The following is a 53,916-nucleotide window of genomic DNA, read 5'->3' on the forward strand; positions in this document are numbered from 1 at the left end:
GCCCACCGTGTGGTATCCAATGCCGCCCACACGGGCTTCGCGCGCGTTGCGCGCGAAGGCCTGGCAGGCCGAGTAGTCGGTCGGGTCCGTCCACTGCGCGGCGTCCTCAACGAATGGCGGCGCATCGAGTGCGATGCCCTGCGTACTCACGCCGACCTTGAACAGCGTCTGCGCGCGCGCATCGATGCGCGGCAGGTCGGGGCTGTCCATCAGGAAGCGCCAGCGCCAGTAACCGAGCTCCGCGCAGGCGGTGCGAACCTCGTCGGCGCCATAGAACACTCCGGCATCCTGTGCCGCGCGAAAGCGGGAGGCGCGGCGCGCGTCGGCGGAACCGGTGGGGTAGCGGAACGGCGTGAACATCAGATAGTGGAGCGCCTGCGCGTCGTGAGGCACGTGGGGCTTGCCCGCTTCCAGCACGCGTTCCAGCACGGCCTGCTCCTCGAGGCTATCGACGAGGGGCATCGTCGACACCACGTGCTGGGCTTCCACGGCCCGCCACAGCAGGAGCGCGCAGGGCTCGCGCTCAGATGCGACCGCGGGTGGCGTCCAGGTAGTGAACGACACGTACGAGACCTTCCGTGGTGCGGATGAGTTCGAGCGGCTTGCCGCCCAGCGCGAGATTGTCGTGGGTCAGCCAGAGCCGGGCCTGTTCGTCATGGCCGAGTATGGCGTCGAGCGAGCGGAACAGGCGCACGAACAGCACGCCGAATTCCCATTCCTTGCGGTGCGCGTCGAGGATATAGCCTCCCGAGGCCATCCGCGACACCGAGGCCGTGCTGATGCCCAGCACGCTGGCGATCACGGCCTGGCTGATGCCGAGAAAGGCGGCGGCGCGCATGACCGCCTTGGTCAACGTCGTGCCCGGGTCGGGGCCGCCGGCCGGGTTTGTCTCCGGAATCTGATTGGGCTGCATCGGGGCTCCTGACCTCCGCTCCTGACCGCTGTTCCTGGGATTACCTGTTTCTTGAGAAACATTATAGGCGGGCAGTTTCAGAAGGGAAGTCGACGCAGCGTGGGCATTCTCAGTAGGTTTCCAGATGGAGCCGTCCCTCGGCCCGCAGCGTGGTCTCGATGGCCGCCCAGTCCAGTCCGTGCGCGGCGCAGACGTCCGCGAACGCGGCCAGCACGCCGTCTTCCATGCCCTTGAGGCCGCAGATATAGACGTAGCCGTGCGGGTCGCCGAGGTGCGCGGCCACGCGCGCGGCCGCCTGGCGGATGGCGTCCTGCACATAGCGGCGCGGCACGGCGGGGTCGCGCGAGAACGCGAAGTGGATGTCGAGGAAGTCCTTCGGCAGCTTCAGCAGCGGGCCGAAGTAGGGCAGTTCCGCCTGGTTGCGCGCGCCGAAGAACAGCAGGCGGCGGCCGTCGAACCGGTCGCGCTGGCGGCGCATGCGCTCGGTCATCGCGCGCATGGGCGCGGAGCCGGTGCCCGTGCAGATCATCATCACGCTGGCCTCGCGATGGTTCGGCATCAGGAACGTGCTGCCGAACGGGCCCACTACCTGCACGGTGTCGCCCTTGGCGAGATCGCACAGGAAGTTCGAGGCCACGCCGCGCACGGGGCGGCCGTCGTGATCGCGATCGACGCGCTTGATGGTCAGCGCGAGGTTGTTGTAGCCGGGGCGCTCGCCGTCGCGCGGGCTCGCCACCGAGTACATGCGAACGTAGTGCGGCTTGCCCGCGGCATCGGTGCCGGGCGGGACGATGCCGATCGCCTGGCCTTCGAGCACCGGAAAGAACTGGTTGCCGAAGTCGAGCACCAGATGGTGGATGTCGCTCGACGCGCCGGCGTCGGTGAGACGGTAGTTGCCCGCGACGGTCGCCGTGACCGGCGCGCGGACGCCGTGCAGGTTCACGTGCGGCTGCGCGGCCGACCATGGCGCGCGGGGCGAGGTGTGGCGGCTGGTTTCGACGGCCTGCACGGGCGTGCCGGCGTCCGGGGCGCCGGTCGCGGCCCCGGCAGCCGCTTCCATGGGCACCTCGCCGGGCAGTTCGTCCCATTCGAGCTGGGCATCGATCGGATACGCCTGCCCGCGCGGCACCGTACGCCAGTTGTCGATGGCGCCCGTGGGGCACGGCGACAGGCATGCGCCGCAGCCGTTGCAGACGTCGGCCCTGACCACATAGTTGCGCGCATCGTGCGTGATGGCGCCGATCGGGCACGTGTCCTCGCACGTGTTGCAGCGAATGCAGATCTCGGGATCGATCAGATGCTGCCGGATGATGTCGGACGCGCCCATGTCGGTGTCCCTAGTTGAAGCGGACATAGGCGAAGTCCATCGGTTGCCGGTTGATGCCGACGGCCGGTGGCGCGATCCAGCCGGCATAGCGGCCGGGTTCGGTCACACGTCCCATCAGCGATGCGACGAATGCGCGGTCCTCGTCCGTCGCGAGCCATTCGTGCTGGCGCGCCGCCCATTCGGCCTCGCCGACGATCGCGCCTTCGGGCGAGACGCGAACGTTCGACAGTGTGCCGATGCGCCGGTTGAATGCCTTGTGCGGCACGGTCAGGCGGAACGGAATGCCGGCCTTCTCGATGACCTTGTTCCAGCGCGCCACGCCGCCCATCGAGTCGCGGATATAGTCGTCGCGCAGCACCTCGTTGAGCGCGTTGAGCATCGGCACCTCGCGCTCGGTCAGACGGCCGTCCTGGACATCGAGGATGCGATAGACGTCCTGCTTGAGCACGTGATCGTCGTCGCGCTTGCCTTCCTCGAAACGGCCCTTGAGGCCCGCGCTGTAGAACGTGGCGGCGTTCGACGACTGGTCCGCGCCGAACAGGTCGATCGTCACGCTGTAGTGGAAGTTCAGGTAGCGCTGGATGGTCTGCAGGTCGATGACGCCGGCCGCGCGCACGTCGGCCGGGTCGTGGATATCGCGCTCGCGCATGACCTCGCACGTGCGCTGGATCGCGCGCGATACGCCGGACTCGCCCACGAACATATGATGCGCCTCCTCGGTGAGCATGAAGCGCGTGGTACGCGCGAGCGGATCGAAGCCCGATTCCGCCAGCGCGCACAACTGGAACTTGCCGTCGCGATCGGTAAAGTACGTGAACATGAAGAACGCGAGCCAGTCGGGCGTGCGTTCGTTGAACGCGCCGAGAATGCGCGGATTGTCTTCGTCGCCCGAGCGGCGCCCGAGCAGTGCCTCGGCTTCCTCGCGGCCGTCGCGCCCGAAATAGCGATGCAGCAGATACACCATCGCCCACAGATGGCGGCCTTCCTCGACGTTCACCTGGAACAGGTTGCGCAGGTCGTAGAGCGACGGCGCGGTAAGGCCGAGGTGGCGCTGCTGTTCGACCGACGCGGGTTCGGTATCGCCCTGCGTGACGATGATGCGGCGCAGGTTGGCGCGATGCTCGCCCGGTACCTCCTGCCACGCGGCCTCGCCCTTGTGCTCGCCAAAATGAATGCGGCGCTCGGGATCGCCCGGCGGCACGAAGATCCCCCAGCGGTAGTCGGGCATCCTGACGTAGTCGAAGTGCGCCCAGCCGGAGGGATCGACGGAGGTCGCCGTGCGCAGGTAGACGTCGTGCGTGTGCGAGCCTTCGGGACCCATGTCGCGCCACCAGTCCAGGAAGGCCGGCTGCCAGTGTTCGAGCGCGCGTTGCAGCGCGCGGTCGTCGGACAGGTGGACGTTGTTCGGAATCTTCTGGCTGTAGTCGATGCTCACGTGCGGTCTCCCGTTATACCCGGTCCCGGTCGAAGCGGGCCTTGTTGCCGGTGCCGAACACCTTGAGCGCACCGTACTCGCCGACCGCGTTGGGCCGGTTGAAGATCCAGTTCTGCCATGCGGAGAGGCGGCCGAAGATGCGCGTCTCCATCGTCTCGCGCGGGCCAAAGCGCAGGTTGGCCTCGAGGCCCGTCAGCGCATCGGGCGAGAGGCTTGCGCGCTCTTCCAGCGCGAGGCGGATCTCGTCGTCCCAGTCGATATCGTCGGGCGCCATCGTGACGAGCCCGAGCGCTTCGGCCTCGCGCGCATCGATCGGCGTGCCGATACGCGCGCGGGCGGCATCGATCGGGTCCGCCTCGCCGTAGAAGCGGGCCACGAGGCGCGGCAGGCCGTTCGGCATCGGGTAGCGCCCGAAGTTGGCGGCATGCAGCGACAGCCGCGGGGCGGGGCGTCCGATCGCATCGGCATCGGTGGGGGCCGCATCGGTGGCGTCGAGCATGTAGCTGCGGTCGGCCGCCAGCGCGAGCTCGAGCAACGTGCCCGCGAAGCAGGAGCCGGGTTCGATCAGCGCGATCAGGCTGCGCGAAGACACATCGAGGCGCGCGAGCGTCCGGCGCAGCATGCCGACGGTCTCGCGTACGAACCAGTGGCCGGCGTGCGCGTCGAGCGTGGCATCGGCGGCAAGCACATGCGCGGCATCGCCTTCGGTACGCAGGACCCAGATGCCGATATCGAGATGATTCGTGCGGAGCATCAGGATGGCATCGTCGAGCTCGCGCGCCATCTTCAGCGGCCACCACCGCGCGCCGGCCGCGACGATGCCGTCGAGATCGGCCGGCGGGGCGGCGTCGGGTGCGCGGACGGTCAGCGTGGCGCGGCGGGCGCCACGGTCGAGCGTGACCGATACCGTCTCGTAGTCATAGCCATCGGCGCGGATCGTGCGCGAGAGCGGGACGAGCGCGATACCCGTAGCAATCCCGTCCGGGCGGTCGCTCTGCATGGCGAGCGCATGCGCGCGCGCCTGAACGTGTTCGGCGAAGCGCGCGGGTTTGACCACTGCATCCACGAGCTTCCAGTCGCACGCGCGCTGGCCCCGCACGCCTTCCGTCGTCAGGCAGAAGATGTCGGCATGATCGCGCCGCACATGGCGCTTGTCGGTCATGCGCGTCAGGCCACCCGTGCCGGGCAGCACGCCGAGCAGCGGCACCTCGGGCAGGCTGACGGCCGACGAGCGGTCATCGACGAGCACGATCTCGTCGCAGGCCAGTGCGAGTTCATAGCCGCCGCCGGCCGTGGTGCCGCTGCACGCGGCAATGAACTTGAGCCCCGAATGCCGGCTGCTGTCCTCGATGCCGTTGCGCGTCTCGTTCGTGAACTTGCAGAAGTTGACCTTCCACGCGTGGCTCGACTTGCCGAGCATGAAGATGTTCGCGCCGGAGCAGAACACGCGGTCGCGCGCGCTGGCGATGATCACGCTGCGGATCTCGGGATGCTCGAAGCGAATGCGTTGCAGTGCGTCGTGCAGTTCGATATCGACCCCGAGGTCGTAGGAGTTCAGCTTGAGCGCGTAGCCGGGGCGCAGGCCGCCGTTCTCGTCCACGTCCATGGTCAGCGTGGCGACCGGGCCGTCGAACGCTAGCCGCCAGTGGCGGTAGTGGTCCGGGTGGCGGTCGAACAGGACGAGGTCATCCCCCGACGACGCCTGGAGAAGGGGGACCGGGGGGACCGGGGGGACCAGTGGGACAAGGGGGGCGAGGGCCGGCATGGACATGGGGCGCGTCTCCTTCGTGCACTATAGTGCTTCGCATATTGCGATGAAATATAGTGCATGGATTCAGGCGACGCAAGCCCGGAACTGACCGCGGAACAACAGGGGTCAGAGCGGTTCCCGCAGCCGCTCGCGCAGCGCGCGCAACGACGTGCCGGCGTCCTGCCCGCTGGTGTCGATCGCCAGATCCGCGCGCGCATAAAGCGGCGAGCGTGCCTGGAGAATGCGCCGCAGGTCGGTCATGGCTTCGCGGTTGCCTTCCATGGGCCGCATGTCGCCCTGCGCCACCACGCGCGCCATATGTTCCTCGGGCGAGGTGCGGACCCAGACCGTGAAGCAGTGCGAGAGCAGCAGATTGAAGGTGGCGGGCTCCGAGACGAGGCTGCCCGGCGTGGCGAGCACCATGGTCTCGTGCTCGCGTAGCACGCGCTCGAGCGCGCGCATCTCGTAGCGCCGGTAGGCCGCCTGGCCATACAGCGAATGAATCTCGGAGAGGCTTGCGCCCGCTTCGCGCTCGATCGCCGTATTGAGTTCGACGAACGGCATGTTCTCGGCGCTTGCCAGCGCGCGGCCCAGCGTCGATTTGCCCGCGCCGCGCAGGCCGATCAGCGCAATCCGGCGATGGCGCGCGGCTGGCGACGCCGTGGGGGAGAGCGCCTGGCGCGCGGCCTCGCGGACGCGTGCGAGATCGTGGGCGGGCAGTTGGGCAAGCCATTGCACGAGCTGGGAAAACTCGGTCGCGCGTTGATTCGGAGGTGGGGCGGGTTGTCCCGATTGCGGCATCTGTGCCGGTTGTGGCGCGACCGACGAGGGTGCCGAGCCGTCGGCACCTGGCCCGCCGGTTGGCATATCGGCGCGCAGGTCCACCTCGGCCAGCACCACGGGCAGCGGCACGTCCAGCGCGCGCGCGACCTCGCGCAGCAGCAGCACGGAGGCGTTGCCGGTACCGGTCTCGAGATTGGCGAGGTAGCGTTCGGAAACATCGGCGCCGCGTGCGAGGTCCTTGCGCGACATGCCGCGCGCCGCGCGCAGCGATCGGATACGTTCGCCGAGTTGCGTCAGATAGGGGTCGCGCGGCGCAGGCGTGGCGTCAGGCGTAGCAGGGGTGTCGGCTGCGGCTGCTGGTGCTGCAGCAGGGCGGCCGGGACGGTCATCGGGATTCGACTGAGGATCGCGGCGCATGCGTGAGGGTGTGTGTCGATGGTGTGTCGGTCACATCTGGCCGCATTATAAGGCTCGGCCATCAGGGTCGTGGGTAGACATTTGGTGGGGTAGGAGACTGCCATATAGTGCATACCCTTCCTTGCATAATACTCGGTGTGAAATAAAATGCATCGACGTCGGCGGCCATGGCTGTCGGGACAAGAAGACAACAGGAGTGGAGACATGACGCCCCCAGTCGTTTCCGAACCGCTCGTTGCATTGCCGCCGCGCTACAACGCCGCCCACGATCTGCTGTCCCGCAACCTTGCCGCGGGCCGGGGCGGCAAGATCGCCTACCTGGACGACCAGGGGGCCGTCACGTTCGGGGAACTCGACGCGCGCTGCCGCGCCTTCGCGGCGGCGCTGCGCCGCGCGGGCTACCGGCGCGAGGAGCGCGTGCTGCTGTGCGTGCTCGATACGATCGATTTCCCCACGGTCTTTCTCGGTTGCCTGCTGGCCGGCGTGGTACCCGTCGCGGTCAATACCCTGCTGACCGCCGACGACTACGTCTATATGCTCGAGCACAGCGGCGCGCGCGCGGTCGTGGTGTCGGGCTGCCTGTTGCCGTGCATGCGCGCGGCATTCGGCAAGCTTGGGCAGGCGGTGCCGCCGGACCTCATCGTCGCGAACCCCGACGACGCCGGGCATGCGCCGCAGACGGTCGGCGCGATGATCGCGGCGCAGCGGGGCGATGTGGATCCCATCGTGGCGCCGACGGCGCCCGGCGATATGGCGTTCTGGCTCTACTCGTCCGGTTCCACGGGCCGTCCCAAGGGCACGGTCCATAGCCACGGCAATCTGTTCCATACGGCCGACCTCTACGCGCGGCAGGTGCTCGGCCTGCGCGAGGACGACGTCGTCTTCTCGGCCGCCAAGCTGTTCTTTGCGTACGGGCTCGGCAATGCACTGACGTTCCCGTTGTCGGTGGGCGCCACCACGGTGCTGATGGCCGAACGGCCCACGCCGCAGGCCGTGTTCCGCCGCCTGACGACCCATCGGCCCACCGTGTTCTGCGGCGTGCCCACGCTGTTCGCGGGCATGCTCGCGGCCGCCGACCTGCCTGAGCGTGCCGACGTGGCGATGCGCGTGTGCACGTCGGCGGGCGAGGCGCTGCCGCGCGATATCGGCGACCGGTTCCTTGCGCACTTCGGCTGCGATATCCTCGACGGCATCGGCTCCACGGAGATGCTCCATATTTTCCTGTCCAACCGGCCCGGCGACGTGCGCTACGGCACCACGGGCAAGCCGGTACCCGGCTACGAACTCAAGCTGCTCGACGAGCAGGGCGCGCCGTGCGCGGCGGGCGAGATCGGCGATCTCTATATCAAGGGGCCATCGGCCGCGCTGATGTACTGGTGCCATAACGATAGCGACCGCGAGCGCAACCGCGAGGTGTTCGTCGGCGCATGGACGCGCAGCGGCGACAAGTATGTGCGCGACGAGGACGGTTATTTCACTTATGCGGGGCGCAGCGACGATATGCTCAAGGTCGGCGGTATCTATGTGTCGCCATTCGAGGTGGAGGCCGCGCTCGCGCAGCATCCGTCGGTGCTCGAGGCGGCCGTGATCGGCGTGACGGACGCCGACCAGCTGGTCAAGCCGAAGGCGTTCGTGGTGCTGCGGCCCGGCGTGGCGTGGCATGACGGCATGGCGGCCGAATTGCAGGCTTTCGTGAAGTCGCGGCTGGCGCCCTACAAGTATCCGCGCCAGATCGAATGTGTGGACGAACTGCCGAAAACGGCCACGGGAAAGATCCAGCGGTTCCGCCTGCGCCAGCGCGAGGCCGCGCGCGTTGCCCGATGACGGCGGCTGTCCGGATTCCGTTCGACGATCGGCAGATCGATATCGAGGTCGCATGGCTGCGCGCGGACCGCACGGACCGTCCGCTCGTGGTTTTTCTGCACGAGGGGCTCGGATCGATCAGCATGTGGCGCGACTATCCGCGCCAGCTGTGCGAGGCGGGCGACCTGCGCGGCCTCGTGCTGTCGCGCTACGGTTATGGCCGGTCCACGCCGCGGCCGCATGACGAGAAATGGGGCGTGGATTTCATGCACCGGCAGGCGCGCGAGGCATTGCCCGCCCTGTTCGAGGCGCTGGAGATCGGCCCCGGCCGCCGCCATGGCGCGCCCTGGCTGTTCGGGCACAGCGACGGCGGTTCCATCGCGCTGATCCATGCCGCCAGTTTCCCCGACGCGGTGGCCGGCCTGATCGTGCTCGCGCCGCATATCCTGGTCGAGGACTGCTCGGTGCGGAACATCGCGGCCACGCGCGACGCGTATCTGCACACCGACCTGCGCGAGCGGCTGGCGCGCCATCATGCCGATGTCGATTCGGCGTTCTGGGGCTGGAACGATATCTGGCTCGATCCCGCGTTCCGGCAATGGGACCTGCACCCGCTGCTGCCGGCCATCGCCTGCCCGGTGCTGGCGGTGCAGGGCGAGGACGACGCGTACGGCACGATGGCCCAGATCGAGGGTATCCATCGATATGCCCAGCGCGCATCGCTGCTTAAACTCGCGCGCTGTGGACATTCGCCCCACCGCGACCAGCCGGAGCCGTTGACCGAGGCGGCGGTCGCCTTCATCACGACGCACAGCTGATTCCCGGCCCGAGACCCAGAGCAAGACCAGACCGACAGGAGGAAACCGATGCATCGTCGCTCGCTGCCATTCCCGGCGCTCGCCCTTGCGGCCGCGCTGGCGTGGGCCCCCGTGGCCAGCCACGCGCAGGCGCCGGCCGGCAAGGTCAAGGTCGGCTTCATGCTGCCTTATACGGGGACCTACGCGGCGCTCGGCACGGCCATCGAGAACGGTTTCCGCCTGTATGTGCAGGAGCAGGGCGGCAGGCTGGGGGGACGGGAGGTCGAATACTTCAAGGTGGACGACGAATCGGATCCGGCCAAGGCGCCCGAAAACGCGTCCAAGCTGGTCAAGCGCGACCAGGTCGATGTGGTGGTGGGCACGGTCCACTCGGGCGTGCAGATGGGCATCGTCAAGGTGGCCAGGGAAAACAACACGCTGCTGATCATCCCCAACGCGGGTGTCGATGAAGCGACGGGCCCGCTCTGCGCTCCCAATATCTTCCGCTCGTCGTTCTCCAACTGGCAGCCCGGCTATGCGATGGGACAGGTGGTGGCCTCGCGCGGGCTCAAGCGCGTGGTCACGCTCACGTGGAAGTACGCAGCCGGCGAACAATCGGTCAAGGGATTCAAGGAAGCCTTCGAGGCCAAGGGGGGCAAGGTCGTCAAGGAACTGAGCCTGCCATTCCCGAACGTCGAGTTCCAGGCGCAGATTACCGAGATCGCCTCGCTCAAGCCCGATGCCGTGTTCGTGTTCTTCGCCGGTGGCGGCGCGGTGAAGTTCGTGAAGGACTGGGCCGCGGCCGGCCTCAAGGACAAGATTCCGCTGTTCGCGTCGGGCTTCCTGACCGACGGCACGCTGGAGGCGCAGGGCGCCGCCGCGCAGGGGCTGGAGACCACGCTGCATTATGGCGATGGCCTGGCCAACGCGCGCGACAAGGCGTTCCGGCTCGAGTATGCCAAGGCGTACAAGCTGCAGCCGGACGTGTATGCGGTGCAGGGCTACGATGCCGCGCAGCTGCTCGCGGCCGGCGCCGGCGCGGTCAAGGGCGACATGACGCGCAAGGCGGAGGTCTACAAGGCGATGGAGGCCGCGCGCGTGGACAGCCCGCGCGGTGCATTCACGCTGTCGAAGGCGCACAATCCGGTGCAGGACTTCTATCTGCGCAAGGTCGACGGGCGCGAGAACAAGGTCAGCGGCGTGGCGGTGCGCGCGCTCGCGGATCCCGCGCGCGGCTGCCGGCTGTAATCGATGGAAGCTGGCGGTATGGATGTCGTTTCGTTTCTGATTCAGTGCCTGAACAGCGTGCAATACGGCCTGCTGCTGTTTCTCGTGGCGAGCGGGCTGACGCTGATCTTCGGGATCATGGGCGTGATCAACCTCGCCCATGGCAGCTTCTACATGCTCGGCGCCTATCTCGCGTTCACGCTCGCCAGCCTCACCGGCAGCCTGTTCGTGGCGCTGCCGCTCGGCATCGTGCTCGCGATCGTGTTCGGCTATCTGCTCGAGTGGCTGTTTTTCAGCTACCTGTACCAGCGCGACCATCTGCAGCAGGTGCTGATGACGTACGGGCTGATTCTCGTGTTCGAGGAACTGCGGAGCATGCTCGTCGGCGACGACGTGCATGGCGTGCCCGTGCCCGCGCTGCTCGACGGCGCGCTGCCGATCGGCAACGACATGACCTATCCGGTCTACCGGCTGTTTATCTCGGCGGTCTGCCTGCTGGTCGCGGGCGGCATGTACTACGTGCTCCGGCACACGCGGCTCGGCATGACGATTCGCGCGGGCGCGGCCAACCGCGAGATGGTGCAGTCGCTCGGCATCAACGTCACGCTGCTGTACCGGCTCGTGTTCGCGCTCGGCGTGGCGCTGGCCGTGCTCGCGGGCATGATCGCGGCGCCGGTGTCCTCCGTATATCCGGGCATGGGCGGGCAGGTGCTGATCGTCTGCTTCGTGGTGGTCGTTATCGGCGGCATCGGCTCGGTCAAGGGCGCGCTGGTCGCGTCGCTGCTGCTCGGCTTCGTCGATACGTTCGGCAAGGTGTTCTGGCAGGACGCGGCGGGCGTGCTGATCTACCTGCTGATGGCCGTGATCCTGCTGTGGAAGCCGCAGGGCCTGTTTCGCGCGGGGTGACGGCCATGTCCATCCCGACCTCCCCGCATTCGCATCGCCGCGCATGGCTACACGCGCTGGGGTGGCTCGTCGCCTTCGCGCTGCTCGGCGCCGCGCCGTTCGTGCTGACCGCGGACAGTCACCGCTTCTATATCGAGCTGCTCAGCAAGGTGATGATCATGGCGATCTTCGCGCTCTCGCTGCAGCTCCTCATCGGCTATACGGGACTCGTGAGCCTGGGCCACGCGGCGTATTTCGCGGTGGCGGCCTATGCGACGGCCATGCTGTCGCCGCAGGGCGAGGCGGGCAACGGGTGGGTGCTGCTGCTCGGCGCGCTCGGGGCCTCGGCCACGCTTGCGATCGCCGTGGGCGCGCTGGTGCTGCGCACGCGCGGCGTGTACTTCATCATGGTGACGCTGGCCTTCGCGCAGATGGTGTACTTCGTGTTCCACGACACGAAGATCGCGGGCGGCAGCGATGGGACCTATATCTATTTCCGTCCCGAGTTCGGGCTGCTCAGCGAGCGGCCGATATCGATCAACGATCCCGCGGTGTTCTACTGGTTCGTGCTCGCCGCGCTGGCTGTCACGGTGGCATTGCTGTCGATGCTGCTGCGTTCGCGCTTCGGCCATGCACTGGTCGGCATCCGGCATAACGAGCAGCGGATGCGGGCGGCGGGCTATGCGACCTATCGCTACCAGCTTGGCGCGTTCGTGGCGGGCGGGATGTTCGCGGGGCTGGCCGGATTTCTCTATGCGATCCAGTTCGGCTTCGTGAATCCGGAGATCGCGTCGTGGCATCAGTCGGGCAACGCGATGCTGATGGTGATTCTGGGCGGCGTCGGCAGCCTTGCCGGCGCGGTGCTCGGGGCGTTCTCGTTCGTGCTGCTGGCCGAGTGGTTCGGCACGCTGACCAGGCATTGGCAGTTGCTGATGGGCGGCTTCATCATCGTCGCGGTGGCGCTGCTGCCGCGCGGGCTCGCGAGCGTGCCGGCGGTACTGCGGCAGCGGGGACCGCGGCGTGCGGCCGCGCAGCCGAACGAGCACGGCAACAAGCAGGAACGGGAGGCCACATGATGGACCCGCTGGTGGCGCCCATCCTGCAGGCCGAGCGGCTCACGCGCCGGTTCGGCGGCCTGCTGGCCGTCAACGAGGTGGACCTCAGCGTGGGCCTGCACGAGATCCATGCGGTCATCGGCACCAACGGCGCCGGCAAATCGACGCTCATCAACATGTTGTCGGGCGAGCTGCCCGCATCGTCGGGGCGGCTGTATCTGCAGGGCGAGGACGTGACGGGCTGGGATCAGCCGCGACTCGCGCGCAGCGGCATAGGCCGCAGCTACCAGCGCAACAATATCTTCCTGCCGCTGACGGTGCGCGAGAACTGCCGGCTGGCCGCGCAATCGCGCGCGCAACGGGCGTGGCGTCTGTGGGAGCCCGCGAACGCTTGCCGAACGAGCCGCGCGCTGGCCGACGAGGCGCTCGAGCGCGCGGGCCTCGCCGTCCATGCGGACCGCATCGCCAGCGAGCTCGCGCACGGGCAGAAGCGCCAGCTCGAGGTGGCCATGTGCCTGGCGACGCAGCCCGTGGCGCTGCTGCTGGACGAGCCGCTCGCGGGCATGGGCGCCGAGGAGTCGTCGCGCATGCTCGAACTGTTGCGCGGGCTGCGCGACGGGCATGCGATCGTGCTCGTGGAGCACGATATGGAGGCCGTGTTCGCGGTGGCCGACCGCATCACAGTCATGGTCAACGGCGCGGTGATCGCCTCGGGGGAGCCGGCCGATATCCGCGCGAATCGCGAGGTTCAGCTCGCGTATCTCGGGGAGATGGACGGGATGGGGGATTCGGGCGAGATGGACGACGCGCCGGCCCGCGAGGACGCGGCATGACGACGGACACGAGCCTGCGCGCCACGCCGCCATCGGAGGCAACATCCGACGGAACCCCGGCGGACATCATCGCCGCCACGGGCATCCACGCCTGGTACGGGTCCAGCCACGTGCTGCGCGGCATCGACTTTCGCGTCCGCGCGGGCGAGACCGTCGGGCTGCTGGGCAGAAACGGCATGGGCAAGAGCACCCTGCTGCGGACGCTGCTCGGCCACGTGCGCCAGCGCGAGGGCACGATCCGTGTGGCCGGGCGCGACCTGTCGCGCGGCCAGCCGCACGAGGTGGCCCGGCTCGGTATCGCCTACGTGCCCGAGGGCCGTGGGATCTTTCCGAACCTGAGCGTGCGCGAGAACCTGATCATGGCCGCGCGCGCGGGCACGGGCGGCCGCCGCGACTGGGACGAGGCGCGCGTGCTCGACCTGTTTCCGCGCCTGGCCGAGCGGCTGTCCCACGGCGGCCAGCAACTGTCGGGCGGCGAGCAGCAGATGCTGTCGATCGGCCGCGCGCTCATGACCAATCCCGATTGCCTCGTGCTCGACGAAGCGACCGAAGGCCTCGCCCCGAAAATCGTGTGCGAGATCTGGCGCGTGATCGCCACCGTGCGCGCGTCCGGCATCGCGGCCGTGGTCGTGGACCGCAACTATCGCGCGGTGCTCGACCATGCCGACCGCGTGGTCGTGCTCGAGAAAGGGCAGGTCGTGGCGGCCGGCGCCTCGGCCGACCTCGTTGCGAGCCCCGCCGTACTCGATCGGTTGCTCGGCGTCTGACCCCGCATGGCCGATATTCGCACCAACGTAACCGTACCGTCACAATGCGAGAGATGGGCCCTGGCTGTCGTGCTGGCACAACGCCACCAACGGGATGCGAAGTCACTGGCGCTATCGGTGGCGCCGCCCACCTTCGGGCTTGACCTCCCATGCGCGGACCACCATGCTTGATGCGTCGACCGCGCCACTCCCTTGCCCGACGTCGTGCCGACAGTGGTCGTAACGGTGCACTTCCTCTAGAATGGCGCGCAATTGTGCAATGCAATAGACATCCACATCAAAGAAGGCGATAAGCCCGACGGACCGGAGCCGTTTGCGTGAGAGAGAACCCGCACATGCGCCGCCGAGACCTCAGGTCCCGGCGATGGCGGGCAGGAGGCGCTGACCGGTCCATCACACCCTGACCATGACCACCCAATCCGCAACCAGTCATTACTTCGTCGAAAGTCCGAGCACCCGCACGCTCGTCCTCGGTGCCATCGGCGTGGTGTTCGGTGACATCGGCACCAGCCCGCTGTACGCCCTCAAGGAGTGCTTCAGCCAGGAACACGGCATTCCCTTCAGCCCCGACGCCGTGCTCGGCGTGATCTCGATGCTGTTCTGGGCCATGATCATCGTGGTCTCGCTCAAGTACGTCGTATTCGTGATGCGGGCCGACAACAACGGCGAGGGCGGCGTGCTCGCGCTCATGGCCCTCGTGCTGCGGACCGCCGCGCCACGCTCGCGCAAGGCGCGCCTGCTGATGATGCTGGCCATCTTCGGGGCGTGCATGTTCTACGGGGATGCGGTCATCACACCGGCCATCTCGGTGCTGTCGGCGGTGGAGGGCCTCGAGGTCGCCGCGCCGCAGCTGTCGCACTTCGTGATACCCATCACGCTGATCATCCTCATCGCGCTGTTCCTGATCCAGCGGCACGGCACCGCCGCCGTCGGCAAGCTGTTCGGCCCGATCATGATCGTGTGGTTCGTCACGCTGGGCCTGCTCGGCATCTACAACGTGATGCAGTCGCCCGAGATCTTCAAGGCGATCAATCCCTGGTACGGCGTGAACTTCCTGCTCGAGCACTCGCTGCAGGCGTTTATCGTGCTCGGCGCGGTGTTCCTCGTGCTGACGGGCGCGGAAGCGCTGTACATCGACATGGGCCACTTCGGCGCGCAGCCCATCCGCATCGGCTGGTTCATCCTCGTGATGCCGTCGCTGATGCTCAACTATTTCGGGCAGGGCGCCATGCTGCTGCTGCATCCGGAAGCGGCGAGCAACCCGTTCTACCTGATGGTGCCGGGCCCGCTGCTGCTGCCGATGGTGCTGCTGGCCACCTGCGCGACGGTCATTGCCTCGCAGGCCGTGATCTCCGGCGCATTCTCGCTGACGAGCCAGGCGATCCAGCTCGGCTTCGTGCCGCGCATGCGCATCCGCTACACCTCGGCCGCGGAAATGGGCCAGATCTACCTGCCGGTGATCAACTGGATCCTGCTGGTGCTCGTGGTGGCGGTGGTCATCTCGTTCAAGAAGTCGGAAAACCTCGCCGCCGCGTACGGCATCGCCGTGACCACGACGATGCTGATCACGACGTTCCTCGCGGGCTTCGTGATGCGCAGCGTGTGGAAGTGGAATCCGATATTCGTCACGCTGCTGAGCGCGGGCTTCCTGCTCGTCGATCTCACGTTCTTCTCCGCCAACCTGCTCAAGGTGGCGGAAGGCGGCTGGTTCCCGCTGCTGATGGGCAGTGCCGCGTTCTTCCTGCTCATGACCTGGCATAGCGGCCGCAAGCTGCTGCGCGCGCGCAGCCTCGAGGACGGCATTCCGCTCGAGCCGTTTATCGCGGGCCTGCTGGCGCATCCGCCGCATCGCGTGGAGGGCACCGCGGTGTTCCTGACCGGCAATACGGAGTCGGTGCCGGTATCGCTGCTGCACAACCTCAAGCACAACCGCGTACTGCACGAACGCGTGGTGTTCCTGAGCTTCGTCACGCGGGATATCCCGTTCGTGGACGACGATCACCGGCTGACGTGCAAGGACCTCGGGGGTGGGGTGTTCATCCTGAAGTCCGAGTACGGCTTCAAGGAAACGCCGGACGTGCAGCGCGTGCTCGACCTTGCGCAGCGCAAGCTGAACATGGAGTTCGAGCTGATGGAGACGTCGTTCTTCATCGCGCGCGAATCGGTCATTCCGTCGAAGCTGCCCGGCATGTCGATGTGGCGCGAAAGCTTGTTCGCGTGGATGCATCAGAACGGCGCGAAGCCGTCCGATTTCTTCTCGATTCCCGCGAACCGTGTGGTGGAACTGGGGACGAAGGTAGAGATCTGAGGGGACTCGCCCCTCGCCCGCGGGAGAGGGGCCAGCCGGATTACCGCTTCAGCTTGGCGAACGCCGCCGCCATCGCGCCAGCCGGTTCCGGCTCGCGGCGCGCACCGCCACCGAAATTCCTGCCGCCGCCACTGCGCTGACCGCCCCGGTCACCGCGATCGCCACGATCGCCGCCCCCGGTGCGCGGTGCCGCCTGCCCCGGCTCGTCGTCGAGCCGCATGGTCAGACCGATCCGGTTCCGCTTGACGTCCACTTCCATCACCTTGACCTTGACGATCTGACCGGCCTTGACCACCTCGTGCGCGTCCTTGACGAACTTCGTCGACAGCGCCGAGATATGGACCAGTCCGTCCTGGTGCACTCCGATATCGACGAACGCGCCGAACGCGGCCACGTTCGTGACCACGCCTTCGAGCACCATGCCCGGCTGCAGGTCCTTGACATCCTCGACACCGTCCTGGAACGTCGCGGTCTTGAACTCGGGGCGCGGGTCGCGGCCCGGCTTTTCGAGTTCGCCGATGATGTCGCGCACGGTCGGCAGGCCGAACGTCTCGTCGGTGAACTGCTGCGCGGACAGGCCGCGCAGTGCCTCGCGGTTGCCCATCACGTCGGACAGGCCCTTCTTGATGTGTTCCAGAATCCGTTGCACCACCGGATAGGCTTCCGGGTGCACCGACGAACGGTCCAGCGGATTGTCGCCCGTGTTCACGCGCAGGAAGCCCGCCGCCTGCTCGAACGTCTTGTCGCCGAGGCGCGGCACCTTCTTGAGCGCCTCGCGGTTGGAGAACGCGCCATTGGCATCGCGGAACTCGACGATATTGCGCGCGAGCACGGTGTTCAGGCCCGACACGCGCGCGAGCAGCGGTGCGGAAGCGGTGTTCACATCCACGCCCACTGCGTTCACGCAATCCTCGACCACCGCATCGAGCGCGCGCGCGAGTTCGCGCTGGTTCACGTCGTGCTGGTACTGGCCCACGCCGATGGACTTCGGATCGATCTTCACGAGCTCGGCCAGCGGATCCTGCAGGCGGCGCGCGATCGACACGGCGCCGCGCAGCGACACGTCGAGGTCCGGGAATTCCTTCGCCGCGAGCTCGGACGCCGAGTACACGGAAGCGCCGGCCTCGCTCACCACGATCTTGGTCAGCTTGAGGTCGGGCATATTGCGCATGAGGTCCTGCACGAGCTTGTCGGTCTCGCGGCTGGCCGTGCCGTTGCCGATGGACACCAGCGCCACGCCATGCTGCTTGGCCATGCGCGCGAGCGTGGCCAGCGAGCCGTTCCAGTCGCGGCGCGGCTCGTGCGGGTAGATCGTCGCGGTTTCCAGCAGCTTGCCCGTGGCATCGACCACGGCGATCTTGCAGCCCGTGCGGATGCCCGGGTCCACGCCCATCACGGCCTTGGGGCCCGCGGGCGCGGCCAGCAGCAGTTCATGCAGGTTGCGGCCGAACACCTTGATGGCCTCGCCCTCGGCGGTTTCGCGCAGTTGCGTCAGCAGTTCGGTCTCGAGGTGCGGCTGCACCTTGACGCGCCAGCACCAGCGGCACACGTCGCCGAGCCACTTGTCGGCCGGGCGGTTCAGGTTCTGGATGCCGACGTGGCGCGCGATCATGCCTTCGCACGGGTGCGGCACCATCGCGTCCTGTTCCTCGCCCAGGCCCAGCTTGACCATCAGCACGCCCGCGTTGCGGCCACGGAACAGCGCCAGCGCGCGGTGCGAGGGCACCGTGCGGATGGTTTCGCTGTACTGGTAGTAGTCGCGGAATTTTTCTTCTTCGGCGGTTTCCTTGCCTTCCATCACGGAAGAGGTCACCACGCCGTTGTTCCACAGATGCTCGCGCAGCTTGCCGAGTAGTTCCGCGGTCTCGCCGAACTGTTCCGACAGGATGTCGCGCGCGCCGTCCAGCGCGGCCTTGACGTCGGGCACGCCGCCATCGGCGGTCGGATTCCCGTTGACGAACTTCGCGGCCTCCGCCTGCGGATCGAGCGTCGGATCGGCCAGCAGCGCCTGCGCCAGCGGCTCCAGGCCGCATTCGCGGGCGATCTGCGCGCGCGTGCGGCGTTTCGGCTTGTAGGGCAGGTACAGATCCTCGAGCGTCTGCTTGGTGTCGGCGGCCTCGATGGCGGCGCGCAGCTCGTCGGTCAGCTTGCCCTGTTCCTCGATGGAGGCCAGGATCGTCGCGCGGCGGTCTTCCATGTCGCGCAGATACAGCAGGCGCTCTTCGAGGTTACGCAGCTGCGTGTCGTCCAGATTGCCGGTGACTTCCTTTCGGTAGCGCGCGATAAAGGGCACGGTCGCGCCCTCGTCCAGCAGGTCCACGGCCGCAGCCACCTGGCGGGGCTGCACGGACAGTTCGGTCGCAATCAGCGAAACAATCTTTTGCGTGACGGAAGCAGGCAGGTTGGACATCGGGAAAACAGTCAGTCGAAAGCGGGGCATTTTGCCACAAGCGCGGCGACGTTCCAGTGACGTAAGGCGTGCTTTTGCATCGTTGTTCGTGGCGAGGTGGCGAAGCGGGGGCGGATGCTAGAATCGCGACCATGATCGTGACCACCCGAATGGCTGCCGTTGCCGGCCGTATGCTCCCCATGCTCCGACCCTTGCTGGCGTCAGGCCTGCTGCTTGCAGCGGCGTTGGCGCCGCTGTCCGCCGCGCGCGCGCAGGCGTCGGTGCCGCAGGCGGCCGATGCCGCCACGAAGCGGGACTTCGAGGGCGAGCGCAAGGCCATCGGCGATGCGCGCGCATGGACCAACTACCGGTTCGCATTGGCCGAGCGCGAGTGTTACAACAAGTTTCTGGTCAACAGCTGCATCGAAAAGGCATCGGACGTCCAGCGCGCCGAACTGCACGTGCTGCGCAAGCGCGAACTCGAGGTGGGCGACGCGGAGCGCGCATACCGGGCCGCCACGCGCGATCGCGATCAGGCGATCCGCCGGGCCGAGTTCGAAGCCGGCCAGCCGGGCCGCGCGGCCAACGAGGCAGCGAGCCGCGCCGCCTTCGACCGCAAGCAGGAAGAGCAGCAGCTGCGCGATGCGCAGCGCGGGGCCGATGCGCCGGCGCGCGCGGCCAACGCCCAGGCGTTCCAGCAGAAGCAGGCCGATTTCGACGCACGCGTGAAAGAGGCCCAGCAGAAGGGCGCCGAGCAGGCACGCCAGCGGCAGGAGAGCGTCAAGGCGTTCGAAGACAAGCAGCGGCAGGCCGCCGACCGGCAGAAGGACCTCGACGAGCGCCGCGAGCGCGCGAAGCAGAAGCAGAACAACGGGGGCAGCACGCCGAGCCCGTTTGGCTTCTAACGGGGAACGGAGGCGCGCCGGCGGTAACGCCGGACGATAGGTATATGGACGACAACCTCAATACGGTCGCGCGGCAGATCATCGAACTCCAGATCGAGCATCGTGACCTCGATTTCCTGATCGACCGTCTGTCCGCCGATGCGCAGCACGACGAACTGCAGTTGCGCCGCCTCAAGAAACGGCGCCTGAAGCTCAAGGACGCGATCACGCTGCTGCAACTCCAGCTCGAACCCGATGTGCCGGCATGACCGGCACGGCCACCCAGATATCGATACCGATCCCATCCCCATCCCGATAGTGTCAGATCTTTCCGCCACGCCGCCCGAAGAGGGCGGCGACCCGACCGTCGGCGTCGACGCCGTCGATGTTGCCCCTGATCTTGCCTCCGAGCTGCGCGCGGCCTCCGTGGCCCAGCTGGCCACGCAGGCCGAGCAACTGGGCAAGATCTTCGCGGACACGGGCACGCTCGCGAGCGCGATTCCCGGTTACCGTCCGCGCGCCTCGCAAAAGCAGATGGCCGAAGCCGTCGCGGGCGCGATCTCGCAGCACGACACCGTGATCGTCGAGGCGGGCACGGGGACCGGCAAGACCTTTGCCTACCTCGTTCCCGCGATGCTGTGGGGCGGCAAGGTGATTCTGTCCACCGGGACGAAGAACCTGCAGGACCAGCTGTTCCTGCGCGACATTCCCACGGTGCGGCACGCGCTGAACGTGCCGATTTCGGTGTCGCTGCTCAAGGGGCGCGCGAACTACGTCTGCCACTACCACCTCGAACGCGCGCAGGCCAATGGCCGGCTCGCATCGAAGCAGGATGCCGCATGGCTGCGCGATATCGCGAAGTTCGCCAAGACGACCGCGTCGGGCGACAAGGCCGAACTGGCCGCGGTGCCCGAGAACGCCCCGGTCTGGCAGCTTGTCACGTCCACGCGCGACAACTGCCTCGGCAGCGAATGCCCGAACTACAAGGAATGCTTCGTCATGCGCGCGCGCAAGGAGGCGCAGCAGGCGGACGTGGTGGTCGTGAACCATCACCTGTTCTTCGCGGATGTGGTGCTACGCGATACGGGCATGGCCGAGCTGCTGCCGGCCGCCAATACCGTGATCTTCGACGAGGCGCATCAGCTGCCCGAGACCGCGACGCTGTTCTTCGGCGATACGCTCTCCACGAGCCAGCTGCTCGAGATCGCGCGCGATACCGTGGCGGAAGGCCTGTCGCACGCGCGTGACGCGGTGGACTGGGTTGGCCTTGGCGCGCCGCTGGAGCGCGCCACGCGCGATCTGCGGCTCGTCTTCGGTCGCGACAACATGCGGCTGGCCGTCGGGCAGATCGAATCCGATCCGCGCATGCGCGAGCCGTTCTTCGAGACGCTCGATGCCGTGGAAACGGCGCTCGACGATTTTGTGGAGGCGCTGGCAAGCCAGGCCGAGCGCGCGGAATCGCTCGAGCAATGCCATCGCCGCGCGGTGGAACTGTCGCAACGGCTGACGGCGTGGCGCCGCGATGCGGTCTCCGCGCCGGCCCCGCAAACCGCGACGGCGGAGGGGGCCGAGGCTGCCGAGGACGGCGCTGGCGAGCGCACCCCGTCCGCCACCCCGCCCGCCGCCACGGACCCGCCCAAGGCACTGGGTCCGGAAACCGTCCGCTGGGTCGAAGTCTTCTCCCAATCGGTCCAGCTCCACCGCACGCCGCTCTCGATCGCCCCGATCTTCACGCGGCAGCGCGAAGGGCAGCCGCGCGCGTGGGTGTTCACGTCCGCCACGCTGTCCGTCAAGGGCAATTTCGCGCATTACGCCGCCCAGCTCGGGCTCGACAAGGACCGTTCCCTGACGTTGCCGAGCCCGTTCGACTACGCGTCGCAGGGCCTGCTCTACGTGCCGCGCGACATGCCCCAGCCGCAGGCGCCGAATTTTACGGAAGCCGTGGTGGAACGCGCGCTGCCGCTGATCGAGGCCGCGGGCGGCCGGACCTTCCTGCTCTGCACCACGCTGCGCGCGGTGCAGAAGGCGTCCGATATGCTGTACGACGCCTTCGCGGAACGGGGGCTCGAGTTGCCGCTGCTCGTGCAGGGCCAGGCCAGCCGCACCGAACTGCTCGATCGCTTCCGCGAACTCGGCAACGCGGTGCTGGTCGGCAGCCAGAGCTTCTGGGAGGGCGTCGATGTCCGGGGCGAGGCGCTGTCGCTGGTCATCATCGACAAGCTGCCGTTCGCGCCGCCCGACGATCCCGTGCTGGCCGCGCGCATGGAGGTGCTGCAGAAGAAGGGGCTGAGCCCGTTCGCCGTGCACCAGCTGCCGCATGCGGTCATCACGCTCAAGCAGGGCGCGGGCCGGCTGATCCGCTCGGAGTCCGATCGCGGCGTGCTGGCCATCTGCGATATGCGGCTCGTGGAGAAGCCCTATGGGCGCCAGATCTGGCAGAGCCTGCCGCCGTTCACGCGTACGCGGGAGGAGGCGACAGTGATCAAGTTTCTGGAAGACCTGCGGGCGCCGGATAAGGAAACCACCTAAGGGAAACGACAAAAAAAGCCTCGCGCGAGCGAGGCTTTTTTGTTGGCGGGGCGTTACGCCATCAGGCGGTCAGAACACTTCCCACCACGACTTGTCCTTGCGGCGCTCACCGTACTTGATGAAGTCGCTGTTCGGATAGTTGTGCTCCATCACGCGTGCCGTGTCGTCGCGCAGATCCTTCATGCCGAGCGAGTCGTACGAGCGGATCATGATGTACAGCGCTTCCTCGTTGGCCGGCGCGCCATCGTATTCCTTGAGCGACTGCTGCGCGCGGTTCACCGCGGCCAGGTACGCGCCGCGACGGTAGTAGTAGCGCGCCGCGTGCACCTCGTGCTGTGCCAGGGCGTTGACGATGTACTGCATGCGCTGGCGCGCATCCTCGGTGTACTTGCTGTCCGGGAAGCGCGTGACGAGCGTGTTGAACGCATCGAACGCGGCCTTGGCCGCCTTCGGATCGCGTTCGCTGAGATCCTGGCCCGAGAACCGGCCCAGCCAGCCGAGGTTGTCGTTGAAGTTGATCAGCCCCTTGAGGTAGTAGGCGTAATCGATGTTCGGATGGCTCGGATGCAGCTGGATGAAGCGGTCGATCGCGGCGAGCGCGGCGGCGGTTTCGCCATCACGGTAGTTCGCATACGCGGTGTCGATCTGCGCCTGCTGCGCATATCGGCCGAACGGATAGCGTCCTTCGAGCTTTTCGTACAGCTTGACGGCCCGCGGATAATCGCCACCATCGAGCGCATCCTTGGCTTCCGAATATAATTTGTTGGCCGACCAGCCGGCCGTTTCGTCAGGCTGGTCCCCAAGCAGGCCGCACGCGGACAGCAGCACGCAGCCGCCTGCGAGCAACATGGCTCCAACTCTGGCGCGCCAATGGGCGCGCTTAGTGCTCTTAGTGCTCTGCAATTCTGTGCTCTGCAAGTGCATGGGCAACCTATCCCGGATGAAAAATAGCGCCAAGCATTATAGCCCAACCCCCCAGCCCAAAAACGGCATTGCAGGGGTACCCCGTGAACGCGAACGCCTCGCACCCACGGATTTGACCGATCCGGAGCTCGACGACATCGAGGATTTCGCGGGCGAGGAGGCGGAAGGAAGCGCCTCCGGCGCCATGCCGGCGCAGGCCGATATGGCCCCGCTGACACTCGAGGTCGATAGCGCCGCACATGGCGAGCGGCTCGACAAATTGCTCGCGCGCCACTTCAAGGAGTTCTCGCGCAGCCGCATCCAGCAATGGATCGAGGATGGCGCCGTGCGCGTGGACGGCGAGCCGAGCCGCGCGAAGGCCGCCGTGCAGATGGGCCAGCGCATCGATATCCAGCCGCAGGCGTCTCCGGAGACGAACGCCTTTACGGCGGAGGACGTGCCGCTGGACGTCGTGTACGAGGATGCGACGCTGCTGGTCATCGACAAGCCGGCCGGGCTCGTCGTGCATCCGGCCGCGGGCAACTGGAGCGGCACGGCCCTCAACGGCCTGCTGTACCGCTACCCGGGCGCCGCGACGCTGCCGCGCGCGGGCATCGTGCACCGGCTCGACAAGGAGACCTCGGGCCTGATGGTCGTGGCACGCACGCTCACGGCGCAGACGGACCTCGTGCGCCAGCTGCAGGCGCGCACGGTCAAGCGTACGTATATCGCGCTGGTGTGGGGGCAGACGCCCGACGCGGGCACGATCGACGCGCCGATCGGCCGCGATCCGCGCGAGCGCACGCGCATGGCCATCGTCCATACGAACAGCGGCAAGCCGTCGCGCACGCATTTCCGCACGCTTGGCACGGTGCCGCTCGGCCGGTCGAAGGTGTCGTACGTCGAATGCCAGCTGGAGACGGGGCGCACGCACCAGATTCGCGTGCACTTCGAGTCGATCGGCCATCCGCTGCTCGGCGATCCCGTGTACCACAAGGCCACGCAGCGCGGACAGCGGCCGGCCATCCGCGTGCCGCTGCCGGTGCCGTTCACGCGGCAGGCGCTGCATGCGTACAAGCTGGGGCTCGTGCATCCGGTCACGGGCCGCAAGATCTCGTGGGAGGCGCCGCCGCCCGAGGATCTGCAGGCGCTGATCGACGCGCTCGACTTCGAGGGGCACGAGGCGGACGACGACGATGATTTCGAGTGGGATGCGTCGCAGTACGATGCCAACGGGCTGTATATCGGCGCGGGCGATGACGACGAGGACGAGGATGAGGACGACGAGGATGGCGAGGACGGCGGGAACGGTAATGGCCGCCGCTGACACCGTCGCTCACACCGTCGCCGACGCGGACTGGATCGTCCCCGGCTGGCCCGCGCCCGCACGCGTCCGCGCGCTCTCGACCACGCGCGCGGGCGGCGTCAGCGCGGCGCCGTACGGGCTGGCGGACGGCGGCACGGGCGGGCTCAATCTCGGCACGCACGTCGGCGACACACCCGCCGCCGTGTCCACGAACCGCGCCCGCCTTGCCGCGCACCTGCCCGCGATGCCGCAATGGCTCGAGCAGGTGCACGGCTGCGCGGTGGCCACGGCAGACGATATGGCGGCCGGCGTGGCCAGCGCGCGCGATGCGGGGCCAGCGGTGCCGCGCGCCGACGCCAGCGTGTCCGCCACCGCAGGCCATGTCTGCGCGATCATGACCGCCGACTGCCTGCCGGTGCTGCTATGCGACCGCGCGGGTACCGTCGTGGGCGCCGCGCATGCGGGATGGCGCGGCCTCTGCGCGGGCGTGATCGAGGCCACCGTCGCGCGCATGGCGGCGCGCGCGGCCGGCACGCCGCAGTGGCTGGCATGGCTCGGCCCCGCCATCGGCCCCTCGGCCTTCGAGGTCGGCGCGGAGGTCCGCGAGGCGTTTCTCGCCGCCGCCAAAGCCGGCGAGCACGACACGGTCGAGGCCGCGTTCAGGCCCGTCGCGCAAACGCCCGGCAAGTATTGGGCCGATATCTACGCGCTGGCCCGCACGCGCCTGGCAAGAGCCGGATGCACGGACGTCTACGGCGGCGACGCCTGTACCGTGACCGATGCCGAACGGTTCTTTTCGTATCGCCGTGACGGCGTGACGGGCCGCATGGCGACGCTCGTCTGGCTTGCGGACTGAGCCGCGCCCGGTGTGAATCGGCGGACCCAGTTGCCTCAGTGCGAATCGGACGGCGGCGTTACCGGTGCCGCCGCTTCCGCTGCCTCGCGCGCCTTGCGCCGGCGCTTGCGCGCGGGCGTCCCCATGATGTACACGATCAGCGCGACCGGCCCCACGCCATAGGCGAAAAAGGTCAGCACGCCCGCCACGACGGTTCGCTCGGAGATGGCCATCATCATGGCAACGTACAGCCAGGCGATCGCTACGATATACATCGTCAATTCAACTCGTTGTGGTAGGGGCCGACCCTACCGCGAGGTAGGGCTCATGGGTTAAAGCTGCCTTTCGGAAGTCCGCATTGACAGGCTCTCCATTGCGAGGCAACAATGCCTTCAAATGTATCGGAACAAGCAGCACCCCGCAGCATAGCGCCGGCAATACTGAACACTGCCGGATCAGGGGCGGGCCGGGAGACAGGTACCCCGTTCCCGTCGACAAAGCAAGCGAATCGACGGTAAAGAGACGATTACATCATGGCGACCGGCAAAGGTGCGGCAGCTTCCGGCAAGGAAGGCAAGTCCCAACCATTTCAGTCTGTGCCGGGGCCATTCGATCCAGCTGCATGGCTGGAATGGTCCCGTCAATGGGCCCCCGAGATGAACGGCGGCATGCCCGGTGCGGCGTTCGGTACGCCGTTCGGTGCGCCGTTCGGTACCTTCCCCGGTGCCACCTTCCCCCATGGCCAGTTTCCCGGCGGGGCATTCCCCGGTGGCGCATTCCCTGGCGCTGCATTCCCTGGCGCTGCATTCCCTGGCGGTGCATTCCCCGGCGGCGCGGCCTTCTCGGGTGAGGGCTTTCCGGGCGGCGAGGCGTTCGCGCGCATGTTCCAGCAGGCATTCGGCGGCGCGCTCGGCGGCTCGGCGGCACCGGTAAAGATCGCCCCGACGCAACTGGCGCAGATCCAGCAACGCTACTTCCACGACTTTACGCAGCTCTGGCGCGAGATGAGCGAGTCCGCCACGGCGCAGGCCAGCGCGGCCGCGGCCGGCATGAGCGGCGCGAGTGGCGCGAGTGGCAATCAGGGCGGCCCGGCGGGCGCCGCCACCAACGGCCATGCGCCCCTCAACGATCGCCGCTTCGCGAGCGACGCGTGGCGCAACAACGCGCCGTATCACTATGCTGCGGCGTTCTACCTGCTGACCGCGCGCGCGATGACCGAACTGGCCGATGCCGTCGAGGCCGACAGCAAGACGCGCCAGCGCATCCGCTTTGCGGTGTCCCAGTGGGTCGACGCGATGTCGCCGGCCAACTTCCTCGCGACCAACCCCGATGCGCAGCAGCGCCTGATCGAGTCGGGCGGCGAATCGCTGCGCGCCGGCGTTCGCAACATGCTCGAGGATCTGTCGCGCGGCAAGATCTCGCAGACCGACGACACCGCGTTCGAGGTCGGCCGCAACGTGGCCGTCAGCGAAGGCGCGGTGGTCTACGAAAACGAATACTTCCAGCTGCTCCAGTACAAGCCGCTGACCGACAAGGTCTACGCGCGGCCGCTGCTGCTGGTGCCGCCCTGCATCAACAAGTTCTACATCCTCGACCTGCAGCCCGAGAGTTCGCTCGTGCGTCACGCGGTGGAGCAGGGCCATACGGTCTTCCTCGTGTCGTGGCGCAATCCCGACGCGACCATGGCCGAGCGCACATGGGACGACTACATCGAGCACGCGGCAATCCGCGCGATCGAGGTGGCGCGCGATATCAGCGGGCAGGACCGCATCAACGTGCTGGGCTTCTGCGTGGGCGGCACCATCGTCGCGACGGCCCTCGCGGTGCTGGCCGCGCGTGGCGAGCATCCGGCCGCGAGCCTCACGCTGCTGACCACGCTGCTCGACTTCAGCGATACGGGCATCCTCGACGTATTCGTCGACGAGTCGCACGTGCAGCTGCGCGAAGCGACCATCGGCGGCACCGCGGGCGCACCGTGCGCGCTGCTGCGCGGCGTGGAACTGGCGAACACGTTCTCGTTCCTGCGCCCCAACGATCTGGTCTGGAACTACGTCGTCGACAACTACCTCAAGGGCAAGACCCCGGTCCCGTTCGACCTGCTGTTCTGGAACGGCGACGCGACCAACCTGCCGGGCCCGTGGTACTGCTGGTATCTGCGCCATACGTATCTGCAGAACGAATTGAAGACACCGGGCAAACTGACGGTGTGCAACGCGCCGGTGGACCTCGGCGCGATCGACGTGCCGACCTACATCTACGGCTCGCGCGAGGACCATATCGTGCCGTGGACGTCCGCCTACGCCTCGACCGCGCTGCTCGAGAACAAGCTGCGCTTCGTGCTGGGCGCGTCGGGCCATATCGCCGGCGTGATCAATCCCCCGGCCAAGAAGAAGCGCAGCCACTGGACCAACGACGCACTGCCGGGTACGGCACAGGAATGGCTGGCCGGCGCGAAGGAGCATCCCGGCAGCTGGTGGCCGGACTGGGACAACTGGCTCGGCAAGCATGCCGGGCCGAAGCGCGCGGCGCCCACGGCCTACGGCAACGCGCATTACAAGGCCATCGAGGCCGCGCCGGGCCGTTACGTGAAAGCACGCGCATAAATCGAGACAAGCGTCGAGACAAGCGCGGAGCACGCGCAACGCCACAGACAAGGGCACCGCGGTTGGCCGCGGCACCCGCTTTTCGAACCGATCTGCATATCTAATCGAGAGGATCTCAAATGACTGACATCGTCATCGTTTCCGCAGCCCGTACCGGTGTGGGCAAGTTTGGTGGTTCGCTGGCCAAGATTCCGGCGCCCGAACTCGGCGCGATCGTGATCAAGGCCGCGCTCGAGCGCGCGGGGGTCAAGCCCGACCAGGTCAGCGAAGTGATCATGGGCCAGGTGCTGACGGCAGGCGCGGGCCAGAACCCGGCACGCCAGGCGTCCCGCAAGGCGGGGCTGCCCGACATGGTGCCGGCCATGACCATCAACAAGGTTTGCGGCTCCGGCCTCAAGGCCGTGATGCTGGCCGCCAACGCGATTCTCTCGGGCGATGCCGAGATCGTCGTGGCGGGCGGCATGGAGAACATGAGCGCGGCGCCGCACGTGCTGCCGGGCTCGCGCGACGGCTTCCGCATGGGCGACGTCAAGTTGATCGACTCGATGATCGTGGACGGCCTGTGGGACGTGTACAACCAGTACCACATGGGCATCACGGCCGAGAACGTCGCCAAGGAATACGGTATCTCGCGCGAGGCGCAGGACGAGTTCGCGGTGGCTTCGCAGAACAAGGCCGAGGCCGCGCAGAAGGCGGGCCGCTTCGACGAGGAAATCGTCCCGGTGATGATTCCGCAGCGCAAGGGCGACCCCGTCGCGTTCAAGACGGACGAGTTCGTGCGCCAGGGCGCGACGCTGGACAGCATTTCGGGCCTGAAGCCGGCCTTCGACAAGGCGGGCACGGTCACGGCCGCGAACGCCTCGGGCATCAATGACGGCGCGGCCGCGGTGGTCGTGATGTCGGCGGCCAAGGCCAAGGAACTGGGCCTGACCCCGATGGCGACGATCAAGGCGTACGCGAACGCGGGCGTGGATCCGGCCGTGATGGGTATCGGCCCGGTACCGGCTTCCAAGCGCTGCCTGTCGCGCGCGGGCTGGACCGTGGACGATCTGGACCTGATGGAGATCAACGAGGCGTTCGCCGCGCAGGCGCTGGCCGTGCATCAGCAAATGGGCTGGGACACCTCGAAGATCAACGTGAACGGTGGTGCCATCGCGATCGGTCACCCGATCGGCGCGTCGGGCTGCCGTATCCTCGTCACGCTGCTGCACGAGATGAAGCGCCGCGATGCCAAGAAGGGGCTGGCTTCGCTGTGTATCGGCGGCGGCATGGGTGTCGCGCTGGCCGTGGAGCGGTGAGGGGTTTCCACAGGCAATCAATGATTGTCGATCGCCGATCGACAATCGACAATAAAGCCAACTAGGAGCGAATGATGACTCAGCGCATTGCATATGTGACCGGCGGCATGGGCGGTATCGGGACCGCGATTTGCCAGCGTCTGGCACGGGACGGCTTCAAGGTCGTGGCGGGCTGCGGCCCGAATTCGCCGCGCCGCGAGAAGTGGCTGGAGCAGCAACGCGCGCTCGGTTTCGAATTCGTGGCATCCGAAGGGAATGTCGCGGACTGGGATTCGACCAAGGCCGCGTTCGACAAGGTGAAGGCCGAGGTCGGCGAGGTGGACGTGCTGATCAACAACGCCGGCATCACGCGCGACGTGGTGTTCCGCAAGATGACGCGCGCCGACTGGGACGCCGTGATCGACACGAACCTGACCTCGCTGTTCAACGTGACCAAGCAGGTCATCGACGGCATGGCGGATCGTGGCTTCGGCCGCATCGTCAATATCTCGTCGGTCAACGGCCAGAAGGGCCAGTTCGGCCAGACGAACTACTCGACGGCCAAGGCCGGCCTGCATGGCTTCACGATGGCGCTGGCGCAGGAAATGGCCACGAAGGGCGTGACCGTGAACACCGTGTCGCCGGGCTATATCGCCACGGACATGGTCAAGGCGATCCGCCAGGACGTGCTCGACAAGATCGTTGCCACGATTCCGGTCAAGCGCCTGGGCCTGCCCGAGGAAATCGCATCGATCTGCTCGTGGCTGTCCTCGGACGAATCGGGCTTCTCGACCGGCGCGGACTTCTCGCTCAACGGTGGTCTGCATATGGGGTGATCGCCTGACGATCATGGGCTGATTGCGGCGGCGCAGCCAGCGCGGTGCACAAGCATCGCGTTCCACGCCATGGCGGTTCGTCGCGTTCGTCGACGAACCGCCGTTTTTATTCGATAACGCCGCGTTTCCGCGTAGGTCTACCGGACGGTATGCTGCGGGTTTTCCTTAACCGTGCCCGCTTTCCATAGTGCTTTCTTGAGCATAGAATCAGGGCAGCGGCGCAGTGGACGCCGGATTGCGCGCTGCATCCCTTGCAGCGCAGCAACGGATCTCAGCGATGGTCCGGCACCTGCCGGGCATCAGCGACGACAAAGGATAGAGCGACGATGGCCACGACAAAGAAAGGCGCAGAGCGACTGATCAAGAAGTATCCCAATCGCAGGCTCTACGATACGCAGACCAGTACCTACATCACCCTCGCGGACGTCAAGCAGCTGGTCATGGACTCGGAAGAGTTCAAGGTGGTTGACGCCAAGTCCGGCGAGGAACTCACGCGCAGCATCCTGCTGCAGATCATCCTGGAAGAAGAAACCGGCGGCGTGCCGATGTTCTCGAGCGCGATGCTCTCGCAGATCATCCGTTTCTACGGCCACGCGATGCAGGGCATGATGGGCACCTATCTGGAAAAGAACATCCAGGCGTTCATCGACATCCAGAGCAAGCTCGCCGAGAACTCGAAGGGCCTGTATTCGGGCGAAGCCTTCAGCCCCGACATGTGGTCGCAGTTCATGAACATGCAGGGCCCGATGATGCAGGGGATGATGAGCAACTACATCGAGCAGAGCAAGAACCTGTTCGTGCAGATGCAGGAGCAGATGCAGAGCCAGGCCAAGAACATGTTCGGGACCTTCCCGTTCAATCAGCAGGATCCCAAGAAATAAATCCCGCCTTCCGGCGATGCCATCGGGCAGCCTTGCGCGCTGCCCGTTTTCGTTGGCGCAAACAAGGTAACATCGCGGTCTTTCAAGGCGACGGCGCCCGAGGCAACTCAGACGCCGTTCTCGTATGAGCCAGTTGTTTCTTGCACCGATGGAAGGGCTCGCGGACTATGTCCTGCGGGACGTATTGACGCGCACAGGCGGATTCGACGGGTGCGTGTCGGAATTCGTCCGGGTGACGGGTTCGGTGCTTCCCATGCGGGTCTACGAGCGGGACACGCCCGAAATCCTCGACGGCGGCCGCACCGCGAGCGGCACGCCGATGGTGATTCAGCTGCTCGGCAGCGACCCGGAATGGATGGCGGTGAATGCGGCCCGCGCGGCGAGCCTGTCGCCGCATGGCGTCGATCTGAACTTCGGCTGCCCCGCGAAAGTCGTCAACCGGCACGGTGGCGGCGCCATGCTGCTGGCGGATCCTGAACAGCTGAACCGAATCGTGTCGTCCGTGCGCGCAGCCGTGCCGGCCGGCATCGCCGTGACCGCAAAAATGCGGCTCGGCGTGTCCGACACCTCGCTTGCCATCGACTGCGCGACGGCGCTGGCGGAAGGCGGCGCGGCACACTTGGTCGTCCATGCCAGGACCCGTGACGATGGTTACCGGCCGCCGGCCCACTGGGAGTGGATTGCACGGATCGACGACGCGGTGGATGTTCCGGTCATCGCAAACGGCGATGTCTGGGCCGTGGCGGACTGGCAGCGGTGCAGGGCGGTGAGCGGCTGCGCGGACGTGATGATCGGGCGCGGCGCCGTGTCGGACCCGTTCCTGGCGTTGCGTATCCGTGGACGGGTGGATCCGGTGCCTTCCGGCGAAGAATGGCCGGCCGTGCTGGGTCTGCTCGACGACTACCTGAGAAAGCTGCAAGCGCGCGTGACGCCTCGCCACGAGCATGGACGCGTCAAGATGTGGCTCAGCTATCTCAAGCGGACCTGGCCGCAAGCGGCCGAGCTGCACACCGCGATCCGGTACCTCCAGGATTCGCGCGATATTCTCGAAGTCATCGCTGGCGCCATGTCAGGTATCGGGCACCGAGAAACTTTGGCAAACGGTTAAAATGCTCGATTGGCTTCGAATCGCTGGGCGGCCATGTCTCGCTCCGCACGTCCCACATTGGATTGATCTGTGAAAAACCCTTTAGAATCAACGACTAAAAAAGACCGTATTCCAAATGTGGGATTCGTGAGCCTTGGCTGCCCCAAGGCCCTCGTGGACTCGGAGCAGATCATCACGCAGCTGCGTGCCGAGGGGTACGCGATCAGCGGGACCTACGACGGTGCCGATCTCGTGGTGGTCAATACCTGCGGCTTTATCGACGAAGCCGTGCAGGAGAGCCTGGATGCCATCGGCGAGGCGCTGACGGAGAACGGCAAGGTGATCGTTACGGGCTGCCTGGGCGCGAAGAAGGATGCCGCGGGGCACGACATCGTGTCGTCGGTGCACCCGAAGGTGCTGGCCGTGACCGGTCCCCACGCGCTGGGCGAGGTCATGCAGGCCGTGCACACGCACCTGCCCAAGCCGCACGATCCGTTCACGGACCTCGTCCCGGCCGCCGGCATCAAGCTGACGCCGAAGCATTACGCCTACCTGAAGATTTCCGAAGGCTGCAACCATCGCTGCTCGTTCTGCATCATCCCGTCGATGCGCGGTGACCTCGTGTCGCGCCCGGTGGCCGAGGTGATGCTCGAGGCCGAGAACCTGTTCAAGGCCGGTGTGAAGGAACTGCTCGTGATTTCGCAGGACACGAGCGCGTACGGCGTGGACGTGAAATACCGCACGGGCTTCTGGGCCGGCCGTCCGCTCAAGACGCGCATGACCGAACTCGTGGCCGCGCTCGGCGAGCTGGCCGCGCAGTACGGCGCGTGGGTGCGCCTGCACTACGTCTACCCGTATCCGCACGTGGACGAGATCATTCCGCTGATGTCGCAGGGCCATGTGTTGCCGTACCTCGACGTGCCGCTGCAGCACGCGCATCCGGACGTGCTCAAGCGCATGAAGCGCCCGGCCAACGCCGAGAAGACGATGGACCGGATTCGCGCCTGGCGCGAGATCTGCCCGGAACTGACCATCCGCAGCACGTTCATCGCGGGTTTCCCGGGCGAGACCGAGGAAGAGTTCCAGACGCTGCTCGACTTTATCGCCGAAGCCGAACTCGACCGCGTGGGCTGCTTCGCCTATTCGCCGGTGGAGGGCGCCACGGCCAACGATCTGCCCGGCGCGCTGCCCGACGAGGTTCGCGAGGAGCGCCGCGCGCGCTTCATGGAAGTCGCCGAGGAGGTTTCGGCGCGCCGTCTGCAGCGCAAGGTGGGGCAGACGCTGCGGGTGCTCGTCGACGAGCTCAATCAGGATGGCGGTATCGGCCGGTCTTCGGCCGATGCGCCCGAGATCGACGGCCTCGTGTATATCGCGCCGGCCACCAAGACATCGCAGCGCTACCGTGCGGGGGAGTTCGTGCAGGTGAAGATCACCGGTGCCGACGGTCACGACCTCTGGGGCGAGATCGCCTGACGTCGCTAGTCCTCCTACGAAGTTGTAGGATGATTAGGTAATAGTACGATCGTTCGCTGCCCCCGGCCGGGGATATACTGTGCGCCGCAACATCAATCATGGAGACAGACATGACGCGTGAAGTGGTGGTGGTAAGCGGCGTTCGTACCGCAATCGGAACGTTTGGCGGCGCGCTCAAGGACGTGGCGCCGACCGACCTCGGCGCCCTGGCCGTGCGCGAGTCGCTGGCCCGCGCGGGCGTGAGCGGCGACGACGTGGGGCACGTGGTGTTCGGCAACGTGATCCATACCGAGCCGAAGGACATGTATCTGGCCCGCGTGGCCGCGGTGCAGGGCGGCGTGTCGATCCACGCGCCCGCGCTGACGCTGAACCGCCTGTGCGGCTCCGGCCTGCAGGCCATCGTGAGCGCGGCGCAGACGATCCTGCTCGGCGACGCCGACGTGGCGATCGGCGGCGGTGCCGAAAGCATGAGCCGCGCCCCCTATCTGGCGCCGGCCGCCCGCTGGGGCGCGCGCATGGGCGATGCCAAGCTGCTGGACATGATGCTCGGCGCGCTGCACGATCCGTTCCACAACATCCATATGGGCGTCACGGCCGAGAACGTCGCGAAGGAATACGACATCTCGCGCGGCCAGCAGGACGAGACCGCCCTCGAGTCGCACCGCCGCGCGTCCGCGGCGATCCGTGCCGGCTATTTCAAGGATCAGATCGTTCCGGTGACCGTGAAGTCCCGCAAGGGCGACGTCGTGTTCGATACCGACGAGCACGTGCGTCACGACGCGAAGATCGAGGACATGACCAAGCTCAAGCCCGTGTTCGCGAAGGAGAACGGCACGGTCACAGCCGGCAATGCCTCGGGGCTGAACGACGCGGCCGCGGCGGTCGTGCTGATGGAGCGCGCCGAAGCCGAGCGCCGTGGCCTGAAGCCGCTCGCGCGCCTGGTCTCGTACGGCCACGCGGGGGTCGACCCGAAGACCATGGGCATCGGTCCCGTGCCGGCGACGAAGATCGCGCTCGAGCGCGCCGGCCTGACGGTCGCGGACCTCGACGTGATCGAGGCCAACGAGGCGTTTGCCGCGCAGGCCTGCGCGGTGACCAAGGCGCTGGGGCTCGATCCGGCCAAGGTCAACCCGAACGGTTCGGGTATCTCGCTGGGCCATCCGATCGGGGCCACGGGCGCGCTGATCACGGTCAAGGCCGTGCATGAACTGCAGCGCGTGCAGGGCCGTTATGCGCTCGTGACGATGTGCATCGGGGGCGGGCAGGGTATCGCCGCGATTTTCGAGCGCATCTAGTTCAAGCGTATCTCACATCGCATCCTGCAGGCCATCTGCGGGTAAACTGGCGGCGCATTCCTCTTTCCATCGTTTCATCGAGGTCGATCGTGGTTCGTGCCGCCCCTTTCCTGTCGATTCTTGCCGCCACGCTGTCGCTCGCGTTGCCCGCTTCGGGCCACGCGGCCGACGGCACCTCGTTGTCGACCGGCTCGCTTGGCATCAGCCAGGCGATTCGCGACGGCGAGGCACGCCGCGGCACCTCCCTGTCCACCGGGCCCGTCGGCCCGCTCGCGCCGCGCCCCGAGTACGCGAAACTGCCGGTCTACGTCGGCAAGGTCGGGGACAAGTCCGTGCGGCTCCGTATCGGTCCCAAGAGCGATACGCGCGACAGCCTGCAAGGCGAGTATTCGACCGGCGACAGCAAGGACGTGCGGCTGCTGTCCGGCGAATGGGACAACGGTTCGTTCCTGATGGAAGAGTCTGACGACGGCACGCGCGTCTCGGGCAACTGGGAAGGGCAGATCGACGAGCGCGGCGCGGTGCGTGGCACGTGGACCGACGCCTTCAATCCCGCGATCGTGCTGCCGTTCATGATCCGGCCGCTTGGCGGCTTCCTCGTGATTCCGCCCTTCGACATGCGGCCCTCCAGCGGCGTCACGTACGCGCCGCCGCCGCCCAAGTCGTCAATCTCCGGATATTGACCTGAACACTTCAGCCAAGGATCGCGCTGTGTCCGACCGTTCTTCTTCTCCCGATGATCGCCAGCCCGCTGGCAGCCGCTCCGCGCATTATCCGCAGACCGTTGCGGTGCAGCCGGACCTGAATATTCCGCCGAATTTCGGATCGTTCTCGCCAGCCACGCATCGCGGTTCGACGGTCGTGTTCAATACGCTGGCCGAACTGCGCGCCTATGGCGATCCGTCGAAGACCTACTGGCGCTACGGGCTCCATGCCACGCCCACCAGCGAGGCGCTCTGCCAGCAGCTCGCGCAGCTCGAGGGCGGCAAGCACACGCTGCTGTTCCCCTCGGGCATGGCCGCGATCTCGCTTGTCGATTTCTCGCTGCTCAAGAGCGGCGACGACGTGCTGATTCCCGACAACGTGTACGGCCCCAACCGCGACCACGCGGACTGGCTCGCGCGCGATTACGGCGTGTCGGTGCGTTACTACCATCCGATGATCGGCGCGGGCATCGCGGCGCTGATCCAGCCGAATACGAAGCTGATCTGGCTCGAATCGCCGGGCTCGGTCACGATGGAGGTGCCCGATGTGGAGGCCATCGTCGCGGCCGCGCGGGCGCGCAACGTGATCACGGCCATCGACAATACGTGGTCGGGCGGGCTGTACTTCCAGCCGTTCGACAAGGGCATCGACATCTCGGTGCAGGCACTGACCAAGTACCAGTCCGGCGGCAGCGACGTGCTGATGGGCGCGACCATCGTGCGCGATACCAAACTCTACGAACGTCTGCGCCGCACGCGCATGGTCATGGGGTGGGGCGTGTCCGCAGACGACTGCTTCCTCGTGCTGCGCGGGCTGCAGAGCATGCCCGTCCGCCTGGCCGCGCACGACCGCGCGGCACGCGAGGTCGCGGAATGGCTGCTGCAGCGTCCCGAAGTCACGCGTGTGCTGCATCCCGCGTTGCCGCAGTGCCCGGGGCATGCGGAATGGCGCCGGGACTTTACGGGTGCGACGGGGTTGTTCTCGATCCTGCTGCATGACCGGTACTCGCGCAAGCAGGTGGACGATTTCGTGGAGGCGCTGAAGCTGTTCGCGATCGGCTGGTCGTGGGGCGGCGCGCATAGCCTCGCCGTGCCGTACCACGTGCCGACGATGCGTGCGCCGGGCACCTGGCCGCCCGCTGGATGGGAGCACGCGGGCGAGCTCGTGCGGCTCTATATCGGGCTCGAGGATACGCGGGACCTGATCGCGGATCTGCGGCAGGCGATGGACGCCACGCTGGGCTGAATCGTATCAAGAGGCCCGCGCGGCTGCCGCGGCATCCCCGGCCGGCGCGTGACGCGGTGCCCAGACCGATTCCGCCGGACCGTTCCGGGACCGCCGCTGCGTCGCGCGCGCGAGCGCAACGTAACCCACCGCCAGCGCAATGGCCCCGATATCGAATCCCGCCACGGCCCAGCGCCCACCCAATGCCGCGGCAAACAGGTGGTCGCCCGTGAGGATGGCGTTCGACAGGGGCACCGTCAGCGAGGCCAGCGCGGCCACATACAGCAGCTCGATCGCCGCCCGTACCGGCGGGCGAATCAGCGCCCACGCGATGGCCAGCCCGAACACGGGCCAGTAGACATAGCTCACCGCGCGCTCGGGCCACAGCAGCGCGGCCGGAAAGCACAGCGCCACACCGATGCAGCAGCCGATGCAGACGCCCACCGTGGCCTGCGCGAGCAGCCGATGCACGCGCGGCTGGTCCGCCTGGCGCGCCTTGCGCCGCGATTCGATCCAGAGCAGATTGCCCGAGTAGAACAGGAACGCCCCCGCCAGCCCCGCCAGCAGATACACGAACCGCACCGCGAGGTCGCCAAACGTGCCGAAGTGCAGCGCGTACAGCGCGCTATACAGCGCATGGTTGCCATCGCGCGCGCCCGGCGTCTGGTTGGCGATCAGCTGCCCCGCATTGGGCTCGCCCGCCGCGGCATGCAGGCCGACCGAGCCGCCGTTGCCGAGCGCCCGCGTGCCTTCGCCACGGACCTCGGCCACCGCATTGGCATCGCCATAGCGCTGGAAGCGAATCGCCTCGGGCGTGAAATGCTCGCCACCATGTTCGCGCGCAATGCGCAGCAGCTCGGCCGACGTCATCGTCGGCACGGCCCGGTTGGCCGCCGCCACTTCCGGCGTGGCGCCGGTCACGCGCGGAATGACGTCCATCAGCTTGCCGTCGAACGTCAGCATGTTGAAGACCATCACGAGGACCAGCGACAGGCAGAACAGCGCGCCCGTCACCGCGAACACCATATGGAAGGGCAGGCTGAACAGGCCGATCACGTTATGCGCGTCCATCCAGAAGCGCTTGAGATTGCGCCCCGGCCGCACCGCGAACAGGTCCTTCCTGAGCCGCGGCAGATGCAGCAGCACGCCAGACACGAGGGCCAGGCCATACAGCACCGAGATCACGCCCATGAAGTACATGCCGTTCGTGCCGAGGCCGAGCGCGTAATGCAGCGAGTTCAGGAACGCTGACAGCTCGCCGGCCACCTGATCGATCGACGTGTTCTGCCGCGCGGCCGCATCGCCATCGAGGCGCGCGCCGCTCATGTGGTGCCATGCGCCCGCCTTGTCCATCCAGTAGGCGTTGAAGTCGGGCTCTTCCTTGCTGGGCAGACTCACGTAGACGCTGGCAGCCGCGTCGGGCTGCGCGGCAATGAGCTTCTGCACGAACGCATCGACGGCGGGACCGCTGACCTCGACCTCGGCCGCATGATGGCCTTCGAGGCGGGCAGGGTTCTGCCAGACGTGGATCTCGTGGTGGAAGACGGTGATCGCGCCCGCGAAGAACGCGATGAACAGCGCCCACCCGGCCATCAGGCCGACCCACGTGTGGAGCGTCTGGTAGAGACGAAGAGTATTGGCTTTCATCGGACGTCCTTACGAGCCGAGCGTGGTGGCGGGCGGCATGGCGTCCAGCGCGCGCACGGCCCACAGGATGCCGAAGCAGAGAAGGTTGGCGGCGCCGAGCCAGAGCCATGCGGCGCGGCTCGAGCCGAACAGCAGGCTGCCGCTGATGATCGCGACCCAGAGCGGGAATGTCAGGAGCACCGCGACGACGACGCCGCGCTCCCATCCGCCGGGCAGCCAGAGGATGCCCAGCGTGCAGAGCGCCATCGCGAGCGGCAGGCCCAGCAGCGCGCCCGCGAGCCATTTGGTGCCCATCATGATGCGGTCCCTTCGTCGGCGGTGTCGCGCACCCCGCGCCGGTGGTTGACCCAGGTGCCGAGGAACGGCCACAGCGACAGGCAGCAGGTGAGGGTGATCAGCGTGGCGGCGATGGCCACGGCCCAGCCCTCGGGCACGCTCATGATCCACGCCGACGCGACGGTCAGCCCCAGCGCAAGCAGGCAGAGCGCGCGCGGCGACAGCGGCCGGCGCGAGGCGGGAATCAGGACCTGGTTCGGCGCGGCCAGATACAGGCACGCGGCGGCCACCAGTCCAAGCAGGACAGCAATGCCTTGCATGAACATCCGTTCATTGGAAATCGGGAAGCTGAAATAGTAATGATTCCCATTAATTTCCACAAGGAAATCAAGGCAATGCGACAATTTTGTAATGTTCGAGGCGCGCCGCTGGCGCCCCGAAAAGACGCTATTTCAGCAGTTCCAGCAGGCCGTCCAGCCCGACGTGATTGAACGCGACGCTGGCCTGCGCGCGGACCACGGGTTTGGCGCGGAACGCCACCGAGAGGCCGGCGATGGCCATCATCTTGAGGTCGTTGGAGCCATCGCCCATGACGATGGCCTGCGACGGGTCGGCGCCGATCTGCGCGCAGACTTCGCGCACGGTGCGGGCCTTGACGTCGGCGTTGACGATCTCGCCGACGACATTGCCGGTGAGCTTGCCATCGACGATCTCGAGCGTATTGGCGCGCGTGAAGTCGAGGCCCAGGCGCGGCTTGAGCTGGTCGGTGAAGTGGACGAAGCCGCCCGACACCAGCAGGGTGCGGATGCCGGCCGCCTGCACGCCCGCCAGCATGCGCTCGGCACCGGGGGACAGGCGCAGGCGCTCCGCATAGACGCGGTCCAGCACGGACGCGTCGAGCCCCTTGAGCAGGGCCACGCGGCGGCGCAGGCTTTCGTTGAAATCGGTGATCTCGCCACGCATCGCGGCTTCGGTGATGGCCGAGACTTCGGCCTTGAGCCCGCAGAAGTCCGCGATCTCGTCGATGCACTCGATGGTGATCAGCGTCGAGTCCATGTCCATGGCCACGAGCCGGAAATCGGACAGCTTGCGCGCGGTGGCGAGGATGGCCCAGTCGATGCCGCGCGGCACGCAGTACGCGTCGAGGCTCTCGTGCAGCGCCGGCGTCAGCGGGGCGCTGGTCTCGGCCACGGCCACGGTATCGCTGCGGGGGACCAGCGGCGAGGCGCTGGCCAGCGCGCGCACGGCGTCGAGGTCGGCGGTGGCGATCGGGGAGAGGCTCTGAAGAATCAACGGCATGGCGAAAAAGCGGATGGGGCTGGCGAAGGCGCTATTGTAACGGCCCGCCAGCAGCCCACCAGCGGCCCGCCGCGCCCATCGTGCCCCCGGGCCCTGCGCGCTTATGCCGCGCGCAGGCTGCCCACCACCTTGTGCAGGAAGCGCTCGCACGCCTCGAGCTGGTCCAGCGCGACGAATTCGTCGGGCTTGTGCGCCTGCTGGATATCGCCGGGGCCGCAGACCACGGCCGGCACGCCCATCTGCTGGAACAGGCCGGCCTCGGTCGCATAGGCCACCTTGTTGATCTCGCGATCGCCGGTGAGCGCGCGCACGAGCTGCGTGATCGCATCCTGCTCCGCGGCATCGAGCGACGGCGCCGTGGCGATCTCCGTGATCACGAGGTCCGCATCGGCGTGCTCGCCGCGCATGCGCGGCAGCAGCACGTCGCCCGCGTAGGCCTGGATGCGGGAGATGATGCCCTTGGGATCCACGCCCGGCAGATTGCGGAACTCGAACACGAACTCGCACAGCGCGGGAATCGTGTTGATGGCGATGCCGCCCTGGATCGTGCCCGTGGAGGCCGTCGTGAACGGCACGTCGAACGCCTGATCGTACGGACCCTGCGCCTTGAACTCGTCGGCGATATCGCGGATGAAGCAGATGAGCCGCGCCGCGTACTCGATGGCATTGACGCCCTTGGGCGTCAGCGACGAATGCGCGGCCTGGCCCGTCACGCAGCAGCGATAGGCATTGATACCCTTGTGCGCGACGATCGTGCGCATGCTCGTGGGCTCGCCCACGATGCAGCCCGCGGGCTTTACGCCGAGGTCGCGCAGTTGCGCGAGCATGAACGGCGCGCCCATGCAGCCCACTTCCTCGTCGAACGAGAGCGCGTAGTGCACGGGCTCGCGCAGGCGCGTCTCGAGCAGCGTGGGCAGCAGCGACAGCGTGGTGCCGATAAAGCCCTTCATGTCGCAGGTGCCGCGGCCATAGAGCCTGCCATCGCGAATCACGGGCTGGAACGGATCGCTGGACCAGTCCTGGCCGTCCACGGGCACCACGTCGGTATGGCCCGACAGCACGATACCGCCATTGGTCTCGCCATTCGCGGCCGGCACCGTCACGAACAGGTTGGCCTTGTTCTTCTGCGGGTTGTAGCTCAGGTGCGGCTTCAGGCCGCGCGCGGCAAAGTGGTCGCGCACGGTCTCGATCAGGCCGAGGTTGGAGTTGCGCGAGGTCGTATCGAACGCGACCAGTCGCCTGGTCCATTCCAGCGCGCCGATGGCCGCATCGGTAGTGGTGGGGGCGTTCTCGCTGAGCGTTTCGGCTGACATTGGGGCGGTGTCCGGTTGAGTCGGTAGGAATAATGGTCGATGCTACACCCGCGGCGGCCGTCAGGCCAGCTGACGCAGCGTGTGCTTGATCGTCTGGGCGCGCACGGCGACATCGGGCATCTTCGCCTCGATGCGCAGCTTGTCCTGCCCCGCCAGCTTGATATGGCGGTTCTTCTGCACGAGGTCGATGATGCGAATGGCGTCGATGGGCGGGTTCGGCACGAACTGCATGCTGATGCTGGCCTCGCCCGCATCGATCTTGCGCACGCCGAGCGGCGCGGCCGCGATGCGCAGCCGGTGCGTTTCCACGAGCGCCTGCGCCTGCGCGGGCAGCCGGCCGAAGCGGTCGATGAGTTCTTCCTGAATATCGTCCACGCGCTCGGCCGTCTCGCAGTTGGCCAGGCGCTTGTACAGCGACAGGCGTTCGTGCACGTCGGCGCAGTAGTCGTTCGGCAGCAGCGCGGGCGTGCCGAGGTTGATCTCGGTGGTCGCCGCGAGCGGCGCCATCAGGTCGGGTTCCTTGCCCGCCTTGAGCGCCTTGACCGCGGCGTTGAGCATATCCGTGTACAGCTGGAAGCCGATCTCGTGGATCTCGCCCGACTGCTTGTCGCCGAGCACTTCGCCCGCGCCGCGGATCTCCAGATCGTGCATGGCGAGGTAGAAGCCCGCGCCGAGTTCCTCCATCTGCTGGATGGCCTCGAGGCGGCGCTGCGCCTGCTTGGTCAGGCCCTCGGGGTCGTGCACGAGCAGATACGCATAGGCCTGATGGTGCGAACGGCCGACGCGGCCGCGCAGCTGGTGCAGCTGCGCAAGGCCGAACTTGTCGGCGCGGTGGATCAGGATCGTGTTGGCCGTGGGGTTGTCGATACCGGTCTCGATGATCGTCGTGCACAGCAGGATATTGTCGCGCCGCGCCACGAAGTCCCGCATCACGCGCTCGAGCTCGCGCTCGTGCATCTGGCCATGCGCGACCGCGATACGCGCTTCCGGCACCAGTTCCGCCAGCTTCGCGCGCTTGTTCTCGATGGTCTCCACCTCGTTGTGCAGGAAGTAGACCTGGCCGCCGCGCTTGAGCTCGCGGAGTATCGCCTCGCGAATGACGCCGTCTTCCTCGCGGCGCACGAACGTCTTGATGGCCAGCCGCTTCTGCGGCGCCGTGGCGATGACCGAGAAGTCGCGCAGGCCTTCGAGCGCCATGCCGAGCGTGCGCGGAATCGGCGTCGCGGTCAGCGTCAGCACATCGACCTCCGCGCGCAGAGACTTCAGCGCTTCCTTCTGCCGCACGCCGAAGCGGTGTTCCTCGTCGATGATCACGAGCCCCAGGCGCTGGAATTTGACTTCCTCCGACAGCAGCTTGTGCGTGCCGATGACGATATCGACGGTGCCTTCGTTGATTTGCTTGATGGCGGCGTCGATCTCCTTCTTCGTCTTGAAGCGCGACAGCTCGACGATGCGCACCGGCCATTCCGCAAAGCGGTCCGACAGCGTCTGGAAATGCTGCTCCGCGAGCAGCGTCGTGGGCGCGAGCATCGCCACCTGCTTGCCGCCAAGCACGGCCACGAAGGCCGCGCGCAGGGCGACCTCGGTCTTGCCGAAGCCGACGTCGCCACAGACCAGGCGATCCATGGGCTTGCCCGAGGTCATGTCCGCGATGACGGCGGCGATCGCGGCCGCCTGGTCGGGCGTTTCCTCGAAGCCGAAGCTCTCGGCAAACGTCTCGTAGTCCTTCGGCGACAGCGGGAATGCAAAGCCCTCGCGCAGCGCGCGGCGCGCGTACAGGTTCAGCAGTTCGGCCGCGGTATCGCGGATCTGCTGCGCGGCGCGGCGCTTGGCCTTGTCCCACTGGCCGGAGCCGAGGTGATGCAGCGGCGCGGTATCGGGATCCGCGCCCGAATAGCGCGAGATCACGTGCAGCTGATGCACGGGCACGTAGAGCTTCGAGCCCTTGTCGTAGTCGAGGTGCAGGAACTCTTCCTCGCCATTGCCCATGTCGAGCGTGACGAGTCCCTGATAGCGGCCGATGCCGTGCTCGCTATGCACGACGGGGTCGCCCACCTTGAGCTCGGCGAGGTCGCGCACCATCGAGTCGACGGCGCTCGCCTGCTCCTGCTTGCGGCGGCCCGCGCGGCGCGCGGTGCCCGCGTACAGCTCGGCCTCGGTGACGAACGCGAACGGTCCCGCGGGTAGCGCGAAGCCCGTCTGCAGCGGCGCCACCGCGATCGAGAAATGCGCATCGCCGGCGAGGAACGCGGCGAAGTCATCGACCGGTTGCGGCCGCAGGCCGCTTTCGGCGAACAACTGCAGCAGCGTTTCGCGGCGGCCGGCCGAATCCGCGCACATGAGCACGCGCGTGGCCTTGTTCAGCAGCAGCGATTCGAGGTTGACGAGCGGATCTTCGGCGCGGCGATTGACCGAGACGTCGGGCAGGGCGGTGGCCGGGGACGGCACGCCAGCCTCGGCCTCGCGCTGGAGCACGAGGCGCGCGAGCGGCTTGGCGCCGACGAAGAACTGCTCCTCCGAGAGGAACAGGTCCGACGGCGGCAGCAGCGGGCGCTCGCGGTCGTGCCGCATGAACGTATAGCGCTGCGTCGTATCGGCCCAGAACCGGCGGATCGCCTCATCGACATTGCCCGAGAACGCGAGCTGCGTATTCGCGGGCAGGTAGTCGAACACCGTCGCGCTCGATTCGAAGAACAGCGGCAGGTAGTACTCGATACCGGCCGACGGCACGCCGTTGCCGATGTCCTTGTAGATCGGGGACTTCGTGGGGTCGCCCTCGAACAACTCGCGCCAGCGGCCGCGGAACGCGGTGCGCGCGGCCTCGTCGAGCGGAAACTCGCGGCCCGGCAGCAGCCGTACTTCCTTGACCGGATAGAGGCTGCGCTGCGTATCGGGATCGAACGCGCGGATGGTCTCGATCTCGTCGCCGAACAGGTCGATCCGGTACGGCAGCGCGGAGCCCATCGGATAAAGGTCGATCAGGCCGCCGCGCACGCTGTATTCGCCCGGGCGCATCACCGCGCTCACATGCTCGTAGCCCGCGAGCGTGAACTGCGCCTTGAGCGCGGATTCGTCGAGCCGCTCGCCCTGCTTGAAGAAGAATGTGTACGCCGCGAGGAACGACGGCGGCGCCAGCCGGTACAGCGCCGTCGAGGCGGGCACGATCATCACGTCGCACTGGCCGCCCTGGATATCGTGCAGCGTCGCCAGCCGCTCCGAGACCAGATCCTGGTGCGGGGAGAAGCTGTCGTACGGCAGCGTTTCCCAGTCTGGCAACAGCCGCACGCGCAGTTCGGGCGCGAACCATGGAATTTCCTCGGCCAGCCGCTGCGCGTCCGTGGCATTGGCGCAGACCACGGCGAGCATCGGCACCTGCGCGCCATGGGCGCGCATGTACGCGGCCACGAGCAGGGCATCGGACGACCCGGTCAGGCCGGTCACGGCATGACGCATGCCGGGCTTGATCAGCGGCAGCGGGAGAAAACCAAACGAAGCGGATGTGGTGTCGGGCATTGGCAACTGGGGCGCAACCTGGGTGAAGCTAAAGGGGCGATACAAAACGACAACGCCCCGCCGGCAGTGCGGGCGGGGGGTCATCGATCCGGCGTGCCCGGGGGCGCCGGTGTGGCGGCGGGCGAAGGCCATATTATAGAATGCGGACCGGCCACACTGCTGGCCGCTACCGAACCCGAACATCGCCCCCCGGAGAACCGTGTCCCATTCGCGTCCCGATAGCCGCCCCGAGCGCCCCGACCGAAGATTCGCCCTGATTCCCTGCGCGGGCACCGGCAGCCGCGCGGGCGGCACGGTCGCCAAGCAATACCAGACGGTCGCCGGGCGTCCGATGATCTGGTATGCGCTGGCGGCCTTCTCGGCATGCGACGCGATCTCCGCCACGGCGCTGGTGCTCGCGCCCGACGATATGCCGCTGGAATCGCGCTTCGGCGCGGCCACGTTTGCCGGCCTGCGCTTCGACACCGCGTTCGTCGGCGGCGACAGCCGCCATGCATCGGTGCTGGCGGGCCTGCATCACCTCGCGCAACTGGGTGCCGTCGATACCGACTGGGTGCTCGTGCACGACGCCGCGCGGCCGGGGCTGACGCCGGCCATGATCCATGCGCTCGTGCGCGCCGTGGAAGCCGATGGCGACGACGATCCCGATGCCGCCATCGGCGGCATTCTCGCGGTGCCCGTGCCGGATACGCTCAAACGCGCGGACGATGCCGGTATCGGTGCCAGCGTCGGTGCCAGAATCGGCACCACGGTCCCGCGCGACGGCCTGTGGCAGGCGCAGACGCCGCAGATGTTCCGCGTCGGTGTCCTGCGCGAGGCATTGCGCGACGCGATGGCGGCGGGCGCGGTGGTGACCGACGAAGCGAGCGCGATCGAACGGCTGGGGCTGCATCCGCGCCTCGTCAACGGATCGCTGCGCAATTTCAAGGTCACGTATCCCGAAGATTTCGCTTTGGCAGAAGTCCTGCTTGGCACCGGTGCCTCGCAGTAAGCTGCCCATTTTCAAGATTCGCAAGGAGTTGCATTGAATCCGTTCGATATCCGCGTGGGGCAGGGCTATGACGTGCACGCCCTGGTGCCGGGACGCAAGCTGATTCTCGGCGGCGTGGACATTCCCCACGATCGCGGCCTGCTGGGCCATTCCGATGCCGACGCGCTGCTGCACGCCGTCACCGATGCGCTGTTCGGCGCGGCGGGGCTCGGCGATATCGGCCGTCATTTCCCCGATACCGACGCGCAGTTCAAGGGCGCGGACAGCCGCGTGCTGTTGCGCGAGTGCGCGAAGCGCGTGCGCGCGGCGGGCTACGAAATCGGCAACGTGGACGCCACCGTGATCGCGCAGCAGCCGAAGCTTGCACCGCATATCACGGGCATGGTCACCAACCTGGCCGAGGATCTCGGGATCGATCCGACGCGTTGCAACGTCAAGGCCAAGACCAACGAGAAGCTCGGCTTCGAGGGCCGTCAGGAAGGTATCGTCGCGCAGGCCGCGGTGCTGATCTGGCGCCGCGGCGGCGACGCGCAGGACTAAGCCGCGTCAGGGAGCGGGCGCCGGCGATGGCGCCGCCGGCTCCTCGGGCGTGATCGGGTACACGTAGTCGATCAGGCGGGCCATCGCGCCGCTGCGCGCGCCGGCCTCGGTCCGCTTGGTGAAGCCCATCTGCTGGCAGAGCCGGTTGGCCGACTCCATCTCCGGCATCGCGCGCACGACCAGCGTGGTCGCGCCGATATCGCGCGCGCGCTGGATGCAGATCTGCATGAGTGTATGGCCAAGGCCCAGTCCGCGTGCCTGCGGACTGACCGACAGCAGCCGCGCCTCGGGCTGCGTCAGCGTGATCGTGCTGCCGTCGAGCGCGGGCAGCGTGGCGCCGGGATGGCAGAACAGCACCGCGCCGCTGATGCCGTGATCGCTCTCCGCGACCCACCACTCCATATCGGCGTTCTTCGACGCCGCCAGCACGGACTGCATGCCGCGCTGGAACGACGCACGGCAGTCTTCCATGATCTCGAGTTCGTACTGCGCGTAGGCCTGCTGCGTGACCGCGGCAATATCGCCCCAGTCGTGCGCGGCCGCGAGGCGGTACCGGAAACGGGGCGAGTTATGCGAAGGCAGGGTGCTCATGGTGAGTTGGTTTTGCCAGTCGTGCCGTCGATTGTATGCCTATCGACATGCCCGTGCAGCCTCGCAAAAACCTGTATTGCGAGAGAAAACAAAAAAGCCCGCTCCCCAATGCGGGGGCGGGCTGCGGGGGCCGCTCTGTGGCGGAGCGCTCGTTGTGCCGGGCGCCGATTGTGACGTACGTGACTGTGACGTCGATTACTGTGCAGCAATGACGTTGGCGGCCGCGCCGATCACGGCGGCGATGCGGCCCACGTCGCGCAGCTGCTGCGCGGACATGCCTTGCTCGTTCTTGAGCAGGTGATAGTGCGACTTCACGCAGAAATGGCACTTGCCGATGATCGACGCCGACAGGGCATACATCTCGAAGCGGCGCTTGTCCACACCACCATGGGTAGCGTAGGCATTCATGCGCAGGCCGGCCGGCTGGCTCGCCAGATCGGGATCGTCGGCCATCTCGATATACGGATACCAGACGTTGTTCATGCCCATCAGCGCGGCCGCGGTCAGCGCGGCGTTGGTTTCCTCGGGCGACAGCACGTTCGCATTGCGGATCGCATCGACGATCACACGGCTTTGCGCGGCAAACGCGGCGGCCAGCGCCACGCCCACGGCATCGTTGCCTTCCAGCGACGAACGCGCGATCGTTCCGTCGATGTTCAGGCGGATGTCCTTCGCGTAATCGGGAATCAGGTTCTTAATCGTGCTAAGGAATTCCATTTATTTCTCCTATCGGCAAGGGCTCAAAAAACCCGCATGTAGCGGGTTTCCGCGCGTGAAGCGGTCGGAGACCCCTTCACGCGATCGATGGCTATTACAGCGTGGCGCCGCCAACAGCGCGGTTGCACGGGCACAGCTCGTCCGTTTGCAGACCGTCCAGGATACGCAGCACTTCTTCCGGGTTGCGGCCGACGTTCAGGTTGTTCACCGAAACGTGCTGGATCACATTGTCCGGATCGACGATGAACGTCGCACGCAGGGCCACGCCAGCAGCCTTGTCACGCACGCCCAGCTGGTCGATCAGCGAGCCGGTCACGTCGGCGAATTGCCATTGGTCCAGCTTGTTCAGGTCCTTGTGTTCACGACGCCATGCGAGCTTCACGAACTCGTTGTCGGTCGAACCGCCCAGGACGATCGCGTCGCGGTCGGCGAAGTCGCCGTTCAGCTTGGCGAAGGCCACGATTTCGGTCGGGCACACGAAGGTGAAGTCCTTCGGGTAGAAGTAGATGACCTTCCACTTGCCTTCGAACGACTTTTCGGTGATGTCTTCGAACGCCGATTGGCCGTTCTCTTCGTGGTTGTTGAAACCAGGCTTCACACCAACGATCTGGAAGGCTTCGAGCTTGTCACCAACGGTCTTCATCAGACTTCTCCTAAATACGGTTGAAAAGAGAGGCTAGCGTTACGCGATTCGGTGAAATTCTCATGAATCGTGACACGCAACAGGGACGAATTATGCGCGGTCCTGCACCGGGGGGCCAATTGATAATCTCAAACAGGCCGATAGGCGCTGCACAATGACACCGCGCCGAGGCGATGTCTTGCCGCTTGCGAAGAGGGAAGTATGCCATGTGCGGACGCACATGGCATGGCTGCGAGGGAGGGGGAGATTCAGGCGGCGCGGAAGGCCTGTGCCTGGTTGCGCTGGCGGAAGATCGCCAGCGTGGCCCCGAGGCCGCACGCGGCGGCGAACATCAGCCAGAGGCCCGGCGCGGCCTTGTTGCCGGTGGCGTGGATCAGATACGTCGAGACGGCCGGCGTGAAACCGCCGAACAGCGCCGTGGCGAGGCTGTAGGCCAGCGAGAAGCCCGTCGTGCGCACCGCGGGCGGCATGACCTCGGCCAGCGCCACGACCATCGCGCCGTTATAGCTGCCGTACAGGAACGAGAGCCAGAGCTCCACCGTGAGCAGGCGGCCGAACGACGGTTCGGCGACGAGCCACGTCACGGCCGGATACGCGGTCAGCAGCGTAAGGATCGTGAACGTCACGAGCAGCGGCTTGCGGCCGATGCGGTCGGACACGGCGCCCATCAGCGGCAGCCAGATAAAGTTGGACAGGCCCACGCACATGGTCACGACGAGGTTGTCCACCTCGTCGAGATGCAGCACGGTCTTGCCGAACGTCGGCGTGTAGGCGGTGATCATGTAGAACGACACCGTGGTCATCACGACCATCAGGCAGCCCGCGATGATGATGCGCCAGTTGTCGAGCATCGAGCGGTAGATCTCGCGCGGCGTCGGGCGATGCTTGCGCGCGCGGAACGCTTCGGTTTCCTCGAGCGAACGGCGAATCAGGAACAGGAACGGCACGATCAGGCAGCCGATGAGGAACGGCACGCGCCAGCCCCATGCATCCATTTCGGCGGGGGCGAGCGTCGCGTGCAGCAGCACGCCGAGCAGGCCCGCGAAGATCACCGCGACCTGCTGGCTGGCCGACTGCCAGGCCACATAGAAGCCCTTGTGGCCGGGCTTGGCGATCTCCGACAGATACACGGACACGCCGCCGAGTTCGACGCCGGCCGAGAAGCCCTGCAGCAGGCGGCCGGCCAGGACGAGCAGCGGCGCGGCCACGCCGATCGTCGCGTATCCGGGCACGAGCGCGATCAGCAGCGTGCCGGCCGCCATCATGATCAGCGTAAGAATCAGGCCCTTGCGGCGGCCGTGATGGTCGATATACGCGCCGAGCACGATGGCGCCGAGCGGCCGCATCAGGAAGCCCGCGCCGAACGTCGCGAGCGACAGCATGAGCGAGGCGAACTCGTTGCCGCTGGGGAAGAACGTACGGGCGATGGCGGCGGCGTAGAAGCCGTACACCATGAAGTCGTACATTTCGAGGAAGTTGCCGCTGACGACACGGAATACGGTGCGGAAACCGTGCTGCGGTGCGGACGTGGCGGACGTGGTGGGGGTGTCGGCAGTGCCGGGGGTGCTGATTGACATGGGAGCGTCTCTCGCCATCGTCGGGACCGATGGCATCGTTATGTTGATGCCATGCAGTCTGCGCGCCGCCGCTGTCATTCCGCTGTCAACAGCCTTTCAACTTGATTTCAATGGCTGTCGAAAACCTGTCAATGGGCACGAATGTGCGCAAGACCGGTGCCCAACGCCAGGGGCTCAGGCGCGCCGGAAGTACGCGCTGATCACGAGGCCGCTGGCCGGCGCCTGCCGGTTGGCCAGCACGAGGCGGCCGCCGTTGCGCTGCAGGATGCGGTTCACGATCGACATGCCGAGGCCCGCGCCCTTGGCCTCGCTGCGCGCCGCGTCCAGCCGGTAGAACGGCCGGGTGAGCAGCGGCAACTGCGCCTCGGGCACGCCGGTGCCGTGGTCGGACACGGTCATGACCGCTTCCTTGTCCTCGGTGCGCGTGGTGATCTCCACCACGGCCATGCCGGTTTCCTCGTCCTTGGCATAGCGCCGCGCGTTCTCGACGAGGTTGTCGAGAATCCGCTGCACCTCCATGCGGTTGGCCATCGCCATGACGGGCCCGGTGCTGCGCACGTGCACGCGCACGTCGTCGTGCGCGGCCGCGTAGACGCCCACCGCGTCCTGCACGAGCGCGGACAGGTCCACCGGTTCCAGCGTTTCCTGCGCGGGACGCGCGTAGTTCAGGAACTGGCCGATGATCGCGTCCATCTGCTCGATATCGGAGATCATGGCCTCGCGCGTGGCCGCGTCGGCGGGCGAGAGCTCGGTCTCCAGCCGCAGGCGCGTAAGCGGCGTGCGCAGGTCATGCGAGATGCCCGCGAGCATCACCACGCGATCGTCGTCGAGCTGCCGCAGGTCGCGGACCATCTGGTTGAAGCTGTGGTTGGCCTGCGCCACCTCGCTCGCGCCATCCTCGTTGAGCAATGGCGCTTCGCCGCCGGTACCGATCTGGCGGGCGGCATTCGCGAGCCGCTTGAGCGGGTAGTTCACGCGCGCGGTGATGAAGGCCGCGCCGAAGATCGACAGCAGCAGCGCGGCGATGGTCCACCAGAGCCACTGGATACCGGACACGCGTTCGAAACGCTCGGGACTGATCGCGACCCAGTAGTCGTCGCCCTCGATCTCGAAGCTGACCCAGACACCGGGAATATCGTTGACCGTGGTCGCGATGACGGTGTCCTCGCCCAGGCGCCCGCGAATTTCCTGCTGCACGAGCTGCGTGAGGAACGGGTTCGCGGTGGGCACGGCGAAGTCGTCGTCCTTCTCGCGCGGATAGACCTTGATGCCTTCGTTCTGCACGAGGTCGAGCAGAAGGAACCGGCGCCGCGCGGGGTCGGAGTAGAGGAGAGCGGCACGCGTGAGCTTGACCACGCTGACGACCTGCATGGCGATCTGCTGGGCACGCGGTGCGCGTTCGAAGAGCCGATAGCTCTGGAACCAGATACCCAGCGAGATCGCCAGCAACAGGGCGATCAGCATGAAGGTTCGCCAGAATAGCGAACCGAAGAACCGCGTTGCGGTACGGCCTAGGGCGGTCGCCACGATACAGACTGTGGACGGACCGAATTACTTCACGCCATCGGGGATGAAGACGTAGCCGAGCCCCCAGACCGTCTGGATGAACCGGGGGTTGCCCGGATCCGGCTCGATCAGCTTGCGCAGGCGGGAGATCTGGACGTCGAGGCTGCGATCGAAGACTTCGTATTCGCGGCCGCGCGCCATTTCCATGAGCTTTTCGCGCGAGAGCGGCTGGCGCGGATGGCGCGCGAAGACCTTGAGCACCGAGAACTCGCCCGTGGTGAGCGTGATTTCCTCGTCGTTCTTGGTCAGCGTGCGCGTGGCCAGGTTGAGCACGAAGTCGCCGAACGCGAACGTCTCGGGCGTCTCCGACGGGGCGCCCGGCACTTCCGCCGGACCCTTGCGGCGCAGCACCGCGTGAATGCGCGCGATCAGCTCGCGCGGATTGAACGGCTTGGGCAGGTAGTCGTCCGCGCCCATCTCGAGGCCGACGATGCGATCGACATCCTCGCCCTTGGCGGTGAGCATGATGATCGGGGTCTGGTCGTTGGCGCCGCGCAGGCGTCGGCAGATCGAGAGGCCGTCCTCGCCCGGCATCATCAGGTCGAGCACCAGCAGGTCGAAACGCTCGCGCAGCCAAAGCTTGTTCATGGCCGTGGCGTTCTCAGCGACCAGCACCGTGAAGCCCTGTTCGCCGAGGTAGCGGCGCAGCAGGTCGCGCAGGCGGGGGTCGTCGTCCACGACGAGAATCTTGTGGCTCGTATTTTCCATGGCGGTATCTTAGCGACTATCGGTTTTGCTCAAAATGGCTTAACAAAACGTTACATACTTTACCCCGTGGTATGGCGGCGTGCATCAATAGTGCATTTACACTCCGCACACCGTTTAGGCAGGCAAGGATTTATGCCGCCCCGCCACGGGACAGACGATGGGAAGACGGCGGGAAATCGAAACCGACATTATCCAATGAAAGTGAAGCAATACCGGCACGGGCAAACCCTGCGTCGCGCAACATGCGCGCGGGCTGCGTCGATTGCCGGCATGGTCATTGCCGTTTGCCTGCTGCCGCACGCCGCGCGCGCCCAATCGGCGGGCATGGCCAATTTGCTCCACCATCCTCCCGCGCCGGCCTCTCCGGCTTCCCCTGCCTCCGACGGACGTGCCCATGCCAACGCCGCGCATGAACGGGCCGACCAGCGCGAGGCACGCGCCCGCGCCGAGAAATACCGTACCGAACGCGACATGGCCGAACGCGCGACGCGTCAGGGCCCCGGTGGCGGCAATCCCAAGCTGTCGCCCGACGAGCGCAAGACGCTGCGCAAGAATCTGTTCGACCTCAGCAAGGAAATGTACTCCGGCGGAGGCTGACCCGGTTTCACGCCCTGCGTTTTATCCGGCGTTCGCCCGGAAATGCCGCAGGAAGTCCACGAACGTCTCGGCCGCCAGCTGCGCATCTTCCGCCGTGATCGTCTCCAGCGGGTTATGGCTGATGCCGCCATTGCCGCAGCGCACGAACAGCATGGCCACGTCGGTGATCCGTTGCATCATCATCGCGTCGTGCCCGGCGCCCGACGGCAGCTCGAATGCCTCGAGCCCGCGCTTCTTCAGCACCGCCCCGAACTGATCCATGAGCCAGCGCGCGCACGGCGCGTTGTTGACCGGCGTGACGCGGTCCACGGTCGCCGACAGGCCACGCCGCGCGGCAATGGCCTGGATGCCCGCGAGGATATCGGCGATGGCGGCCTCGCGAATGCCGTCCTCGCCCGCGCGAATGTCCATCGAGAACACGCACGCGCCCGGAATCACGTTGCTGGAGCCGTTGGGCACCTGGAGCTGGCCGACCGTGCCGACGAGCGTGGGCACCTGCGCGCAGCGCGATTCCACGAGCAGCGTCATTTCCGCGGCGCCCGTGGCCGCATCGCGGCGCATGTCCATGGGCGTGGTGCCCGCATGGCTCGCGAGGCCTTCCACGCGCACCTGAAAGCGGCTGCTGCCCGCGATCTGCGTGACGATGCCGAGCGGCAGGCCGCGGTTGAGCAGCACCGGACCCTGTTCGATATGCACTTCGACGAAACCGGCCAGCGTGGCGGGATCGACGGCCGCTGCCCGCAATGCCGCCGCCTGGGCCTCCCCCGAACTGGCGGCACCCGGAAAGCCCGCGGCGCCGAGCGCGTCGCGCATCGAGATGCCATCGGTATCCTCGCGGTCCAGCAGCGCTTCGTCGAACCGGCCCGCGAGCACGCTGCTGGCGAGAAAGCTCGTCTTGAAGCGCAGGCCTTCTTCCTCCGCGAAGCCGACCACCTCGAAGTGATAGGGCAGGCGGATGCCGGCGGCGTTCAGCGCGCCCACCACGACGATCGGCAGCAGGATGCCGAGCCGGCCGTCATAGCGGCCGCCGTTGCGCACGGTATCGAAGTGCGAGCCCGTCATCAGGACTTTGGGATCGGTGGCGGACGGGTCCGCCGCGTAGCGTCCGATCACGTTGCCGATGGCGTCGATGCGCACCTGCATGCCGGCGTCTTCCATCCACTTGACGAGCTGCGCCTGGGTGGCGCTGTGCGCGGGCGTCAGGAACGCGCAGGTGAGCCCGTCTTCCATGTCGGAGAAGCGCGCGAGCGCGGCGGCGTGATCGAGGATCGTCTGGCCGAGAGTGGGGGTCATGATGTCTGGCGAAAGAATTTGGGGGAGCGTGCGTGGGGGAGCGTGCGTGGGGGAGTCGTGCGGACGCGATCACGCAAATTTCATCCACGTGCGCCATGCGATCCACAGCTTGCGCAGC

47 protein-coding genes are annotated in these 53,916 nt (G+C 66.9%); 25 read left to right on the forward strand and 22 right to left on the reverse strand.

Annotated features, from left to right (window positions below):
* From AAHB16_RS29765 to AAHB16_RS29790, 6 genes are all read right to left on the reverse strand, one after another.
* The coding region (locus tag AAHB16_RS29765) for an RES family NAD+ phosphorylase (protein WP_342052666.1) at positions 1–564 on the reverse strand (564 nt) is incomplete at its 3' end.
* Complete coding sequence (locus tag AAHB16_RS29770; RefSeq protein ID WP_342052667.1) at positions 524–913, reverse strand: antitoxin Xre/MbcA/ParS toxin-binding domain-containing protein; 390 nt, start codon at positions 911–913, stop codon at positions 524–526. The genes AAHB16_RS29770 and AAHB16_RS29765, both read right to left, overlap by 41 nt.
* A 109-nt stretch (positions 914–1,022) precedes the next feature.
* A complete protein-coding gene (gene boxA, locus AAHB16_RS29775; protein ID WP_342052668.1) occupies positions 1,023–2,240 on the reverse strand; it encodes a benzoyl-CoA 2,3-epoxidase subunit BoxA in 1,218 nt (405 codons plus the stop codon).
* Between the two features lie 10 nt (positions 2,241–2,250).
* The gene (gene boxB / locus AAHB16_RS29780) at positions 2,251–3,675 is read right to left on the reverse strand and encodes a benzoyl-CoA 2,3-epoxidase subunit BoxB (RefSeq protein WP_150371438.1); all 1,425 of its coding nucleotides are present in this window, start codon (positions 3,673–3,675) and stop codon (positions 2,251–2,253) included.
* A 13-nt stretch (positions 3,676–3,688) separates the two neighbouring features.
* Positions 3,689–5,446: a 2,3-epoxybenzoyl-CoA dihydrolase gene (gene boxC / locus AAHB16_RS29785; RefSeq protein ID WP_342052669.1), complete on the reverse strand. Its 1,758-nt coding sequence runs from the start codon at positions 5,444–5,446 to the stop codon at positions 3,689–3,691.
* A gap of 105 nt (positions 5,447–5,551) precedes the next feature.
* Complete coding sequence (locus AAHB16_RS29790; protein WP_150371440.1) at positions 5,552–6,625, reverse strand: helix-turn-helix transcriptional regulator; 1,074 nt, start codon at positions 6,623–6,625, stop codon at positions 5,552–5,554.
* A gap of 204 nt (positions 6,626–6,829) precedes the next feature.
* Here AAHB16_RS29790 and AAHB16_RS29795 point away from each other — a divergent pair, with 204 nt between their 5' ends.
* From AAHB16_RS29795 to AAHB16_RS29830, 8 genes are all read left to right on the forward strand, one after another.
* The gene (locus tag AAHB16_RS29795) at positions 6,830–8,449 is read left to right on the forward strand and encodes a benzoate-CoA ligase family protein (protein WP_150371441.1); all 1,620 of its coding nucleotides are present in this window, start codon (positions 6,830–6,832) and stop codon (positions 8,447–8,449) included.
* Complete coding sequence (locus tag AAHB16_RS29800; RefSeq protein ID WP_150371442.1) at positions 8,446–9,246, forward strand: alpha/beta fold hydrolase; 801 nt, start codon at positions 8,446–8,448, stop codon at positions 9,244–9,246. The genes AAHB16_RS29795 and AAHB16_RS29800 overlap by 4 nt, the downstream gene beginning before the upstream one ends.
* A gap of 48 nt (positions 9,247–9,294) precedes the next feature.
* The gene (locus AAHB16_RS29805; protein ID WP_150371443.1) at positions 9,295–10,473 is read left to right on the forward strand and encodes an ABC transporter substrate-binding protein; all 1,179 of its coding nucleotides are present in this window, start codon (positions 9,295–9,297) and stop codon (positions 10,471–10,473) included.
* An 18-nt stretch (positions 10,474–10,491) separates the two neighbouring features.
* Positions 10,492–11,358 (forward strand): branched-chain amino acid ABC transporter permease, encoded by an 867-nt coding sequence (locus AAHB16_RS29810; protein ID WP_150371444.1) that lies wholly within the window; start codon positions 10,492–10,494, stop codon positions 11,356–11,358.
* A gap of 5 nt (positions 11,359–11,363) precedes the next feature.
* Positions 11,364–12,413, forward strand: a complete 1,050-nt coding sequence (locus AAHB16_RS29815; RefSeq protein ID WP_342052670.1) for a branched-chain amino acid ABC transporter permease — start codon at positions 11,364–11,366, stop codon at positions 12,411–12,413.
* Positions 12,410–13,225, forward strand: coding sequence for an ABC transporter ATP-binding protein (locus AAHB16_RS29820; protein ID WP_223851410.1), 816 nt, complete (start codon positions 12,410–12,412; stop codon positions 13,223–13,225). Before AAHB16_RS29815 ends, AAHB16_RS29820 begins: the two co-directional genes overlap by 4 nt.
* A complete protein-coding gene (locus tag AAHB16_RS29825) occupies positions 13,222–13,992 on the forward strand; it encodes an ABC transporter ATP-binding protein (protein WP_342052671.1) in 771 nt (256 codons plus the stop codon). Before AAHB16_RS29820 ends, AAHB16_RS29825 begins: the two co-directional genes overlap by 4 nt.
* Positions 13,993–14,398: 406 nt before the next feature.
* Positions 14,399–16,300, forward strand: coding sequence for a potassium transporter Kup (locus AAHB16_RS29830; protein WP_150371447.1), 1,902 nt, complete (start codon positions 14,399–14,401; stop codon positions 16,298–16,300).
* Positions 16,301–16,340: 40 nt separating this feature from the next.
* Here the strand turns inward: AAHB16_RS29830 and AAHB16_RS29835 are convergent, their stop codons facing one another.
* Entirely contained in the window at positions 16,341–18,710 is a 2,370-nt protein-coding gene (locus AAHB16_RS29835) for a Tex family protein (RefSeq protein WP_150371448.1), read from the reverse strand.
* A 179-nt stretch (positions 18,711–18,889) separates the two neighbouring features.
* Here AAHB16_RS29835 and AAHB16_RS29840 point away from each other — a divergent pair, with 179 nt between their 5' ends.
* Genes AAHB16_RS29840 through AAHB16_RS29850 form a run of 3 tightly spaced genes read left to right on the forward strand, consistent with a single transcriptional unit; the run spans position 18,890 to position 22,102 of the window.
* The gene (locus AAHB16_RS29840; RefSeq protein ID WP_223851411.1) at positions 18,890–19,594 is read left to right on the forward strand and encodes a hypothetical protein; all 705 of its coding nucleotides are present in this window, start codon (positions 18,890–18,892) and stop codon (positions 19,592–19,594) included.
* 44 nt (positions 19,595–19,638) lie between these two features.
* Positions 19,639–19,842: a DUF465 domain-containing protein gene (locus AAHB16_RS29845; protein ID WP_150371450.1), complete on the forward strand. Its 204-nt coding sequence runs from the start codon at positions 19,639–19,641 to the stop codon at positions 19,840–19,842.
* 49 nt (positions 19,843–19,891) lie between these two features.
* The gene (locus tag AAHB16_RS29850) at positions 19,892–22,102 is read left to right on the forward strand and encodes an ATP-dependent DNA helicase (protein WP_446718146.1); all 2,211 of its coding nucleotides are present in this window, start codon (positions 19,892–19,894) and stop codon (positions 22,100–22,102) included.
* Between the two features lie 69 nt (positions 22,103–22,171).
* On the opposite strand, the gene AAHB16_RS29855 is transcribed toward AAHB16_RS29850, so the two are convergent.
* Complete coding sequence (locus AAHB16_RS29855; RefSeq protein ID WP_150371451.1) at positions 22,172–22,951, reverse strand: outer membrane protein assembly factor BamD; 780 nt, start codon at positions 22,949–22,951, stop codon at positions 22,172–22,174.
* A gap of 91 nt (positions 22,952–23,042) precedes the next feature.
* On the opposite strand from AAHB16_RS29855, the gene AAHB16_RS29860 reads away from it, so the two are divergent.
* Together AAHB16_RS29860 and pgeF are read left to right on the forward strand one after the other, a co-directional pair.
* The gene (locus tag AAHB16_RS29860) at positions 23,043–24,332 is read left to right on the forward strand and encodes an RluA family pseudouridine synthase (protein WP_150371452.1); all 1,290 of its coding nucleotides are present in this window, start codon (positions 23,043–23,045) and stop codon (positions 24,330–24,332) included.
* A complete protein-coding gene (gene pgeF, locus AAHB16_RS29865; RefSeq protein WP_342052672.1) occupies positions 24,319–25,167 on the forward strand; it encodes a peptidoglycan editing factor PgeF in 849 nt (282 codons plus the stop codon). Before AAHB16_RS29860 ends, pgeF begins: the two co-directional genes overlap by 14 nt.
* A gap of 35 nt (positions 25,168–25,202) precedes the next feature.
* Here the strand turns inward: pgeF and AAHB16_RS29870 are convergent, their stop codons facing one another.
* The gene (locus AAHB16_RS29870) at positions 25,203–25,421 is read right to left on the reverse strand and encodes a hypothetical protein (RefSeq protein ID WP_150371454.1); all 219 of its coding nucleotides are present in this window, start codon (positions 25,419–25,421) and stop codon (positions 25,203–25,205) included.
* 258 nt (positions 25,422–25,679) lie between these two features.
* Here AAHB16_RS29870 and phaC point away from each other — a divergent pair, with 258 nt between their 5' ends.
* From phaC to AAHB16_RS29915, 9 genes are all read left to right on the forward strand, one after another.
* On the forward strand, positions 25,680–27,749 hold the full coding sequence (gene phaC / locus AAHB16_RS29875; protein WP_446718147.1) for a class I poly(R)-hydroxyalkanoic acid synthase: 2,070 nt from the start codon (positions 25,680–25,682) through the stop codon (positions 27,747–27,749).
* Positions 27,750–27,868: 119 nt separating this feature from the next.
* Positions 27,869–29,047, forward strand: coding sequence for an acetyl-CoA C-acetyltransferase (locus AAHB16_RS29880; protein ID WP_150371456.1), 1,179 nt, complete (start codon positions 27,869–27,871; stop codon positions 29,045–29,047).
* Between the two features lie 74 nt (positions 29,048–29,121).
* The gene (locus AAHB16_RS29885) at positions 29,122–29,862 is read left to right on the forward strand and encodes a 3-ketoacyl-ACP reductase (protein ID WP_150371457.1); all 741 of its coding nucleotides are present in this window, start codon (positions 29,122–29,124) and stop codon (positions 29,860–29,862) included.
* A gap of 326 nt (positions 29,863–30,188) precedes the next feature.
* Positions 30,189–30,743: a polyhydroxyalkanoate synthesis repressor PhaR gene (gene phaR / locus AAHB16_RS29890; protein ID WP_150371458.1), complete on the forward strand. Its 555-nt coding sequence runs from the start codon at positions 30,189–30,191 to the stop codon at positions 30,741–30,743.
* Between the two features lie 124 nt (positions 30,744–30,867).
* The gene (locus AAHB16_RS29895) at positions 30,868–31,851 is read left to right on the forward strand and encodes a tRNA dihydrouridine synthase (protein ID WP_342052673.1); all 984 of its coding nucleotides are present in this window, start codon (positions 30,868–30,870) and stop codon (positions 31,849–31,851) included.
* A gap of 69 nt (positions 31,852–31,920) precedes the next feature.
* The gene (gene rimO / locus AAHB16_RS29900) at positions 31,921–33,303 is read left to right on the forward strand and encodes a 30S ribosomal protein S12 methylthiotransferase RimO (protein WP_150371460.1); all 1,383 of its coding nucleotides are present in this window, start codon (positions 31,921–31,923) and stop codon (positions 33,301–33,303) included.
* Between the two features lie 110 nt (positions 33,304–33,413).
* A complete protein-coding gene (bktB, locus tag AAHB16_RS29905) occupies positions 33,414–34,598 on the forward strand; it encodes a beta-ketothiolase BktB (RefSeq protein ID WP_342052674.1) in 1,185 nt (394 codons plus the stop codon).
* A 110-nt stretch (positions 34,599–34,708) separates the two neighbouring features.
* Positions 34,709–35,281, forward strand: coding sequence for a hypothetical protein (locus AAHB16_RS29910; protein WP_446718148.1), 573 nt, complete (start codon positions 34,709–34,711; stop codon positions 35,279–35,281).
* Between the two features lie 28 nt (positions 35,282–35,309).
* On the forward strand, positions 35,310–36,548 hold the full coding sequence (locus AAHB16_RS29915; RefSeq protein ID WP_150371463.1) for a cystathionine beta-lyase: 1,239 nt from the start codon (positions 35,310–35,312) through the stop codon (positions 36,546–36,548).
* 6 nt (positions 36,549–36,554) lie between these two features.
* On the opposite strand, the gene AAHB16_RS29920 is transcribed toward AAHB16_RS29915, so the two are convergent.
* The 6 genes from AAHB16_RS29920 to mfd all read right to left on the reverse strand — a co-directional run bounded on the left by AAHB16_RS29920 (position 36,555) and on the right by mfd (position 44,575).
* Entirely contained in the window at positions 36,555–38,174 is a 1,620-nt protein-coding gene (locus tag AAHB16_RS29920; RefSeq protein WP_342052676.1) for a PepSY-associated TM helix domain-containing protein, read from the reverse strand.
* 9 nt (positions 38,175–38,183) lie between these two features.
* On the reverse strand, positions 38,184–38,471 hold the full coding sequence (locus tag AAHB16_RS29925) for a hypothetical protein (RefSeq protein ID WP_150371465.1): 288 nt from the start codon (positions 38,469–38,471) through the stop codon (positions 38,184–38,186).
* On the reverse strand, positions 38,468–38,770 hold the full coding sequence (locus AAHB16_RS29930) for a hypothetical protein (RefSeq protein WP_150371466.1): 303 nt from the start codon (positions 38,768–38,770) through the stop codon (positions 38,468–38,470). The genes AAHB16_RS29925 and AAHB16_RS29930 overlap by 4 nt, the downstream gene beginning before the upstream one ends.
* Before the next feature lie 127 nt (positions 38,771–38,897).
* Entirely contained in the window at positions 38,898–39,749 is an 852-nt protein-coding gene (gene serB / locus AAHB16_RS29935; protein ID WP_150371467.1) for a phosphoserine phosphatase SerB, read from the reverse strand.
* 101 nt (positions 39,750–39,850) lie between these two features.
* Entirely contained in the window at positions 39,851–41,062 is a 1,212-nt protein-coding gene (gene argE / locus AAHB16_RS29940; RefSeq protein WP_150371468.1) for an acetylornithine deacetylase, read from the reverse strand.
* A gap of 60 nt (positions 41,063–41,122) precedes the next feature.
* Entirely contained in the window at positions 41,123–44,575 is a 3,453-nt protein-coding gene (mfd, locus tag AAHB16_RS29945; RefSeq protein WP_342052677.1) for a transcription-repair coupling factor, read from the reverse strand.
* A gap of 199 nt (positions 44,576–44,774) precedes the next feature.
* Between mfd and ispD the strand changes: the two genes are divergently transcribed.
* Together ispD and ispF are read left to right on the forward strand one after the other, a co-directional pair.
* Positions 44,775–45,566, forward strand: coding sequence for a 2-C-methyl-D-erythritol 4-phosphate cytidylyltransferase (gene ispD, locus AAHB16_RS29950; protein ID WP_342052678.1), 792 nt, complete (start codon positions 44,775–44,777; stop codon positions 45,564–45,566).
* 33 nt (positions 45,567–45,599) lie between these two features.
* On the forward strand, positions 45,600–46,106 hold the full coding sequence (gene ispF / locus AAHB16_RS29955) for a 2-C-methyl-D-erythritol 2,4-cyclodiphosphate synthase (RefSeq protein WP_150371470.1): 507 nt from the start codon (positions 45,600–45,602) through the stop codon (positions 46,104–46,106).
* A 6-nt stretch (positions 46,107–46,112) separates the two neighbouring features.
* On the opposite strand, the gene AAHB16_RS29960 is transcribed toward ispF, so the two are convergent.
* The 6 genes from AAHB16_RS29960 to ompR all read right to left on the reverse strand — a co-directional run bounded on the left by AAHB16_RS29960 (position 46,113) and on the right by ompR (position 51,908).
* Positions 46,113–46,697: a GNAT family N-acetyltransferase gene (locus AAHB16_RS29960; protein ID WP_150371471.1), complete on the reverse strand. Its 585-nt coding sequence runs from the start codon at positions 46,695–46,697 to the stop codon at positions 46,113–46,115.
* A 195-nt stretch (positions 46,698–46,892) separates the two neighbouring features.
* The gene (locus tag AAHB16_RS29965) at positions 46,893–47,414 is read right to left on the reverse strand and encodes a carboxymuconolactone decarboxylase family protein (RefSeq protein ID WP_150371472.1); all 522 of its coding nucleotides are present in this window, start codon (positions 47,412–47,414) and stop codon (positions 46,893–46,895) included.
* Between the two features lie 94 nt (positions 47,415–47,508).
* Positions 47,509–48,057 carry a peroxiredoxin gene (locus AAHB16_RS29970; protein WP_109580860.1) on the reverse strand — a complete coding sequence of 183 codons (549 nt, stop codon included), beginning with the start codon at positions 48,055–48,057 and terminating at the stop codon, positions 47,509–47,511.
* Between the two features lie 248 nt (positions 48,058–48,305).
* A complete protein-coding gene (gene tcuC / locus AAHB16_RS29975; RefSeq protein ID WP_342052679.1) occupies positions 48,306–49,634 on the reverse strand; it encodes an MFS transporter in 1,329 nt (442 codons plus the stop codon).
* 174 nt (positions 49,635–49,808) lie between these two features.
* On the reverse strand, positions 49,809–51,161 hold the full coding sequence (locus AAHB16_RS29980; protein WP_150371474.1) for an ATP-binding protein: 1,353 nt from the start codon (positions 51,159–51,161) through the stop codon (positions 49,809–49,811).
* 24 nt (positions 51,162–51,185) lie between these two features.
* Positions 51,186–51,908, reverse strand: coding sequence for an osmolarity response regulator transcription factor OmpR (gene ompR, locus AAHB16_RS29985; RefSeq protein WP_006576352.1), 723 nt, complete (start codon positions 51,906–51,908; stop codon positions 51,186–51,188).
* A gap of 270 nt (positions 51,909–52,178) precedes the next feature.
* On the opposite strand from ompR, the gene AAHB16_RS29990 reads away from it, so the two are divergent.
* Positions 52,179–52,505 carry a hypothetical protein gene (locus AAHB16_RS29990; RefSeq protein ID WP_223851414.1) on the forward strand — a complete coding sequence of 109 codons (327 nt, stop codon included), beginning with the start codon at positions 52,179–52,181 and terminating at the stop codon, positions 52,503–52,505.
* Between the two features lie 21 nt (positions 52,506–52,526).
* Here AAHB16_RS29990 and AAHB16_RS29995 read toward each other — a convergent pair whose 3' ends face one another.
* Positions 52,527–53,798, reverse strand: a complete 1,272-nt coding sequence (locus AAHB16_RS29995; RefSeq protein ID WP_342052680.1) for a Zn-dependent hydrolase — start codon at positions 53,796–53,798, stop codon at positions 52,527–52,529.
* Positions 53,799–53,916: the final 118 nt, after the last annotated feature.

The organism is Cupriavidus sp. OTU4054 (assembly GCF_038440175.1).
GTDB classification, from domain to species: Bacteria; Pseudomonadota; Gammaproteobacteria; order Burkholderiales; family Burkholderiaceae; genus Cupriavidus; species Cupriavidus pauculus_D.

Coding starts and splice junctions, on each gene's coding strand:
- AAHB16_RS29770 (WP_342052667.1), bottom strand. CDS start 913: ATGCAGCCCAATCAGATTCCGGAGACAAACCCGGCCGGCGGCCCCGAC.
- boxA (WP_342052668.1), bottom strand. CDS start 2,240: ATGGGCGCGTCCGACATCATCCGGCAGCATCTGATCGATCCCGAGATC.
- boxC (WP_342052669.1), bottom strand. CDS start 5,446: ATGTCCATGCCGGCCCTCGCCCCCCTTGTCCCACTGGTCCCCCCGGTC.
- AAHB16_RS29790 (WP_150371440.1), bottom strand. CDS start 6,625: ATGCGCCGCGATCCTCAGTCGAATCCCGATGACCGTCCCGGCCGCCCT.
- AAHB16_RS29795 (WP_150371441.1), top strand. CDS start 6,830: ATGACGCCCCCAGTCGTTTCCGAACCGCTCGTTGCATTGCCGCCGCGC.
- AAHB16_RS29800 (WP_150371442.1), top strand. CDS start 8,446: ATGACGGCGGCTGTCCGGATTCCGTTCGACGATCGGCAGATCGATATC.
- AAHB16_RS29805 (WP_150371443.1), top strand. CDS start 9,295: ATGCATCGTCGCTCGCTGCCATTCCCGGCGCTCGCCCTTGCGGCCGCG.
- AAHB16_RS29810 (WP_150371444.1), top strand. CDS start 10,492: ATGGATGTCGTTTCGTTTCTGATTCAGTGCCTGAACAGCGTGCAATAC.
- AAHB16_RS29815 (WP_342052670.1), top strand. CDS start 11,364: ATGTCCATCCCGACCTCCCCGCATTCGCATCGCCGCGCATGGCTACAC.
- AAHB16_RS29820 (WP_223851410.1), top strand. CDS start 12,410: ATGATGGACCCGCTGGTGGCGCCCATCCTGCAGGCCGAGCGGCTCACG.
- AAHB16_RS29825 (WP_342052671.1), top strand. CDS start 13,222: ATGACGACGGACACGAGCCTGCGCGCCACGCCGCCATCGGAGGCAACA.
- AAHB16_RS29830 (WP_150371447.1), top strand. CDS start 14,399: ATGACCACCCAATCCGCAACCAGTCATTACTTCGTCGAAAGTCCGAGC.
- AAHB16_RS29835 (WP_150371448.1), bottom strand. CDS start 18,710: ATGTCCAACCTGCCTGCTTCCGTCACGCAAAAGATTGTTTCGCTGATT.
- AAHB16_RS29840 (WP_223851411.1), top strand. CDS start 18,890: ATGCTCCGACCCTTGCTGGCGTCAGGCCTGCTGCTTGCAGCGGCGTTG.
- AAHB16_RS29845 (WP_150371450.1), top strand. CDS start 19,639: ATGGACGACAACCTCAATACGGTCGCGCGGCAGATCATCGAACTCCAG.
- AAHB16_RS29855 (WP_150371451.1), bottom strand. CDS start 22,951: ATGTTGCTCGCAGGCGGCTGCGTGCTGCTGTCCGCGTGCGGCCTGCTT.
- AAHB16_RS29860 (WP_150371452.1), top strand. CDS start 23,043: ATGAAAAATAGCGCCAAGCATTATAGCCCAACCCCCCAGCCCAAAAAC.
- pgeF (WP_342052672.1), top strand. CDS start 24,319: ATGGCCGCCGCTGACACCGTCGCTCACACCGTCGCCGACGCGGACTGG.
- AAHB16_RS29870 (WP_150371454.1), bottom strand. CDS start 25,421: ATGTATATCGTAGCGATCGCCTGGCTGTACGTTGCCATGATGATGGCC.
- phaC (WP_446718147.1), top strand. CDS start 25,680: ATGGCGACCGGCAAAGGTGCGGCAGCTTCCGGCAAGGAAGGCAAGTCC.
- AAHB16_RS29880 (WP_150371456.1), top strand. CDS start 27,869: ATGACTGACATCGTCATCGTTTCCGCAGCCCGTACCGGTGTGGGCAAG.
- AAHB16_RS29885 (WP_150371457.1), top strand. CDS start 29,122: ATGACTCAGCGCATTGCATATGTGACCGGCGGCATGGGCGGTATCGGG.
- phaR (WP_150371458.1), top strand. CDS start 30,189: ATGGCCACGACAAAGAAAGGCGCAGAGCGACTGATCAAGAAGTATCCC.
- AAHB16_RS29895 (WP_342052673.1), top strand. CDS start 30,868: ATGAGCCAGTTGTTTCTTGCACCGATGGAAGGGCTCGCGGACTATGTC.
- bktB (WP_342052674.1), top strand. CDS start 33,414: ATGACGCGTGAAGTGGTGGTGGTAAGCGGCGTTCGTACCGCAATCGGA.
- AAHB16_RS29920 (WP_342052676.1), bottom strand. CDS start 38,174: ATGAAAGCCAATACTCTTCGTCTCTACCAGACGCTCCACACGTGGGTC.
- AAHB16_RS29925 (WP_150371465.1), bottom strand. CDS start 38,471: ATGATGGGCACCAAATGGCTCGCGGGCGCGCTGCTGGGCCTGCCGCTC.
- AAHB16_RS29930 (WP_150371466.1), bottom strand. CDS start 38,770: ATGCAAGGCATTGCTGTCCTGCTTGGACTGGTGGCCGCCGCGTGCCTG.
- serB (WP_150371467.1), bottom strand. CDS start 39,749: ATGCCGTTGATTCTTCAGAGCCTCTCCCCGATCGCCACCGCCGACCTC.
- argE (WP_150371468.1), bottom strand. CDS start 41,062: ATGTCAGCCGAAACGCTCAGCGAGAACGCCCCCACCACTACCGATGCG.
- mfd (WP_342052677.1), bottom strand. CDS start 44,575: ATGCCCGACACCACATCCGCTTCGTTTGGTTTTCTCCCGCTGCCGCTG.
- AAHB16_RS29960 (WP_150371471.1), bottom strand. CDS start 46,697: ATGAGCACCCTGCCTTCGCATAACTCGCCCCGTTTCCGGTACCGCCTC.
- AAHB16_RS29965 (WP_150371472.1), bottom strand. CDS start 47,414: ATGGAATTCCTTAGCACGATTAAGAACCTGATTCCCGATTACGCGAAG.
- AAHB16_RS29970 (WP_109580860.1), bottom strand. CDS start 48,057: ATGAAGACCGTTGGTGACAAGCTCGAAGCCTTCCAGATCGTTGGTGTG.
- tcuC (WP_342052679.1), bottom strand. CDS start 49,634: ATGTCAATCAGCACCCCCGGCACTGCCGACACCCCCACCACGTCCGCC.
- ompR (WP_006576352.1), bottom strand. CDS start 51,908: ATGGAAAATACGAGCCACAAGATTCTCGTCGTGGACGACGACCCCCGC.
- AAHB16_RS29990 (WP_223851414.1), top strand. CDS start 52,179: ATGGTCATTGCCGTTTGCCTGCTGCCGCACGCCGCGCGCGCCCAATCG.
- AAHB16_RS29995 (WP_342052680.1), bottom strand. CDS start 53,798: ATGACCCCCACTCTCGGCCAGACGATCCTCGATCACGCCGCCGCGCTC.